Genomic DNA, 56693 nt, shown 5'->3' with positions numbered 1-56693 from the left:
AAAGTCACGTTTTCGCTCACGCTAAAAGATACTGGCGACGGCGTGAAGGCAGAGGCGGTCCTGAGTGAGGGTGAACGACGAATCATCGCCATGGCGGCATTCTTAGCTGATATTTCTGGGTCGGGTCAACCGACACCTTTCGTTTTCGACGACCCGATTTCTTCGCTCGACCAAGACTTCGAAGAGCATGTGGTCAAGCGGCTTGTCGACCTGGCCCAAGAGCGTCAGGTGATTATTTTCACTCACAGGCTGTCTTTGGTGGCTCAGGTCGAGTCATTGGTGAAAAAGTTACAAGACAAGGCCAAGCTAGCAAAAAAGCCGATACCAATCGAACTCAACTCGCTTTCTCTCCGCCGCCTAGGCAAGACAGTCGGACTAATAGCCGACATCAATATCAGAGACGCCAAGCCGGATAAGGCCCTGAATCGCATTCGTAACGAGTCGTTGAAGCAACTTCGGAAGCTGCACGATGACGCGGATGTGGCAGGGTACGAGGAAAAGGTAAAAGGTATATGTAGCGACGTCCGAATCCTCGTCGAGCGGTGCGTTGAGACGGTACTTCTGAACGATGTATTGGTTAGGTTTCGGCGCAGTGTAACAACACAGAACAGAATCAGTACGCTCTCGAAGATTCAACCGGATGACTGCGCCCTGATCGACGACCTAATGACACGCTATTCGGTCTTCGAGCATTCGCAATCTACCGAGCTTCCCGCCGAATGTCCGGATATCGATGTGTTGGAGAAGGACGTTGACGTGATGATTGCATGGATTAAGGAGTTCACGGAAAGGCCGGTCCAATAAAGCTGGTTTGGTCCGGCGATTGGCCACGTGCACGGAGAGTCGCTTCAAGGGCAATGCGATTGCCGTCCCGGACCACTGAACACCTTTGATAGCTCGAGCGATGTTGCCCGAACTTCTGTCGCATATCACGGACGGGCCAGTAGTCGAGCTCTACGGAGAGGTGACACGCGCATAGTTTGCCCGGGTCGACAATGAACGTCGCGGTTCGATGTCGGCCCATGTCAGGTCGAGTCGAACGCACCATAGGCTGGCAACGCTCCGCCGGTCAGTGTCGGCTGCCGTGCTTCTAATAGAGGTAGTGGCTTCTCTTGTTGAATTCGAACATGGACTTCAACCCGTCACCTGTGGTTGTCGACTTTTCAAAACCGTTCAGTTCAATCCCCAAATACTCGGCCCACTGAACTTTCTTCTTGAACTCTTGAACTCTTTCCATTTGTCGTTCTTCGCAGCCAAATCGATGAATTGCATCAACAGAAGGGTTTGATGTGCTCCAGCGCAATATTCGGCTCGATTGAAGGCTTCTTCGGCGTATGGGTGGGCTTTCTGGTAGTCCTTCTCTCAATAGTAGCGCGTGCTATTCAACCAGGAGGTCATCCACGGCAACGTCGCGGACATCCCTGAACCTTCCAATCTCGTGGCATATGCTTGAATCTTCTCGGCACTCAGGTCTCTGTCTTTTTGCAGGATGATTCCCTACATGAGCAGTTCGCCGAACTCATCCGGTGGGGATGGCGCTGCCGCGATGGCATACGCGCGCACCGCCGCGAGATCCTTCGCGGTGTAGCCGTAGGTGAGCGTGAGATTTTCAGCCACGCTTGCCTCGGATCGACTTTGGGCCGCCCGGTGGCCGCGGGCGGAATCCGGACAGCACACCGTTCGCTTCTGCCAGGAGATCGTCACTGAACGCGAAGGCGATCTGGGTGAATGCTGCGCGGGCCGCACCAAGCATCGTGGCCAGTTGCACATCGGACGCGGACTCGCCCCATAAGACGCGCTGAACCAGCGCCACACCTCCATGTTGCGCGACCAAGCGCAGTGCGTAACCGAGCGATGCGTTGGTCAGAATCTCGTTGCCGTACGTATCAGCAAGCGCCGTGAGAATGGCCAGCTCGACGCGGTCGGGCCGTCGAGGAACGCGTGGTCGCTCACCCCGCCGAGCCGCGGCGCTCGTAATCTCATCGTCCATCAGTTCGCCCATCAGGCGACTGGCCGAATTTAAGGCGGCAGGCCCGTCCCCTGCCCGGAATGCCGAAATGGCGTCATCCAGGCGCAGGACGATGCGCGCGGTGACCGGATCGAGCGGTGCGTCCTTGTCTGGCGGGACTGCGGGCGGGGTCTGGGTCATGGAAACTCAGGGTCTGCGAAGAAGCGCGATGGGAAAATGCCCTATTTTACCCTTCAAATGCAATCCCGATAATAAAAGTTATCAGGATTACTAACTATCAATGAAACACACATTCATCTCTTCTTTGATGCATTTTTAAGAGCTTTGATGCCTCCGAAAAATCTTTCCTTCGATATACGGCTTGTAAAATCCCGTTGCTTCGCTGGATTTACGATCGCCATTACCTTTTCGATTTCCTCATTGCGTCTGACACCACGTCAGGGATTGTGACCGCCCTCAACGTTTGTGCATGCTCATCACGGCCGGTCGTGAACGTTTGGTAAGCGGCCAGACCGCTGCAGAATCGACTGCTACCGATGCACCGCCGCCTTCGCGTTCGACTGCTTACTGCGCCGTATTACCCTTTTCAGCAAAAAAGATTGATGACAAATAAACCTTGATTTAGGAAACGATCACTTCCATACTAAATGCATGAACACGCAAACGAATCCTACTGCCGCCGGTCCGAAACAGACCCAACTGTCACGCGATCCCAATTTCATAACCGGGGCCGATGGTCTGATCGCAGTCGACAAGATCGCCAACAAGATCCTGTTCCTAGATCCCTCGACCTATGAGACGGTATTGACGCTTTCAGGGTTTGCGCCGCGCGTCCACGAAATCGCTGTGTCGGCTGACCGAAAGACCGCTTACGTTCCAATCTATGGAGACGGCAAACATGGCGATAATCCAAACCCCGGCCACCTCATCGCCGTGTTCGATCTCCAGGCCCGTCGCCATATAGGCGATATCAGCACTGCGCCCTATCTCGCGCCCCACGGCCTTCGCTGGGGCCGCGAAGGCGAGTTGTATTGTGTCTGCGAGAACAGCGGTGTCGTGCTGGATCTGGATGTCGGGTCCTGGGAAATACGAGACGTCATCGAAGTCGGCTCCAATAAAGCACACCGTATTGAGGTACTGCCCAACGGCACCAAGCTCTACACAGAGAACGAAGAAGATGCATTTGCGTCGGTCATTGACCTCAAAGCGCGGAAGCGCGTCGGCAGCATTGCGGCGCCGGGTGGCCTAGCCGGTATCGGACTGTCACCGGACGGCCGAACGGTAATCCTGGTGAATGCAACTACGCCGCAGATCCTCGTTGTGGACACTTCAACTGATGTCGTAACCCGAACGATTGCGCTCGACGGGCACGCCAAACCCGCGCAAATCGCCCGATACAGTCCCGATGGCAGGTACCTCGTCGTCACGAGTTTCGAGGAACCGCTGGCAACGATTTTCGACGCCGATCTCGGGCGTCAGCGCATCGTCCATGTCGGCAATGGACCGATGAACATGGCGTTTCACGCAGACTGCAAGACGGTTCTTATTGCTAACCAGAATGAAGGTTCGCTTTGCATCGTCGATCTTGACGCAGCAGAAGTGCTGCGCTCCATGCCCGTTGGCGAAGGCGTCGAGACCTTGTCGTTTTTCTAGGAGCGATCATGAACGAATGGATCCACCGTGCCGTTGCGCAGACGTTCGACGTCGATGGCTTCCAGTTCGATAGCGGGAAGTGCATGAACGTGCGTCTTTACTGCCGAACGCTCGGATCCCGTGCCCCGTCGGGCGACAATGTGGTACTCATGCTTCACGGCACATCAGGCAGCGGCGTACAGTTCCTCCAATCGGAAACGGCTGACGCTCTGTTCGGCCCGAGTCAGCCGCTCGACCTGGCGACGCATTTCGTTATCCTGCCAGACGCCATCGGCCACGGACATTCGAGCAAGCCGAGCGATGGGTTAGGCGCGCGCTTTCCGAAGTACACCTACGGCGATCTTGTCCGAGCTCAGCACGTCTTGGTGACGCAATACCTTGGCGTCAATCGCTTGCGTCTCGTATTGGGGACGAGCATGGGCGGGATGCAGACGTGGATGTGGGGCCAAGCCTATCCAAACATGATGAGCGCGCTCATGCCCATTGCAAGCCTGCCAGAGAAGCTGACCGGCCGAAATTTGCTGATGCGGCGCATCATGCTGTCGATGATCCGGCCGGATACGGCCGCCGGGCACGCGGAATTGGGTGCGGCTTGGAACCTCTTCGCACTGCTTGTGGACAGTCCAGTGCGCCTAGCACAGCAGTTTGACAACGTTGCCGCCGCCGACGAACACATTCGAACCGTCGCCGCCACCGCAATCAACACGCAGGACGTCAATGACATGATATGGGAGTTCGACGCGTCGTGGGATTACGACCCGGCGTCGCAGTTAGGGAAAATCACGGCGCCGCTGCTGGCTGTAAATTTCGCCGATGACGAGCTTAATCCTCCTACGCTCGGTGTGCTGGAGCGGGCCATTTTGAACGTTCCGAGCGGTCGCGCCGTTACGATCGAACCTGGACCTGGCTCGAGGGGGCACCAGAACTTACGGGACGGGCGGTTGTGGGCACCGTTCGTCGCCGAGCTTATGAGGATCTCTGCTTGTGCTGGTCGGGTGTCGGTATGAGGATGGGCGTCAACACCTACCTATGGACCAATCGTTTCGCTGCCGCAGACCTGGGCCTTATTGAGCACCTGAAAGGCTTGGGTGCAGATGGAATAGAGTTCGCGCGTTCTGGCTTCGACGGTTTCCCGGCGGACGACATCCGGGCCGAATTAGAGCGTCTGGATATGGGCTGCACACTCTGCACGGCCCCCCGGAACCGGAACTTAGCATCATCCATCCGTCTGCCAAAGCCCGTGCCGATGGGCTGGACTATTTGCGCGAAGCAGTCACTATGGCGGCACGCATTGGGGCAAGGGTCGTGGCAGGCTTGCTTTACGCGAAAGTCGGCTGGTTCACCGGCGAACGACGGACATCTCAAGAGTGGGCCTGGGCGGTCGCCGCTTTCACGGCATTAAAGCCCGACCTTGATCGGCTGGAGGTCACCTTGGCGATCGAACCCGTGAACCGCTGGGAGACATTCTTTCTCAACACCGCCGCTGACGGGACAGCGCTCTGCAACGCGATCGACGACGAACGGATAGGACTGCTCTTGGACAGCGCGCATATGATCATCGAGGAGAAGAATCAGGCTGCGACTTTGCGAAGTGCCGCTCGAAGGCTTCGACACGTGCACGTAGCTGAAAACGATAGGGGGACGCCCGGCACCGGCCAGACAGACTGGACGGCGTTCATGACGGCGCTTCGCGACGTCAGCTACGATGGCTGGTGTGTGATTGAAAGCTTCGCTTGGAACCAGCCCGGTCTCGCTGCGACAACCCGTTCCTGGCGCGATCTGGCAGCGTCACCGGACGATTTGGTTAGGGATGGCCTCACGTTTTTACGCGCGACGTATGCGAGCGCTGCAAAGAGCGAACAGACACCATAATGTCTTTTATCAATCCCGTGTTCTTATTGTCGGCCGGCCGTTTTCTTGTCGGCGTTCTCTTCGTGATTGGTGGCATACACCACTTCTTTGTCCTACCCACCATGACGCAGAAGATTGCCGAGCGGGGCGTGCCCTTTCCGACGGCAACTCTCCTCGCCGGCTCGATGTTCGAGATGCTCGCCGGGATCGCTATCATTGTCAGGTGGCACGCTCCACTTGCTGCAATTGCCTTGATCCTCTTTACGATTGCAAGTTCGTGCATGTTGATGAACACCTGGGCCTTGACCGGTGAAAAACGCATGTCCGCAATCGACGGATGGACATCTAATCTTGGCGTGATCGGCGGATTGGCGTTCGTTGCAGGGCTGACCTAGGTGTCCACACGATGCAACCCCAGTGAGACGAGCGTGATGTCGGCGCTCGCGCTCGCGGGCGGGATGGCGTTTTTGGCGGGTGCGACGGACGTGTATGGCTTCGTCGAGCTTCACGGTCTTTACGTATCATTCATGAGCGGCAATACGACGATGCTCGGCATGTTACTGGGCAGTCACGATTTCGCGCGCTCAGTCGACATTGCCATGCTGGTCGGACTTTTCGTTCTCGGAGCCGCAGGCGGAGAAGCTTTGTTCAATATCTCCGGGAATCATCGTACCGCTGCGGTAGTTTCAGCGGTATCGGCAATGCTCTGCATACCAGTGGCTCAACCGCACGTGGCAAGCTTGGCGTTCGTGCCGGCGATGGGTGCGTTGAATGCGGCGTTGACAAAGGTCAACGGGATGAGCGTGAGCCTGACCTATGTAACTGGTGCACTTATCAAGTTCGGACAGGGGATCGGCAATTGGGTGACTGGCAGGCGCGCCGACTTGTCTTGGACTCTTCAGGCACCTTTGTGGGCGAGTTTGCTCGCGGGCTCGTGCACTGCAGCAGCTTTGCAACATCTCGACATTCATCGACCGTGGCCTTTACCTATCATCGGATCGTTGCTCGCGATGGCTGCATTGAGATGGGAACCGCTGCGGGCCGGCTTCGATTAAACGAAGCAGTAGTACTAACGGACGCTAAATTATTAAAGTCGACCTTCCTCAATAACTTGGAATAGCATCTATCAGCATGGATAATACGTTGGAAATTGGACGTCGCGGCCCTGGTCGGCCACGGCAGTTTGATATGAATGCTGCCTTGGACGCGGCACTGCTCGTTTTTCGAGAGCGCGGATATCACGCTGCGTCGCTAACGGAGTTGGGCTCGGCCATGGGTCTTACCGCTGGCAGCATCTACAAGGCGTTCAGTGACAAGCGGGCGATCTTCCTTGCCGCCTTTGTTCGCTATACCGATGTCCGTAGTGCGCATCTGCGAGGTTTGCTCGATGCTCAGCAAAGCGGAGAGGAAAAGCTTCGTGCCATGCTTCTTTTTTACGCTGAGTCGTCACAAGGTATTGAAGGTCGACGGGGTTGTTTGGTGGTAGCGAGCGCTACCGAAATCGCCCTGTTTGACGAAGAAATGACAGCGCGCGTGACGCGATCATTGCAGCGAGTGGAAGCGCTCTTTCGAGACATTATAAAGCTCGGCCAATCCGATAAATCTATCGCGGCCGAAATTGATCCTGACACGTCGGCACGCATCCTTCTGTGTCTCGTGCAGGGATTTCGGGTAGTTGGCAAAATTGGTCAGACTCCCGCCGAGGTAACAGCCGCGGTTGACCAAACTATGCGATTGCTCGCTAAATGAGGGCAAAGTTGGAAACGGTCAGTTGCATGCATCACGACACGTCAAAACCACCGGTTCGCACAATCTTTTTCTTCGCGATCACGCGCGGACTTGTCGGAGCGAGATCTACCAGGCGCAGGCCCTCCCAGCCGATTCACGTGAAGTTGCAATCGTCTGCGCGAACAGGCACCCAAACATTGTCACGACGCCGATAGGCTCCTGCTTGCCATTCTTCATGTCTTTTGGCGATCCGAGAGAATCAACCCTTGGAACGCTCCCTCCGATGCGTCGCCATACTGCAAACACGGCGGCCAGTTTCTTTCGATGGCCGCCTCCACGTTGACGCGGGGCTGGTCTTCCTCCTCTTTATGACCAATTTTTGGAGCGTCGCTCATGACCGAACCGCAATTGTCGTCACCGCCCACCAGGCCGATTCAGGCCACTCCCGCTTCTCGGCCCGATCCCGACCTTGACGGCTTCGAACATGGCTTTCAAACTGTCGATGGCATCCGGATTCACTACGTCTCGGGCGGCAAAGCGGACGGACCCGTGGTCGTCCTCCTCGCTGGCTTTCCCGAAAGCTGGTTTGCGTGGCGAAAGGTAATGCCACTGCTCGGCGGGACCTACCGTGTCATCGCACCGGACCTGCCCGGACAAGGCGATTCGGACCGACCTGCCGATGGTTACGATACGGAAACGTTAGCCGTTCGCGTGCACGGGCTGCTTCAGCAACTCGGGATAACCAACTGCAACCTGGTGGGCCACGATGTTGGCGCATGGGTTGCGTATCCCTACGCGGCATTGTTCAGCGAGCAAGTGCGGCGCTTGGCCCTATTGGATGCCGGCATTCCAGGCATCACGCTGCCGGACGCCCTGCCGATCGCGCCGGATCAAGCTTGGCGCACTTGGCATTTCGCCTTTCATGGCATACCTGATTTGCCCGAAGCCTTGATCAGCGGCCGCGAGCGCGTGTACCTCGATTGGTTTCTGCGCCGCAAAACAGCGAATCCTGAGACCTTCACGGACGCCGACCTCACCGAGTATCTCAGGATCTTCAAGAAAGACGGCGGGCTTCGCGCCGGGCTCGCCTACTACCGCGCCGCAGCGGTTTCGGCTCGACAGAACCGAGAGCAAGCAACCAAGGGGAAGCTCAAAATGCCGCTCCTAGCACTTGGCTCCGATCAAGGATCCATCGCCGATATGGCGGCGCCGCTTCGTGCATTCGCCGATGACGTGCGCGGGATCGTCGTGCCGTTCTGCGGACATTTCCTGCCTGAGGAACAGCCAGAAGCAGTAACTAGAGAACTTTTGGCCTTTCTTGGTGAAGCTGACGAAAAAGTTTAATGACTTTCAGGACCATGCGTATGTAATGGAATTGAATCCTGACCCCAAGGCGTCTGAGCACACAAAACCTAGGCCAGTGATGTCAGCAATCAGAACCGCTCGCCGACCATTTCCTCGCTTTTGATCCACAGCGCTTTTGCATGCTCGGGATCTAGAGCGTAGGTCCTGACACCGAAAGCGTCCGCGGGGCGGTTGTTCACGGCAGCGACGTGACAGTCTTCGCAATAGAGGCCGCCGACCTCGTCGGCAGCCGCGACGAAACCTGCCCACACCGATGTTGCCGCACCCTGTTCGACGGTTTTCCATTGGAAGGCAGAGGCGGCAGCCGGCTGCTTTTCGATCATTTTGCGGGTGGTCTCGGTCAGCACGGCGCCAGGGTGCACGGCTGCGGCGCGCACGCCCGCAGGCTCGTGACGCCGGTCGAACTCGACCGCGAAGAGGATGTTCGCCGTTTTGGATCGGCGATACGCCACCAGCGGATCGTAGGGCGTGTGCTCGAAATTAGGATCGTCGAAATCGACATCGGCGCCGCGATGACCAGCTGAGGCGACCGTGACGAGACGGCCGCCAGGCTTGATGAGGCTCGCGATGCGGTTGACGAAAACGAAATGCCCGAGGTGGTTGGTCCCGAACTGCGTCTCGAATCCGTCAGCGGTCGTCCCTTTCGGGCTCGCCATCACACCGGCGTTGGCAATGACGACGTCGAAGCGCTCGCCCGCCCTCACTAGTTTGTCTGCGCTCGCACGGATACTCGTAAGGGAGGCCAAATCAAGCTCAATAAGGTCGAAGCCTCCGCCCCTTGTTGCCTGAGCGCGGACCTGTTCGGTCGCCCGCAGAGCCTTGTTCAGGTCTCTGGCAGCGCCGACCACGCACGCCCCGTGAGACGCCAGAACACGAGCCGTCTCTACGCCAACCCCGGAAGACACGCCGGTCACGAGTACGCGTCGGTTGCGTAGGTCGACTCCTTCGATTACCTCGTCGGCCGTACTTGTCGCGCCGAATGATATTGACATCGATTTCTCCTGCACAAATCTGTTGTTCGTTCAAGACCCGACGGCCGGAATTTGGAACGCTGGCGCGAGAGTACTCTCATCGCCCTCCCTGTCTTAGGTGCAACACACTTTGCTCATGGACGTCACCGCAGCCTTGGCGCCTTCGATTTGCCGGTCGTTGCGCCCGACAACAGAGCTAGTTTCGCGTCTTATCGAAACCGATTTTGTCCAACGACAATAACGCGTTCTCTGGCAAGCGAAGGTCCACGCTCTCGATGTTCTGCTTCAGATGCTCGACCGAAGAGGTTCCGGGTATGAGGAGGATGTTCGGTGAGCGGTGCAACAACCATGCAAGGGCGACCTGCATAGGTGTCGCGTTGCATTGGTCTGCGGCTTGGCTAAGTGCATCGGCCTGCAACGGAGAGAACCCTCCGAGCGGAAAAAACGGCACATATGCAATGTCGTCTTTTGCAAGACTGTCGATCAGTGCGTCATCGTGTCGATGCGCAAGGTTGTACAGATTCTGCACGCACGAAATGCGCGCAATTTCGCGTCCCTGTGCCACTTGCTTTGCAGTTACATTGCTCAGCCCTATGTGACGGATCAAGCCTTTTTCCTGAAGCCGAACGAGCGCCGTCAGAGGCTCCTCGATGTTCCCCTCGGACGGTGCTCCCACGTTGAACATCACGCGCAAGTTCACGACGTCCAGTATATCAAGACCAAGATTGCGAAGATTGTCATGCACCGCTCGTTCCAGTTCTGCCGCCGATGATGCAACGTTCCACGAACCATCGCTGCCACGGCTGGCGCCTACTTTTGTGACGATAGTAAGTGCATCGGGATACGGATGAAGTGCCTCGCGAATAAGCTGATTAGTGACGTGCGGGCCATAGAAATCGCTGGTATCAATGTGCGTAATCCCGCTCTCTACAACGGCACGAAGCACCGCGATGGCCGCCGCGCGATCCTTCGGTGGTCCGAAAACGTGAGGACCCGCTAGTTGCATTGCGCCATACCCCAAGCGCGTAACGGACCGATCGCCAAGTTGAAAAATACCTGCTTGAGAAACTGTAGTCATTGGACAATTCCTTCCTTCGGGTTGTCGCTTCTGTTACGGCGAGATGTTCGGATAGAATACGAATAATCATTCAGATTGTGAATTCGCATATGCGCACAGACAACGCAGAGAGGCTGGACCCCCGCAAACAGCCGCAGCAGGCGCGTTCTCAAGCCACAGTGGACGCAATCTTTGATGCAACTATTCAGGTTTTGCTAGTTGAGGGCTTGCAGCGGCTTACCACCATCCGGGTGGCCGAAAGGGCTGGCGTGTCAGTGGGAACCCTCTACCAATACTTTCCTCAAAAGCAGGCGCTTCTTTTCGCTGTACTGCAGCGGCATTTGGAAAGAATGGTGAGAGTAATCGAGGACGCCGCTCTGTCAGCGCGTGATGCCTGTTTGTCGGAGATGGTGAAAAAAGTCGTTGCAGCATTCGTAAGAGCGAAGACGGCAAATTTGGACGAAGCTCGCGCCCTTTACGCGGTCGCTGCTGAACTGGACTCACGCGGCTACGTTCAAGAAGTGGAGGCACGCAACCGTGCGGCGCTCGAGGCTATGCTAAAGACCGCTTCCGATGCCCATTTTGACGATGTCGCTATGACCACGTTTATGTTCACAGGAGCGTTGGTCGGCCCGATGCGTGCGTTGCTTGAGGGAAAGTTGCCGCAATCGATGGTCCGTAAGCTAACTGGTCAGCTTGAGTCGATTTGTATTGGATATCTGGAACGCGAGGCACGTCCCAAGTTACCGACGGGCTAGTCTCCACCATGGGTGGCGGGGAAACAGGCGACTATAAGCCGTTGCATAGCCACGCAAGATGGCTGCGGCTGCGAGACGCATTCTCCGGGCGTGGCACGCTGTAAGCGGGCCACAAAAACTCATGACTGTCTCAACTTCGCCGCTCTCTGCATTTTCTTCATCTCTAAGTCGTTTGCGTGCTGGGCTAAAATGTTCCTCGAGCGGGCCTTCGCCAACTGATAATTGAACACAGTGAGGTCATTATCCAGGGGTACCGTGCAACTCACCGAAGCTGCGGCCCAAGTGATGGCATCGGCAAACGCAGCGGACATAGACTCGGGCATCAGTAACAACCCATACCGGGCCGACTCCGTTCCTCGGTGCCGACGACGACCGTCTACTAATAGCCCGGAAGTCGACTGCGGCTTGCCGCCGCCGCTTCTATAAATTCCGGTTTAATCCACGCATGGCAGGAACAAAACGAAAATCCAACCGCACGGGCATGAACCGCAAGCCCCTAAGCAAGGCGTTGCTGCTGCCCATGGCAGCGCACTCGGCGCGTGAGATGTCGCTCGCCCATCACCTTGCGCTAGCAGCTTGCCGCGGCGATGGCGGTAACCGATATCAGATCAACGAGTTGACCCGTTCGGTGTACATGTCTTATTTTCTTCAGAACCTGGGGTTTGGTAATTTGCCTTTTGAGTGTTACGAACACGCAGAAGCAGTGATTGAAAACGTTCTTGCAATCGCGGAGAAATCTGCAAAGTGGGTAATCCAAGAGGAGGACGCGCCTGCCATCGAACGCTTGCTGTTGCTGCACGACCGACAATTGAGCGAGGCGCCGATGCACCAAGTGGTGAAAGCCGAAAAACAACTACGTCAATTCATAGCCGGCACCAGCGCGTCGCCGCTGATCCGCCGCAAATCCGATTAACGGCCCCACTCCCTTTCGCGCGCACGCGTTCGCTTCTCAATCATGCTGCGTAAAAAACGTGTTACCCCGCGCCCGCTTCTGCTAACGGTGCGTCCAAAGCGCGGCGTGCTGGTGCGATACAGCAACCGCTATGCGCAGGTGCTGGGTGATGCACGAGGCAAGCCCCTCGTGATCCGCTCGCTGCACGCAGATGGTGTCGAGCGGCGCAGCTCGGTGAAGTGGAAAAACCTACGACTGCTCGACGATCAATTGTTCTAGCGTGAGCGGGCGGCTATGGCGCTGAACTAAGTGCAACCGCCCGCGGCCGGCGCGGGCAGAATTGCGTCCAGTTCCTTACTTATTCACGACATCCTTGAACGCTTTGCCCGCAGTGAACTTGACGGTCTTCGAGGCAGCGATCTGAAGCGGTTCCCCTCTCCTCGGGTAGCGCCCGGTTCGCGCCGCGCGCGCGCCCGTGCCAAAAGAACCGAACCCGATCAATTGAACCGCATCGCCCTTGACCACTGCGTTCGTCAAGGTCATCAAAATTGCGTCGATTGTTTCTGCTGCGGCAGCCTTCGCGATTCCCACGTCGCGTGCTACCGCGTCGATAAGGTCCTGCTTGTTCATGCTTGTGCTCTCCAGTTAAGCGAACCGACAGCCTGTATGCGTGCCAGCCTGGAGCATACCGCACCGGGCTGGCACCTTGGGGGCGAAGCAGTGCGGGTACACAGCGATAGCGCCCGCTTCCCTCGTTGAAGTTACCAATAGCGCTTAGCCGCAGTGTCCCAAATAGTATTGAGCCGCAGCATCCAGCAAGCGCTGCCGCTCGGCGCGCACTTAGATCGATGTGGTCTGTCGCGACGCGAGATCGAGGATGCGCTGCACCACGTCGATGGGCATGTCGAGCGCCACGGCGGGAGTGCCGAATGTGTGCCGTGGTACGGTCCGGTGCGACTGCTTCATGTCGCGTAAGTCCATGGCTCATTGCCAAGAAGGAATAGGCCGCGATTGTCTCGGCCCCGCCTTCGGACGCGCCCAAAATGCTGGCCGTGGGCCGGCTTGCGAACCGTTTGACCAGTTCCTTCGCGCGCCGGTCCTGCCGTGGATCACCCAAATCCGGCGTCTCAAATCCTCGTCCACCCATGCGCTGCGTCGTCTCGGGTCTTCATGCCGAAAATCCGAGAGCAACCGCAAAATCCGCATTGTCAACAACCCCCTTGTGGATACTTTCCTACTCCAACAACGGTTCCGCAAGCGTCGAGTTGTGCAAACGCAGGACGCTGTTGGCGCAGACCCGCAAGCAGCAACCGCTATGGGGCGCTCGCCGATTTCCCGTTTTACGCCGCACTAGTTACTCTACCAATCGGCGTCGCCAATCGCGTTATTCCATCCATCCTGCGACGGTGTTCCCGCCAAAGACCATGCTACGGATCATCGGAGTCGTCAGCCCTGCGCTGAAGCCCATCACTGGAGCACTCACCTCGTTCAAGCGCTTCATCTGAGACTCGCTCAAGACGATCTCCGTTGCGGCAATATTGCTCGCGAGCTGCGTGAGCTTGCTCGCCCCAACGATGGTGGACGTTACACCGGGGCGCGCCATCACCCAGCTCAGCGCGACCTGCGCCAGAGGACAACTATGCTCAGCGGCAACCGACTTCAGAACGTCAAGGATCTCCCAATTGCGATCGACGAACTTACTGTCGCCGAACGGGTTCGGGCCGCTCGGTCGACCCTTGTCCTTGGTATTCTCGCGGCTGTATTTTCCGCTTAGGAAGCCACCTGCCAGCGGACTCCACGGCATCACACCCATCCCGGCCTCCCGCGCGACGGGAATATGCTCGCCTTCGATGTCGCGGGCGACAAGCGAATACTCCACCTGAACTGCAATCGGGCCCGGAATGCGCCGCTCCGAAGCGATGGTCGCAGCCTTCATGGCCAGCCACGCTGGCATATCAGAAAAGGCATAGTAGCGAATTTTTCCAGCGCGCACCAAGTCGCCCAACGTCTGCACGATCTCTTCAACTGGGGTCACCCCGTCCCAGATGTGCATCCAGTAAAGGTCGATGTAGTCCGTCCCAAGACGCTTAAGCGACCCATCAATTGCACGGTAGATATTCTTTGCACCCGCACCTCCCGCATTGGGATTGCCGGCGCCGCCCTGGCTCGCCACGAGAGGGCTCGCGGATCCATTGAAAGCAAACTTCGTGGCGAGCACGATTTCATCGCGCGACCCCGTTTCCTTGATAAATTGACCCACCAGCCGCTCGCTTTCGCCGCCCGAATAAATATCAGACGTGTCGACGAAGTTGCCGCCTGCCTCGCGGTAGGCGTTGAACATCGCGCGCGAAATGGCCTCGTTAGCGCCCCATTGGCCGGGGCCAAATGTCATTGTGCCAAGAGTAAGGGGGCTGACGACCAGCCCGACCGGCCGAGTGTCTTATATGTGTTCAATGCCATGGAATTACCTAGTTTCATAGTGATTGTTACGGATAACAATAGGCCACTTACGCTCCGACGTCTAGCATTACATAGTGATCGTTATGGAAGATGCAACTTCCCCAGTTCGTCCCCTGAAGGTAGGCCGGCCGTTATCGTTCAATCGGGATACAGCTTTGCGGCAGGCCATGCTGACGTTCTGGCGCCACGGCTATGAAACGACCTCGATTGCGGACTTGACGGCCGCCATGGGCGTGAGCGCGCCGAGCATTTACACCGCCTTCGGCGACAAGAAGCAGTTATTCCTTGAAGCTGTACGTGCTTATGCCGGTGATCAGACGGTTATGGCGCGAGCGATCTACGACGCGCCTACTTCGCTTGAGGCAGCGCGCGAGTTAATAAGCAACGCCGTGACTGTTTATACGGGTGAGACGACCCCCAAGGGTTGCCTACTTGCCAGTGCGACCGCGAGTGGATCAGCGGCATCCGCCGACGTTCAACGGGTCGTTGCCGACGTACGGCGCGGTGTGCAACGCAGCCTTCAGGAAAGGATTGAACGCGACGTTGCTGAAGGGATGCTTCCGCCCACGACAGACGCGGTCGGGCTGTCCGGGATGGCCCTCGCTCTCATGCAAGGCATGTCCGTTCTCGCGCGTGACGGTGCGCCTCGCGCTTCGTTGCTGGCAATCGCCAAGACTGCTCTTCGGGCTTGGCCGCCTCAGATTGGATGAAGCAACGCGTACGATCTTGACCGAAACCCGGAACGACCGCTATTCGCTCCATCTTATTGCGCGCGGTGCCCTTGGATCGCTGCTTACGAAAACGGCGACGCTTGCGAATAAGCATCCTCTGTCGCTGATACTTTATCAGGTGCTATCGGTTGCCATGAGCGCGCTGATCGCGCTAAGTTATCCGACTGTGCTTAATCGCACTCTTAAACGGCAGTCACAGCGTGCGTCGGAGGACGCTCCGGACGAACGCCGTCGGGCCAAGATCCGAAACGCGTCAGATTCCTCCAGGTCTGGTGTGCGCGATCAGTCCAGGATCGAACCGTATCGGTCGACGATTCGAGCAAGCCGTTGGCGCAAGCGCGTGAGCATAGACACGCGGTCAGCGCTCTCTCGCAAGTTGTTCAGTCCGGCTTCGATATGTGCGATGCGGTAGACCAGTTCCGCTTCTGCCTCACGCACTTTTACAGCCCAGCGGCGAGCGCTTCGGGGCGCCCTGCGCTGGTTTTTAGGTCGATTCATTTTTGCACCGGGGACACGCCCGCTAGATAGCTCGATATGCCAGCACTGTCATCAATCGACGGACTTAAAGTTGCCATGCTCGGCGTCGAGCTTGTAACATTTATCACATCATTTTTTGCCTATGCTTTGAATAGCAAATGATAACCGGCCAGCAGCCGTAACACTGCCGTCGAAGGACACTCGCGGCACCACAAGTTGGAAGGAAATAACCATCTGCCGTGCGCTGCAAGGGCAAGTGGCCGACAACCGTCGACCCACAACCGCATTGTATTTTGGGTGTCCTCTAAACGCACGTCGTAATGCACGGCGCAGGAACCTTCCAAAAAGCTAAGGAAGCGATGAAGCGGTATTGTCGTCGCAATGATTGGTGGCGGTACGTTGTTTTCAACCAGCAGGCTGCTCCAGCGCTCATCCCGACAGCAGTACTCCATGATTCCAAGCTTCCTTCAGCGCAGCAGTTAACCCCATTCCGTCCACAAGGCCATCGCGCATCTGGCGTTACCACCACTCATAAAAATCGCGTCCTGCTTGATCAGATGTGCAACCGCGACATCCGGGTTCACCGTATTAATCGTCGCTTGGCAGAAGAAGGCAACGTCTGATGTCTCGAAACCGATACGTCCGCAAGTTTCCTCGAAGTGTTGAATGAGTAAGGGTAAGTCACCGGCCGGCGTCGACGGGAGACAGGTCCTCGGTTTTTGTTTGCCCGTAAACTTTCGAATGTACGCAGCAGCAATCGCTTTCGGATCGCCGATACTGAAGCCCCCGATTGCAAGAATTCGTTGCATGAAACGCTCTTCGGTTCAGCATGGTTAGTTAAATCACCTGTTGAGCTGGGTGTTCCACATTTAAGAAGCAGAGTATCGCTGCGGTAATTGCCGGTAGCAAGATGACGTGTCGATAACGGCATGTCAAAGCGGGCGCCTCTATCGAATTGCATGATCAAGCGGGTGTTGCGAACGTCTCAGAGATGCTCGAAGCGGATCTTTTACCGAGGCGCTTGCGGCACGCGCCAAAACTGTAATGATCGTCGACGAAGTCGCGGCTATTTCCGCTCGCTCGCAAGGGATGAACGTCGTCCCGCTCGCGCCCGAAATTGCAATTCCGGTGGTCGCAAGCGTAGCGATCAATGGCGAGCGGTCCGCGTTGATCGAGCAGTTCATTCAAACGTGCAGGAAGAGATTTCGCGTGCTCAAATGAACTTGCAGAATCTCTTCCGTTCCAGCTTAATGTGCCTGAAAACATGCCCATTCAAATCTTAAATCCTTCACGCGCCACGCGTGCTACGCCACGTCCCATCGACGTTCCTCTACCAGACAATAAAATTCGGGCTTTGCTGTAACGCTTTTAATACGCTCGTCCGACGAAAGCTTCAGACCGTCACCCCGTAAGCGCAAGGCAAACGGGCGCGCCCAAGTTGAGACCTCGCCCAAGTTCCCATTGGTTCCGCAACAGAATGTCGATGGCGGTCGCATCGACGGGTCTTGAAAACCAGTAGCCCTGCAATTCGTCACAGCCGAAGCGCAACAATGCGTCGCGCTGCTCAGTGGTCTCGACGCCCTCGGCGATGACTTGGAGATCGAGTTTATGAGCCATTGCGACAATTGCCTCGACGATGGCGTTGCTGCTCGCTTGCGAAGTGAGCTCACTGACAAATACGCGATCCAGCTTGATGCGACGCACGGGGAATCGGCGCAAGTAGGCGAGGTTAGAGTAACCTGTGCCGAAGTCGTCGATTGCAATGCTGATACCTCGGGCCTTGAAGTTATCCAAAATGCGTATGCTTTCTTCCGGGTCCTTCATCGAAAGACTCTCAGTGATTTCCAGTTCTAACTGCTCGGGGGCGAGCCCATGCTCGACGAGAGCCCGAGCGACGACTGACTCCAACGCCGGGTCGTGGAACTGGCGTGCCGAGACGTTTATAGACATGCGCAAAGCTGGCAATCCGCTGCTCTGCCACGCCGCAGCTTGGGCGCAAGCCGTGCGCAGCACCCATTCCCCAAGCGGCTCAATTAACCCCGACTCTTCGGCGAACCCAATGAAGCGCGTTGGAGGCAATAATCCCCGAACCGGATGCTGCCAGCGCACTAAAGCCTCAACGCCAACGATGCGCCCGCTTTTGATTTCGATCTGCGGCTGGTAGTGCAAGAGGAATTCGCCGCGTTGCAGCCCGCGCTTCATCTGAGCCTCGAGGTCCAATCGTTCGCCCGCGTGAGCGCTCAGTGCAGGCGTATAACGCAGGACGCGATTTCCACCGCCTTCTTTGGCGCCGTACATTGCAGCGTCGGCATGCTTGAGTAATGTAGTCGCGTCCTCACCGTCCTGCGGATAGACGCTGTAGCCGAGGCTACATGTGACTGACACCTCGCGGTCGGCAATGAGCACCGGCTTGGCTACCACCCGGGAGAGCCGGCTCGTCAAACGAGTCAGTTCGTCGGTAGTGATGGGATTAGTCAGTAACAAGACGAATTCGTCCCCACCAAGGCGGGCGAATGTATCGCTCGCACGCATTAAGCGGCCGATCCGGCGCGTGACCGCGCGCAGCAGTTCGTCGCCTGCAGCGTGACCAAGGCTGTCGTTGACGAGCTTAAAGCGATCAAGATCGAGGAAAAGCAGCGTGAGCGAGTGCTCGCGGCGTCGGGCGAAATCGATCGCCAGGTCGATCCGGTCCATTAGAAGCGCCCGGTTTGGCAGACCGGTGAGCGTGTCGTGCATCGCCCGGTGGCGCAGCTCCTGTTCGAAGCGTTGACGCTCCTGCACTTCAAGATCCAGCCGTGCGACGGTGGCCTGCAGCCGGACGGCCGCCTCCGCTGCCTGCGCATGTGCAGCCTGCAGCGCCAGTCCCGCTGCCTTCTGAGAAGTGACTTCGTAGTTAATGCCCACTAAACCGATAATGCGTCCGTTGGCGTCCCGCACCGCTACCTTGGTCGTAATCAACCAGGCTTCATCTTCGAGCAGCCGATATTTGGCATGCTCTTCGTGATTGAGGAGCGAGCGTCCGTGCGTTAAGACCTCCTGTTCCTGGCGGTAATATCCGCTCGCGAGTTCGAGCGGATAAAAATCGAAATCGGTTTTTCCCAGCAACTCAGCGGGCTCGGACACCCCCATGCCTCGAGCCACCGCCCTGTTGGCGAAGATGAACCGCCCCCGCATATCTTTCGCATAGATACGGTGCGGTACGTTTTCGGCAAGCGCACGTAATAGGGTATGTTCAAAAGCGTCGAAAGTATCGGCCGCGGGGTCGCTAATCACCCATTTGCCTGATTTGATCCGGGGAGTGCGACGAGACGATCCAGTCATGGCAACTCCACGCCTGACCACGAATTTTCTAGGTCGACCAGACGTCCAGCCAACAGCGAAGAAGCAAAATGAGCAATCATTGTTCGGGTTCCAAACGCCGGCTCGGCGAAACGCGTGCGCCGGAGGCGCCATCAATGCTTTCAACGGCATATCGCAACCCTACAGCACCCGAACAAACCCTAGTGGCGAATGAGTGTACACGGTCGGGGATTACGGACTTATACGCTCCCATACGACATGTGGAAGTACAATTTATCTCCAGCTACACCGCTCGCCTGCAGAAAAGCCTTCAGTATCTAAAATAATTTCCGTTAATTTGTTTGTTAGCTTGCACAAACCTTAAAACTGCGGGAAGAAACTGTGCCGACTTTTAATGAGACGAAGGTATTTACCAAGCTTGTCGGCGGATTTTCCGTCGTAATTGCCCTGCTCCTTGGGCTGGGCATTTTTAGCCTTTTCGAAATAGCCGGCGAGAACGACCACGTCGTTTTACTGAGCGAAAATTCCTTGCCGGCGGTTAGGTACAGTCTGGAAATGCGGGGCAGCCTACACGCGATTCGCCTCGGTGATTATCGGGCGGCAAACAGCCTGTCAGCTGTCGATATTGATACGGCAAGCCAGCAGGTCGATCAAGCTATCGCCGGGTTTCGTCACGCGGCTGGTCAGTATGAGCCGCTGATAAATGACCCTGAAGAAAAGAAACAGTACGGGGAATTGCAAGCTGCCATGGGCCAATATCTGGATGCCGACCACAGTATTCGCACATTGGCTAAGGACGGCAAGCATAATGACGCAATTGCATTGCTGGAAGGAAAATCGGTTGAATCTTTAAATGTCGCCGAAAAGTCTCTTAGAGCCATCGTCGATATGAATGTTGCCGAGGCTAACAAGGAAGGCCTTGACTCGCGCAACGCGTTTTCGCGCGCGGTCGCGCTCGTCATTGGCGGGACAGTCGCGGCCACGCTTATTGGCTTGACGCTGGCGCTGCTGATCGCGCGTGGGCTGACGCGGCAACTTGGTGGAGAACCTGGCGATGCGGCCGCAATGGCCCGCGAGATCGCGGCAGGCAACCTGCTTGCGCCGATCACGTTAAGGGCCGGCGATGACCGCAGCCTCCTATTTTCGCTCGCCGCGATGAAGGAACAGTTGACCACGATCGTGCGCGGCATTAAGACTTCGAGCGAATCGATCTCGGTGGCCGCCTCGGAAATCGCGCAGGGCAACACGGATCTATCACAGCGCACGGAAGAACAAGCGGCATCTCTGGAAGAAACGGCGGCGAGCATGGAAGAACTCACGACCACGGTTCGCCATAACGCGGACAACGCGAAACAGGCCGCCGCGCTCGCTGGTTCCGCGTCGCTTACGGCGCAGCGAGGCGGCGAGGTGGTCGCACGCGTGGTCGACACAATGCAAGGTATCTCCGATAGCTCCAGCAAGGTCGCCGACATCATCGGCGTGATTGAGGGCATCGCGTTCCAAACCAATATTCTTGCACTTAATGCGGCGGTCGAAGCTGCACGGGCCGGTGAGCAGGGGCGTGGCTTTGCGGTCGTCGCAAGTGAAGTGCGCACACTCGCGCAACGCAGTGCGGCGGCGGCCAAAGAGATCGGTGCACTCATAGGCGAGTCGGTGCAACGTGTGGATGCTGGCTCGAAACTGGTTTCGGAAGCGGGCACGACGATCGCAGAGATCGTCACATCGGTACAAAAGGTTACGGACATCGTAGGCGAAATTTCGTCTGCGTCGGCTGAGCAGAGCGTGGGAATCGAACAGGTTAACCAGGCGGTCAGCCAGATGGACGAAGTCACGCAGCAAAATGCTGCGCTCGTGGAGCAGGCATCGGCCGCTGCCCAATCCATGGCGGATCAGTCGAATTCGCTGCGCCAAGCGGTGTCGATATTCAACGTGGATGAAAGCGGAATGCCAGCTGCCCGCGTTCCTGCGGGGCATTTATCCAGGATACCTAAAGCGAAGCCAATTGGCATCATGCAAATCAAAACTGCCGTGGACAAGGGGTTTATTTAAAACGACTTTTGCTGACCCCTAATAACTGGTCATGAAACTCTGCAGGCAGTTCATGTAGAAGATTCATCGAGTTGCCATCGCAGCCTACACACTCTGCGAGGCGGCAAAAAAGAGAAAGAGGTGTCCGAATGGGACGAATCCAGTTTTTGGTCGCTAATCTCGGTTCACAGCGAAAATCCCACGAGAATGAAGTATTGGATATGCCGATCATCGACGACGAATTGTGGGAACGACTTGAATTACTCCTGCTGCAATCGAAGGCGCCAGGCGCGAAGAAACCAAGACGCAAGCCGGTATCAGATCGGGCTGCGCTGAGCGGCATAGTCGTTGTGCTACGCACAGGTCTGCGTTGGTGCGATCTGCCTTCCGATCTGGGATATGGCTCCGGCGTGACCTGTTGGCGCCGCTTGCGCGACTGGCAAGCAACAGGCTTGTGGGATCGATTGCACGAACTGTTACTCGCCGAGTTACGCACAACGGGGCAAGTCGATTAGGCACACATGGCGCAGGACCGAGGTAGCCGAGGCACGCGTCGATCGGCTGATGAACCTGCCATCGTCCGAGTCTCGCGCTAGTGCTGCCTGCAGAGCCGACCGCGTATCGGCGCGAGTAGAGGTGGACGTCGTTCGCGCAATCTCTTGGCGGGTCGCGGTAGGGACGGTGGTTACCCAGCGCCCCCCGCACAGATCCGTACGTGCAGAACTACTGCATGCGGCTCCTACCAAAGGTGTTGACGTAAAACCGCTCCGACGGATGCGGGTGGAGTACCTTGCAAGGAGGCAGGTATTTGCTGACCACACGACTGAACCGTGACCAAGGCAGCCGATGCCGCTGACTTCTTCGCATCAGTGCGTGACGCCAAGAGCGGCGCACTGCGTAAAGGAAGCCCGATAAGCGGCGAAGGTTGCCCGGCACTGCATGATAGTTAAAATACCCTTGAATCACCCGCCTCAGCCATCTACCTACCACAGGTACCGGTTCATGGCGACGCCGCATCAGCGTTTGCCGAATGCGCGCCAGTGATGCAAGCATCCGCTTCTTGCTCGTCAACCGAATGATCTTGAATTGGCCATTCGACCGAGCCGTGCCACAGCAGTGCGTGAAGCCTAGGAAGTCGAATGTCTCCGGCTTTCCGGCCCCACGCTCTTGACGTTGTTGCGCGGCGAATCGCCCGAAGCGAATCAGCCGCGTTTTGTCCGGGTGCAATTCCAGTTTGAATTTGGCAAGACGTTCCCGCAGTGCTGCCAGGAATCGTTTTGCATCGCCTTCGTATTGGAAGCCCACCACACTGTCGTCGGCGTAGCGTACGAGGATGACATCGCCAGCCGCATATCGTTGGCGCCACTGCTGCGCCCATAAATCCAGCACATAGTGCAAGTAGATATTTGAGAGCAAAGGCGAAATCACAGAACCCTGAGGTGTCCCCCGCACAGAAGCAATGCGGCGTCCGCCCTCGAGGGTGCCTGCCTTCAGCCACTTTCGGATTATGCGAATTACTCGTCGATCAGCAATCCGATGTTCTAGAAAGCGGAGCATCCATTCGAGATCAATTTCATCAAAGAACGAACGAATGTCCGCATCTAAAATCCAGTTTACTTTCCGATCCGAAATCCCTACCGATAAGGCATCGAGCGCGTCGTGCTGACCGCGTCCCTGTCGAAACCCGTACGAGAACCCAAGGAAGTCCTGCTCATAGATTGCGCTCAGTACCGTGGCTACGGCCTGCTGCACAATCTTATCTTCCATGCTGCAATCCCCAACGCACGCAACTTGCCGTCCGCTTTCGGAATGCAAACCCGTCTGGACGCTTGTGCACGGTAGGCACCCGAATGAATCTCCCGGTGCAGTTCGTGTACGCGCCCATAAAGATGGCCCTCGTAGTCGTGCCACGTTACTCCGTCCACGCCTGCCGCAGCCTGCTTGCGAAGAGCATAAAAGCTTTCCACCAACAGTGACGGCGTAACGTGGTGCAGTAGTGCCGTGAAACGCGACTTCCGATTCCGTCGAGCTGCTTCACGTACGCCTTCGAGTCCCGTCGACGCGGTTATATCCCGGCTCTGAGTCCGGGGCGCGGGGTCCTCGTCAGCGTTCCCTTTGGTTACACCCCTTCCCTCCATCACCTCCGCCGGGTCATCCCCTTTGTTCGGCAACTTCCTCGGTAGTATGGGCGTATCCGACTTCTCACCGGCGTCAATGGCTGGATTACGGTCATGGACCTTCCCAGCCCTGTCCGGCCATACTACGCCGGACACCGATGAGATCTCGCTGCTTCCGTATGAAAGACTTCCCGACATGCTCAGGGTCTCCGACCGCGCAGGATCAGCGCACGACTTGCGATTATCGTCATGCTCCGTGTTGCCTTCCGCTTCGCTTAACAGCGTCGGCATCCCAGAAGAAATATTTCGCGGCTGAATGGCTGGCCTGTCGGTTTCCCCTGTCAACGCTTCGACATGTACCTCGCGATGCATGCCGCATGACTCGGGGCCAGAGTGATTCGCCACTTCTTCTCCGTATTGAACTTACTCAACTATCTTTCATCGGCTTTGCAGCCGCACTAAGCGGTGTTTTCTCCACACTACGAAGGAAGCGTGAGGATCAGCGGTCCGCTAAAACGGCATATCGTCGTCACGCGGCGCGGCCAATGACCGCTTCACAATCTTTAGCCATTCCTTCAGTTGCTTGATGTCTTCGAATACGAGCAGGTCATGTTCAAGGGCGTGGAGGCTCTCCTGCAGCGAGAAGATATCAGAGGCAAGATTGCGCATGATGGTGCCGGGCGACACGTCGATGAAGGGTGGAATTCCGTAGCTGTGCTTGAATCCGTTCTCGACATGCAGGATTTCGTGGTCGAGTTCACCGACCTGTTCCTTTAGTATCTTGTTGTAGTGTTTCAACCGGTCTTCGCCGATGTTGTTGATGGCGCTTTGGTCGATATGTTCCAGCTCCAACTGCAACTCAAGTAATTGCAACAGGCTGTTTTTGCTATACGCCTGATTGGCCCTTTGCATGAGAGCGGTCTTCCGCTCACGTTCCTGCGGATCAGTTTCTCGATCAGGATGAAGAGCGCTGGCTAGTTTTCGGTAGACCTCGCGAATCGATAAGCTGAGCTCTGCCTGCTCCGCTTGTTCTCGTGCCTCTGCAGCGAGTTGTTTAGGGGTCTTTTTTCGTTTTGCGCGGCGTTCTTCACGAGCTTGGTTTTCGACGGCGTCTTGTTTTCGGAGCTGCTCCATTTGCGCCTGCGCGCGCTGCAGCACATCCTCGGGCGAACTCATGTCAACGTCGTCGCCTAACTCAACGCCGAGCATGGCTTCGAGCGCCAATTTCATATCATCAAACTGGGCGGCAGCTTCACTGTCAAAGTCAGATTCGCTGTACCGGTTGTAAATTGTCTTAAGCTCCGGATCATCGCTCTCGGCAACCAACTCCCCCGCCAAGTCGCTGATCAGGTCGGCGATCGTACGTCGCTCGGATTTGGTCAGCCCCTTCATACCGTATGTTTGGTCAAGGCGATACACGAGCTTGGTTCGCAAGCTGATCGAAGTTTGCTCAAGAGGCGCGAACTCGTTTAGGTATTTCCGGTGGAAGGCAGGCATTGCAGCCTCCCAAGCACTCAGCCGGGCGCGCCGCTTTTCGATCTGCTTGATCAGCGTGTTGAATGCCTTCTGCCCCTTAGACAGATCAGACTTATTGTGGTCGGGAGCAATGCCGATGGCCCTGAGATTTGTCCTGGTCATAGGATGATTTCCGCTGGTGGATGCTAGAGAGCGAGCAGCCACTATTTTAACGGAGGTCGCTATAGCCGCGTTGGTTCCGCACGCGGCTATAGCGGAGCACGTGCACGTCACGATCAACGATCGATTCATGCCGGCAGCGCGTCGAACGCCGATCGACCCGCAGGGAGAACGGCCGTAGGAAATCACACAAAACGGTTAGTCGTTTAAGGGCTTGGTTACCTAGAGACACTCAAACGCGTGATCCATATCGGCTTGCCTCATGCGATGCGCTTGCATCCAAAGTAGACCTCGATACGTAAATATCGATGTATCGATATCTTTTCAAGATATCTGCCTGTTACCCTCACGGCAGCTGTTTGCTCGCAAGCAATGCGAGCCCGACCCGTTGTTTTTGCCAAGGACAAGTACGTCGTTTATGAGCACCATTTTAATAGTAGACGACGATCATGGGATTTTGACGGCATGGAGACGCCTTTTGCGGGCGGAAGGTTATCGAGTTGAGATAGCCGACAGCGGAGAGGCTGGCCTGATCGCCGCCGACAAGGTACGACCCGATTTGATCGTTACAGATCTGTCGATGCCCGGGATGAGCGGAGCGGAGTTTTGCCGTTTGCTTCGGCGCGACCCAAGGTTCCTCGCAATTCCGTTGATTTTGACCAGCATTGAGCATGGAAATTTCTCTAGTGCGCCTGCTTGGGATGAGGCTTGGGAAAAACCGGTTGCGATAGAGACTATGCGTGCTTCAATATCGCGACTTCTGCAGGGCATATCCAATTGACGAGCCAACGGCCGAACGTGACCAAACACGTCGGCGCAAAAGTGAAAATGTCGTCAATTTGCAAGCTACGCTGCATATAGAGAAAAGCAAGGCGTGCATAAAATCAGCTTTATGCTGTCTTGATCCCATCCGGCGCATGTCGGCCACGAAGAGTCATTCGAAATTTAACCCGAATTGTCTACATTGGGGTCGCCGTTGCGGCAATCGGTCTCGAACGCGTATTCCGACACTGCTGCACCCTTCGGGCCGCGACCGTTCACGTGCTGGCAGATAAAAATTCGGCTCGAATTTTTTCTGTTGCCAACCTTAACCTAGTCCAACAAGCAGAGCCACCATAGCCTTCGTCAACCACGAAGAGAGGGAGGTTAGCCAACGACTGTTAAGGCCAAGATTGCAACAGTCGGGTGAGCCGTCTTGGTGGGATATACCCGATTGGACTGTTGTTAGTCAAATCCCTGGTATGGCCCAAATTTCTAAATCTGCGGCCCCAACCCTTAGGCGCTTTCACAGGAACATACTGTGGGGAATTCCAAAACGCGCGTATGGCTTCGATAGACGGAAACTCAAACAGGGCAATACGCCGGCCGTCGGCTCTGCCTTCTAACTGTTCAACTTTTCCACCCCGGACAGGCTTCCCTCCGAACGCGTTTATTAATGGCATCACGGCCTGACGATATTGTCCGTATTTATTATCATCGTTGATTAAGGCCTGCACAAGCATATAAGCCGACATTAGATTTCCGATTTCGTTGAGCACGTTCCCGCACTGACCGGCGGTATCAGCGATTTGCACTGTCACCGTATCACGTCGCCTTCTGCACTAAGTATGAAAACATCCGCGATCCAGGTGATATGTCAATCCGGCGTGAAGCGATCTCATGTCGTCAATTTACGGCGCATGATTCGCTAGTCAGAACAATTATCCGAAATCGACAAGACAAGTGCGAGAAGTCCCTAATTTACATGATGCTCGGTCACGCCAATATCGCCACAACGCGAACTTACGATCGGTGCAACAGTCGTTTCCAGGAATCACCGACGTTTCGGATTATTAAATAGTTAGAGATCACATATTAGGTCTGTCAGGTCACTATGCGACCGTCCCGGGGAAAGATTTTGGTATCGGTTGAAGGTCTACCCTGAACAGCTTGGCTGGCCTCGGGACGCCATCGGGCGGGACCGATGCGGTACCGCCGTCCATGATGAAGTACGCGACGCGGCCGTAGTCACCAGGACTGCGCCTCCAGGTTCCGCTCGATGGGCCAATCAATTCTTCTGTGAATGGATCTCCGGCGACGCTCTGCGTAAAGCCGCTATTCAGGCCCGGGTCCATGGACACAACATCAATTGTGTTCTGACGGTGGGTACTGAGGTAAATGACCCCAGCCTGCTCATCGATGCAGAAGTCATCCCCCATGCGGCCGGCGACGACCAGTTCGGGCGAGCCTGCAGGTTCGAGTGTTCTAGGATCAACCTTGACCCTCATGAAAAGCTTCTTCGCCGTTGACGTGTAATAGAGGTAGTTGGTCTTTGCGGCATAATGCACCCCATTCACTCCCGGCTGCTCAGGCTTCATTTTGCCCGGAAAGTATCCCATGCTCTCGTGCTCAAGCCACACTCGAATGTCGGGAGCGCGATCGCCTGCAGCTAAGTCCAGCCTCCAAATACGGCTTGCAAAACAATCCGCGACCAGAACTATGCCGGGCGCAATCAGGCAGCAGCCATTGAGACCACGTGCGGTCTCTGGGAAGCGACACAAAAGTTTTGGCGCGACCGGCGAGCCCTTCTCCCAATGACGCAGGTCCAACTGATGCGCAAATGACTCGTGGGTGGTGTATAAGTTGCTGGTGAGCACGAGAAACACCTCAGGCTCCACTTCGACGATGCCGGTTGTAGGCTGCTCGAAAGTGTGGATGCATACAGCCTCAACCGCTTCATCGTTTTTCTGCGGCGGAACGTACCAGAGCTCTTTGTTGTTCATGGCCGTGACCAGGACCGAATTGTCCTGCCGTACGGCTAGATTTTCAAGGAAGTAGTTGGCTGGAAATTTGGCTACGGTGGTCAGGCGGGCTTGAGGCGCTAGATTGTGAGACATGATGAGTCTCCTCCGGGGGAACGATGCAAGATGAGGGCCACTGACGATCCTTTTTTTGAATCGGCCACGATGTCGAAGCCGGATCGAGTCTACTGAGGCACAGGAACCTGAAAAGCATTCAGGAGCGCCGCGATACTTTGATAGCAGCCGGCAAGGAAGATCAGGTCCACGATGCCGCGAGCACCCAAAACGGATACCGCCTTCGAATAGAGCTCCGCTGATAGTCGGTGCTCAGCCGTCAGTTGCCACGTGACGCGTTGCGCAAGCTGCTCCGTTGCGCTCAGGCCTTCGACATCAGTACCCTCCGCGAGGGCGCTGATGACCTTTTCCGAAAAGCCTGCTTCTCTTGCGACTGCGGCGTGCGCGTACCGCTCATAATCGCAATTCCAAACCGCGCCAACCGTCAGGATGACGACCTGTCGCACGCGCTCGCTGAGCGATGTATGCTCCTGCTCGGACGCTTGAAGGGCTAAAAATGAGGCTGCAATCTCTGGGCTCAGCAGAATCGTGTTGAAAGGGCCAACCAGCTTCCCGTCGTCCAGCTTCGCTTGAAAACCCGCCGCTTGCGCCCATGGAACCATCTTGCTGTTGACCGTTTCATAGACAGCCTCCTGCGCTGCTGTCAGCTCTTGCGGATCGAAAAGTGGCACCCGTCCGCCGAGGTTCTGTAATGGTTTAGACATCGTTTGCTCCTTATTGCTGCAGTCCAACCGCATCAGACGGCACATCGAACGCCATGAGGGTCAGCGAGACTGCGGTGAACCAACCCATCAGCACGGTGACATCGACGATGCCTGCGTCTCCCAGTAGCTCCTTTGCACGCTGGTACATCCCAACTGGAACAACACGGGGAGCGGCGAGTGTGGACGCGAGCTCGTAGACAATCTGCTGCCGAGGGTCGTCGAACGAGGCAGGTAGCCCGGCAATCAGGGCTTGCACCTGATGAGGCGGAAGGTGCCCCTGTTTTTCTCCAATCTTCTCGTGCTCGTAGTTGGAGTACGCTGCAAGCCATCGGCCATTGATGACGTTTGTGACGATCTCGATCTCGGCTTTCGTGAGCGTCGATGCCGTCTGGTAATAGGCGCCAGTGGGGACGATCGTCTCAGACAGTTTGGGATTGGAAAGCCAGATTTTGTGCGGCCCCGGAACCTGGCCACGGAGCTTCATGGTGAAGTCATACGCCGCTCTCATGTCCGGAGACATCTTCTCTCTCGGGATCTCTTCGTAGCGTCCGAATGTGCCGAAGCTAGGATTTTTTGGCATGCTGTTTTACCTCCCACTGTATGGTGTGCACTTCGTTTATCGGCCGATTTCGCGAATTCTCGGCCACCCGGCCTCGCATGTCGGTGAAGATGTAAATGCCTTTTGCACGGCGATAAATATGTCTGAATTTCAGGCACGCTTCCGCGATGGTCGGGTCATATACATTCGGAACAAAGCCCTTCAAATCAGGCATGAATACTCGGTAGGACAACGTCTCAATCCGATCGCTAAAGCTGCTCAAATCGACATAGCGCTCCAAGTCGAAATCTTTCTGCGCCAACTGCATGATTGCCCACTTGAATTGCCGGTCCAACGTCTCGATGACATGCAGAAGAAGACCTTCCAACTCTACAGCCTTGCGCTCTACAGCTTCAAAAAGCCGTGTCCTTGATGCGGGTCGAATCGTTGCGAAGCGCCGCGCCCGTTGGCGGGTCGTCGACATCGTGGACCATAGAATATTACTAGTGTGTATGGCGGTGAAAGCAGGTTGACGATACAGAAGAAAGGGTAGCGTAAACCGTGTTTGCAAATTGAGGCAGTCATAACTTTGAGCAGCTATTCCCAAAACTCTGTCCAACACACATTCCCAGCACCGCTTGTGCCCGCACCTATTTTTACGGGCGCGCTCCGCCATGTACGATAACGTCCTTTATCAAATATAGTGGAGCCGCCCATAACCACCCTGTCCGACGAGATGACGCGGATCCTCGAAGAAGCCGCCGAAGGGCTCAAGGCGCTCGAGGAGGAAGTGATCACTGCGGAGTTCAATCCGGACGACCCGGCGAGTGTCGAAGCGGCTATCGCCCACGTCGAAGCCGTCATCGATGCCAAGATTGCACGGTTTCGCGGCAACCGTCTCGTCGACGAAGCGGCGGACGCAATCAAGGCCGAATGCCGCGCCAACATTCTCCTGCAGGCCACCGACCGCGATACCGATCGCGGCACGCGCACGCTGCATTAACCGCGCTGGCGACTTAATCGGAAAGAGGCCCATGGCAGCTAATCCAGCGTTTCGCATCAAGCTCTTGCCCAGCGCCGGCGATGGCGATGGCGAGTTGTTTGCACCGGAGTGCCAGGCCGCGGTGCGTGCGTTCTTCCAGCAGCTGCGCGACGCCAGCGTTATCGCGCACCCGGTGGCTTTCACGATGGACTGCGCCGGCGCGAGCGGCTGCCTGGTCGGAGAGTTTGTGCAGCCGCTGCACGTGGCGGCCTGAATCGAGATGCAAACACGGACGCTGTCGGCGCCGACGGTCAAGCAGCACCTGGCCGCGATTCGTCACCTATTTGACTGGCTGGTGGTCGGCCAGGTCGTGCCGCACAATCCCGCGGCGTCAGTGCGCGGGCCGAGCCACACGACCCGCAAAGGCAAGACGCCCGTGCTGGATGCGATCGAAGCGCGACAGCTGCTCGATAGCATCGATGTCAGCACATCCATTGGGCTTAGAGATCAGGCGTTGATTGCGTTAATGGTGTTTTCGTTTGCGCACGTGGGGGCGGCACTCGCAATGCGGGTGGACGACGTGTACACGCACAACAAACGGTTATGGGTGCGCTTGCGCGAGAAAGGCGGCAAACAACACGAAATGCCCTGTCACCACATGCTGGAAACGTATCTGAATGCGTACATCAAGGGCACTGGGATTGGCGCTGAGGGTAAGGGGCCGCTGTTCGCACATTCCAGCGCGGCACCGGGCGCCTGAGCACCGCTGCCCTGCCCCAAGCCAATGCGTACACGATGGTGACGCGCCGAGCGCTTGCGGCCGGCATCGACACGAGATCGGCAACCACACGTTCCCAGCGACCGGCATCACTGCTTACCTGAAAAAGGTGGCACACTAGAGAACGCCGCAGCGATGGCGAACCATGCATCGACTCGTACCACACAGCTTTATGCCCGGCGCCGCGACGACATAGCCTCGACGAGGTGGAGCGTATTTGCGTGTGAATTGCGGAGGCTCTACTGAGTTCCCGTAACGTCGACAGATATCTTGAACGGCGTTTCGAATGTCCTTGACCAACCACTAAGTCATTCGGCTTTCTCCTCTGCGGTCATTCAACTACTGGGGCGCGCCGAGCCCGTTTAGGCAATTCGATTGCAGCACGGTTCACCGCCTCAACAACGTCAAGTGTGAGAGCGCTCAAATTTCAGTGGTAGTGAAACCATTCGTTTCGGCACGAGCGTAACGACGTGGCGAACAGCCAATGACGCGTTTGAACGCCGTGTTGAAGGCGCTCTCGGATTCATAGCCTACCGCGTTTGCGATCGTTCCAAGGGTTTCCCCGCCGCCCTCCAACCTTTCTCTGGCCAGCATCATGCGCCATTGAATTAGATAGTCGATCGGCGTTTCCCCAACCCGCTCCCGGAATCGTTGCGCGAATACTGACCGCGACAACCCGGCCCGGGCGGCCAACTCGGCGAGCGTCCAGCGATGTGCCGGGTCGAGGTGAACGGCCTCGATGGCTTTTCCAAGGTGCGGATCAGCGAGCGCGTACAGCAGGCCTACTCGATCGTCAGCCTGTCGCGACAGATGAAGCCTGAACGCCTGCAGCAGCATCAAATGCGCCAGATGCTGGGCCGCAAGCGCACCGCCTGGCCTTCCACTTTGCATCTCGGACATCATCTGCTGGATACACCAACGCATTGCTGCCCGATCCTCCGCCTGGTGCAAGTGAATGAGCGGCGGCAGCGTTCCAAGCAGCGCCCCCGCCTTGCGCGTGTCGACCTCGAAACGGGTGCCGGCAAATGCGAAATCACCACCACCTTGGTGGACAACCACTTCGCCGGGAAGTGAATTGCCGAGCAGGTCGCGCGCGACAGTCGGCTGCAGCGTAGGGTCGCTCGCGAGGGTGAAGGGTCGACCGCTAGGCAGGATGATGCAGTCGCCCGCCGTGAGCCGTACCGCCTCGTCCATGCCTTCCACCGCTAACCAGCAGGCTCCGGCCGTCGCCGCATGGCACTTGATCGTACCCGGGCGATTCCCGAACCGGATCGCCCAGACGCCACCTACATCAAGGCCCGCAGTCAGATAGCTCTTAGGTTTGAGAATTGAAAGAATTTCGGAAAGGGGGTCCACAACTCTCCCGGACGATGGCGAAGTAAATAGCGACGATCAGCTATATATCGTATGTCACCTGCGCAGGTAATCTCCCATTTTATCTGGAGCCACCAATGATCGTTGTCACTACCCCCACTGGTAATATCGGCCGTCAAGTCGTTCGGCTTCTGCTCAATGCGAACGAGCCCCTGCGCCTTATTGTGCGCGATTCAAGCAAGTTGCCGTCGGCGGTACGCGATCGCGTAGACGTCGTGCAAGGATCACATGGCGATGCCGCCGTTCTAGATCAGGCGTTCAAAGGCGCGGAAGCGGTGTTCTGGCTCTGCCCACCAACGCCGTCGGCAACACCTGCTGCCGCCACGGTGGATTTCGCCCGCCCAGCAGCGGACGCAATACGACGGCACGGCATATCGCATATCGTCGCGGTAACCACGCTCGGCCGCGACACGCCTTGGCAAGACCAAGCCGGCAATGCGACAGGCTCGATCCGGATGGTCGATCTGATGCGCCAGACCGGCGCCGCCGTGCGCGGGCTCGCATTGCCTGCGTTTATGGACAACGCGTTGCGACAAATCGATGTTATCCGTCAGGGCAAGATGCTCGGCCCGATTGATCCGAACAAGAAACTGCCGCACACCGCCACGCGCGACACCGGCGCTGCCGCCGCCGGGTTATTGATCGATCGCTCATGGTCGGGACAGGAGGACATTCCGGTGCTTGGTCCCGAAGAACTTTCTTATAGCGATCTGGCGAATATCGTCTCTGACGTGATCGGTCGGGAAGTACGCTATGAGCATCAATCCTACGAATCCTATAAGGAGGCCGCAATGGCACGCGGGCTAACCGATGCTTTTGCGCAAGGCTATGTCGACATGTTGCGTGCGAAAGAGGAAGGCATGGATAACGTGGCTTCGCGTGACACCGCCATCATTGGCCCGACCAGCTTCAGGCGGTGGGTCGAGCAGGAGCTGAAGCCCGCCATTGTCGATTGAAGATCGGCGGTACCGTCGCCTCGGCATACATCCAGCTTGGCCCGTTAGTCCGGGATCGATTCGTGAGTCAACCCGCAAGCGCGGCATCGACCGCGTCGCGTAAATCATCGAAAGAGATAGACAGAAGGAGGCTAGAGGTACACAGCCGCGCCGTCGGGAGGGGCATTGCGTGGCTTAGTGCAGGTACTTCGCTGCCGTGCCTGACCGCGTAAGCCCGTACTCAACTGAATGTTCGTCAACCGCATCGCGGGCCTCATCAAGCCTGGCGGCCGTCTCGTCACGGTCGCCTCAACTGGTCATCGCGGCGCCGATGTCGATTTCGACGATCCTAATTTCGAGCACACGCCCTACGATCCGCTGGTGGCGTATCGCCGATCCAAAACGGCGAACATCCTCTTCGCGGTCAAGTTCGACCGGCGTCACGAGCCTGCGGGCGTGGGCGCCGCAGCCGTGCACCCTGGCGCCGTGCTGACCGAGACCACCCGCAAAATGATCGAAAAGCAGCCGGCTGCCGCCTCTGCCTTCCAATGGAAAACCGTCGAACAGGGTGCGGCAACATCGGTGTGGGCAGGTTTCGTCGCGGCTGCCGACGAGGTCGGCGGCCTCTATTGCGAAGACTGTCACGTCGCTGCCGTGAACAACCGCCCCGCGGACGCCTTCGGTGTAAAGGCCTATGCTCTCGATCCCGAGCATGCAAAAGCGCTGTGGATCAAAAGCGAGGAAACGGTCGGCGAGCGATTCTGATTGCTGACCCGACGTTCGCATGCACTTCACTCCTACCTATTCGTCCTGCTCAAAACAGCCCGAACTTTAACTGTCAAATCGAGCGCTACGTTATAGCGCGCCGTTTTCATCTTGGTGCCAACCTCAAGCGCGAGTTCATGTGGAGTAGCCTCTTCGCATCACGTCCAGTTCAAAGGTTACGGGCATCCACAACGATGGCCCCATTCGCTGTCGCTTCGGTCAACATAATGCCGCCGCTTAGTATCGGATTTGCATCGCCGCAAACAACTTTCACCTCCTCCTCAAAAGCGATGGTGCGAGCGTGCTTCTCGTCATTTTTATGCGCGCGGGTGGTCGCACCACGCTACACAATCACTGACCGGCCGCCAGTCACAACGGTGGCATCGCCCGGCATCTTATCGGTGAAGGAAACGTTGAAACCGGCCGGGTCCAGTTCAGCGTCCGAGCTAATGGTGAGGAACGCCGACTGCTCATCCTCAGTTGCGCCAGGATCGCCAAGCGGCTGCCGGATGCGCGGTCGGCGAATCACCTGACTTGCAAAGAATACTGCCGCGCTCGGCTTCAATAAGATTTTGCGACCATGCCTGCGTAGCGTGACCTCAGTTGGGACGTCCGTCTGGACAGGTTTGACTATCGGAAGCGGTCCGTTCTTCCTTGACCAGTTCAATGAACGCTCGTAGCGGGGCGGACATGAATCTGCTCGAAAAATACAACTGAGGCCCTTCGAATTCGGTCCACCACCCCTGTAAGACAGGTTGCAGCTCGCCGCTTTGCAGGCATGGAGACAGCCAGTTTTCGAACGTGCCGATGATGCCTCGTCCGCCACATGCGAGTCCGATTGCCGCCGAGGCACCATCCACGCCGACGATGAGGCGTCCAGGCGGATCGACTCGTACCCTTTCGTCGCCGCGCTCAAATTGCCACTCGACGAGCGCACCACTTGAGAAACGCAGCCGTATGCACTCGTGATTTACCAAGTCGTCCGGATGTCGCGGGGCGCCGCGCGCTGCGAGATATGAGGGTGATGCGGCCCAAGCGATTCGCTGCTGACGGGGTCCGATCGACACGGCGATCGTATCCTGCGCCAAATGCTCGTCGTAACGGATCCCGGCGTCGTAACCGGCCGCGACGATATCGACGAGCCGGTCGTCCACCATGATTTCCACGCGGACCTCAGGATGTCTTTGCAGGAACCGGTCGATGATGGGCGGCAAGATGTCGACCATCACCGCGCCCGTAACGTTGATCTTCAGAAGTCCCCGTACCACGCGCTGGGAGCTTGCCGCATCGTGCAACGCTGCGCGCGTTTCTGCCAGTAGTGGCGAAATCCGGGCGGCGAGCGCGCGCCCTGTCTCTGTGGGCGTGACGCTGCGCGTGGTGCGAATCAGCAGCGGTACGCCCAACTGGATTTCCAATTGCACAATCCTTTCGCTGACTGTCGACGAGGACAGGCCGAGCCGGCGAGCCGCGGCCCTGAAGCCGCCGGCCTCCAGGACGGCCAGGAAAATCGACAGCAGATCCAGATTGGATTCGTCATGATTGTTCGGCATAGCGATCAGTCTATTCGGTTCCGGCCCAGTTATCACAACGCAGCGAACAGGCCTAGAGTGGTTCCATACTTTCTTGAGGACCAAAAGATGACAAGCAAAACAATTCTGATTACTGGTGCCAACAAGAGCATTGGTTACGAAACGGCGCGACAGCTAGGTCGACTGGGCCACCGGATCTGGCTCGGCTGCCGCGATATCGCACGCGGCACTGCAGCTGTGGAATCGCTAGTAGCGCAGGGTCATGACGTTCGGCTTCTTTCTATCGATGTGACCCAGGACGACAGTGTGCTGGCTGCTGCTGCGCGGGTGCAGGACGAAGACGGAAGGCTCGATGTGCTGATCAATAACGCCGGCATTTCAGGAGGGGCGAGCACGTTGCCTAGCCAGCAGCCGATTAGCGACATCCGTGTTGTGTACGAGACGAACGTGTTTGGTCCAATCCGTGTGACTCAGGCGTTTTTGCCGTTGTTAAAAGTCGCCGGTCACGGCGTCGTCGTCATGGTGAGCAGCGGACTTGGCTCGCTAGGCTGGCTTTCAGATCCGGATAACCAGTTTTATGGGGTCAACATTTTGGGCTACAACAGTTCCAAATCGGCACTTAACGCCATCACCGTGGCTTTTGCGAAAGAGCTCGCGTCGGTTGGAATTAATGTTGATGCCGTCGATCCGGGCTACACCGCCACCGACTTCAACAACCATTCCGGGTATCGCACTGTGGAACAGGCGGCGGCCGGCGTTGTCTGGTTGGCAACCCGCAACCCGTCGGGCATCTCAGGAAGGTTCTACTTCGAACAGGAGCAGATTCCGTGGTGATGACCATTGATCGTGCGCAGCGCAATCAGGCGGTAACGATAGAATTGCTGCTTTACCATGGACTATCCCAATTTCTTTTGCCTCGCTTGGCCTGATTGATCCGTTGCTGCGTAATGTGCAGGACATGATTACCAGACACCTCCGCCGGTGCGGGCCCAGGCGATTCCTGCTGTGCTCAGTGGCAAGGACGTCATGGCTGCGGCGAAGACCGGCTGTCTGATGTTGCCCGCGAATTTCGGGTCCTTTAACTGAGCGGAGATTGTGCCACCCGTTTGTTTCTGGGCGGCGCCTGCAAAGGAAACCATTGGTGATGTAGGGAACCGACGCACGCACTCAGCGGCGCTCAAGGCGAATATGGCGCTCGCAGGTGTCGAAGAACGAGTAAATTGCGAATATGACCGAATAACCTGCCAACGGCCAGTTGTGCCCAGATTGACGCTGATAAGACTTTGTAGCATGTCTCGTCAGAATAACTGCAAGTTGCCTCGCTACAACAGGCCATCAGTTTTGAACGCAAATTGCGCGAATGCGATGCAGGCTGACACCTGCGAATGCCTATCCTGCCCGGAGGTCGTTCACTGGCTTTGTCCAATAGGTAACGAAGCCTGCGTGATGTCCCGTGCAGCGGCATATTCGCAATTTATTGTTCATATTCGCAGTTATTCCGTACTTCGACACGAGTTATACCTCTCATACAGCTTCGGAGACTCACATATCTTCCGCACGCGGCTTGAGAAGAATCTTGCCGCGCGCCTGCCCACTTAAACTTATTGCCATCGCTTCACGCCACGCTTCAAGGGGTAGGACCCGTGCGATTGGAACAAACAGCTTTCCTTCTGCGGCGAGTCTCGCGAATTCGCCTAACATGTCCCAGCGTTCCGGGTGCGATTCCGAGAACGAGTGCCGCACTCCCAGTGCATCCGCAGTAGTGAAGTCTGTAATTGTCAGTACGCGCTTCGTGTCCCCTCCAGCTATTTTGACGAGGTCGGGCAAGACGCCGCTGGGCGGAGCAGTGTCCAGCACGAAATCGGGATGCCCATTCACCAGAGCCTCGACTCGTTCGACCATTCCGTCGCCGTAATTAGTAACCAATGCGCCAAGCTCGGCCAGCTTAACCGAATACGTGGCGCCCGCGGTCGCGACGACTCGGAAACCTTTCATCAACGCCAACTGCACGGCGGCAAAACCCACGGTCGTACCTGCTCCATGAACAAGCACCGTGCATCCTTGATCCGCTCCGAAGCGCTCGAGGCTGCGAAACGCGGTTTCAGCGGCCAGTGGAATAGCGGCAGCACTCTCCATCGACAAACCTTCGGGCACCAATGTCCAGTGTTTCATAATTGCGTGGTCAGCAGCACCAGCACTAAAACAATTCGCGTAGTCCGCCGCGCCAAACACAGCGTCGCCGACGGCAATTCCTTGAACATCATTCGCGACAGCATCCACGATACCGGATACGTCGAGGCCGATGCCACGAGGCATATTTCCCGGAAACAAGCCTCGGCACAGCGCCCAGTCGGACGGATTCAAACCACATGCAACCACGCGCACGCGGATCAAGCCGGCATCCGGGTATGGAATCGACACCTGCTCCATGCGCAATACCGAGGACGGCTCTCCAAATTGATGAAAACGCACTGCCCGCATGGTTTCAATCGACTCTGCTTGTCCGCTCATAACCTGCTCCTGTTTAACAAAAATGTATTTGTCAGTGACTGACATTTAACCATAGCATATAATGTCAGTTACTGACACATAGACGAGTTTTTCATTGCCAAGAAACGGTACCGAGGTGCGACGCCGCTTGCAGGAAGCGGCGCTTGAGTTGTACGCAGCGAACGGATTTGATCAAACCACAACTGCTGAGATCGCGACGCTGGCAGGCGTGACGGAGCGCACGTTTTTCAGGCACTTCGCCGATAAGCGAGAGGTAGTGTTCGATGGCGAAGCTGCGTTGATTGAAATGCTGGTCGATGGAGTGCGCCGTGCGCCCGATGGAGGTGCGCCGATGGAAGTACTGTTACATGCGTTCCGTTCGGTAGTAGCGCTCGTGGAAGCGAATCGTCCGTTTCTGACACCGCGGCAAAAAGTGATCGAAGCTGCACCTGCTCTTCGAGAGCGTGCGCTGGCCAAAGCCGCGGCCATTACGACAGCCTTGTCGGCGGCATTGGTCGAGCGCGGCCTAAATTCTCCCCTTGCAATGCTTGCCGCCCAGACAGGCATCGCGGCGTTTGGTTATGCGACCAATACTTGGCACAGCGATCCGTCATCGGGATTGAACAATCATCTCGATGTCGCTTTCGCCCGTTTGCGAGGTTTGGCCTCTACCGGTTAAAGCTCTAGTAGGGGAAGGGCGGCCTGGGATTTGCCCGCCGATACATATGATAGTGTCCTCTATTACATATACGGAGCATCTCATGGCGACCATAACGGACGAGATGACGCGCATCCTCGAAGACGCCGCCGAAGGGCTCAAGGCACTCGAGGAAGAAGTCATCACCGCGGAGTTCAATCCGGACGACCCAGTGAGTGCCGAAGCGGCCATCGCCCACGTCGAAGCTGTCATCGATGCGAAAATCGCACGTTTTCGCGGCAACCGTCTTGTCGAGGAAGCGGCAGACGCGATCAAAGCCGAATGCCGGGCTAACATTCTTTGGCAGGCCACCGATCGCGGCACGCGCACGCTGCATTGATCGTGCTGGCCTTTTATGACACTGCCTTGACCCGTACCACTCAGATTCGTGTGACTTTCCTTCCGTCGGCTGACGAAGCTCGCGCTCATCTTCCCAATGACTTTGTGCTTGCGCTGCGCTCGATCCGGGAATTTGCCTAAGCCGAGGGCGGCACGGTCGCCGTTCAAGGATCCTTGCCCGATGCAGCGGTTAGCATCCTGGTCGAATTTGGGAAAAACAGTAGGTCCTTTTCTGGGCCCGGCACTCGGTGCTGCGGTCAGCGGATGGTTTCAAAGACGCGCCGGCCGAAAGCTACGACTTCAAGTGGGTGATATCGAAGTCGAGGCCAGTAATCAGGCAGAGGTTGAGCAATTGCTTGAATTGGCAATTGAGATCCGGAAACGCCAGACCAACGCCGGTAACAGTCATGAATGAGGCGGCGCTTGTCGTTCGCGTAGAGACAACGCTCCCTGCGCTGATCATTGGTGCCGGCGAGCACGCGAGCGTCCGTTTACTGGAATTTTTTGCATCGAACATTCGCACCCCAAACACACGACGGGCATATTCGCATGCGGTGGGCGAGTTTCTCGCGTGGTGCGCGCAGGCCGGCGTGAGGTCCATTATCGAGGTGCAGCCGCTGCACGTGGCGGCATGGATCGAGCTGCAAACACGGACGCTGTCGGCCCCGACCGTCAAGCAGCACCCGGCCGCGATTCGCCACCTTTTTGACTGGCTGGTGATCGGCCAGGTCGTGCCGGACAACCCAGCCGCGTCCGTGCGCGGACCGAGTTATACGACCCGCTAAAGCAAGACGCCCGTGCTTGACGCGAGCGAAGCGCGGCAGCTGCTGGACAGTATCGATGTGAGTATGCCCATTGGCCTGAGAGACCGGGCGTTGATTGCGTTGATGGTATTTTCGTTCGCGCGGGTAGCCGCAGCGCTCGCCATGCGTGTGGAGGACGTCTATAGCCAGCACCGGCGCTTGTGGGTACGCATGCATGAAAAGGCGGCAAGCAACATGAGATGCCCTGTCATCACACGCTAGAAGCCTAATTGGATGCATACATCCGAGCCGTCGGGATTAGCGCCGATGGCAAGGAGCCGCTGTTTCGTACCATTCAACGGGGCACCGGGCGTCTGAGCACCACCGCCCTGCCCAGTCCAATGCGTACGTGACGGTGACGCGCCGAGCGCCTGCGGCTGGTCTCGACACCAAGATTGGGAATCACACGTTTCGCGCTACCGGCATCACTGCCTATCTGAAAAACGGCGGCACACTACAAGAACGCCGCAGCGATGGCGAAGCATGCATCGACCCGTACCACACAGCTTTACGACCAGCGCCGTGACGACAGTAGCCTTGACGAGGTGGAGCGTATTTGCGTGCGAGTTGCGGAGTTTCTGCTGTAGTTAATACCAAGGCTGACAAGCGTATTTTGCGGTCGAGATAGGGGACAACTCCGGCAAAAAGGTAGCTGGTTCGGGATCGAAGAAGCTCGCGTGGACAATAAAAAGGCGACCTGAAACAGTCACGAATGGCTATCGCTTTTTGATTAATCCGGAGAAAAGAAGGAAAAGAAGCCGACGTTTTTACACGTCGGATAAAAGTCCGGCACTACGGGAAAACCGCCGGGACGAATTTGTCGGGAGACGCAAACGTTTTGTGTGACGAAACGTTCGGCAATTTTGGTTTTTACAGAAATCCCTTACCTATTGCCTCAATCCTCGTACCAATGGCACGTTGATTGCATTTATAAGCGTTCATCGATCGGCTCCCATTGCCACTAACGTGAAATCTTATGCACATCCACACGCCAAAAATGCCGCCTCGAATTGCAGACCAAGAAATCAGCCATCTCGAAGCGGTGCTAAGCCTCGCTTCGCGAGCGAACGCCGCAACCGGCCTACCTCGAATCGATGACGCTTACTGGCGCTTACGCGTGGAGCAGCTGGGGGATCGTTATGAACTTTTGCCGCAACAGAAAACTCGAGTAGCCAGACTCTCGCGCTCGCTTGCAGCAATAGCACACGTAGAAAGAGAAGCGGCAACCGCCGATTCGCTGTCGCGCTTTGCGGCTTAGCTTGCTCAGAGCAGCGAAATGAATAAAACCGAGTGTCCAACTGCAGCGTGGCGGTCGGCGAGTCTCCATGCCCGTTGCGGCGCATGGGCACCAACGCTCAGTGACGAACGTCGCGCCGGAACAAGGCCGATTTCATTGCCAAGTATTCTGACACTCTTTCGTTTTCCCTTTCAGTTCATTCGCCGGAAGCGTCCCATGCGACTAGCTGGAAAAAAACCCAAGTTAATGTTTTCTCGCAAAGATTCCACTGCCGCCACGCGCGAAACTTTATGCCACGACGACTTCGCAATTTACGCCACATACCGGTTGATTCAAGGCCGATTTATAGGGTCGCTCAAGGTTGTTAGGAAAACCGACAACCGTCTGCTTTTTCCGTTCGAAGGAGCGCCTACCATTGGGCCGTTTGACCACAAGGAGGAAGCACTGCGCGCGTCCGAGACACTCGGGATTCAGATCGTGGAAGGCGACATCGCCAATCCTGAACCGTGAGGCGCTGCGACATGGCTCATCGCACTCGGAGAAGAGGTCATCGCCCACGCCCTAAGTTCGCCCTGCTGCGCTGGGAGTGCCTGCCTATGATTACGAGCAGCGTTCATTCACTCATTGAAACGGCAAGCCCCATCGGTCTGCGACACCCTAGCCGTAGTGCTGTACAAAAAGATATCTTTTTGCTGGAACCGATTTACAAGTATGCCGGCGCCGCGCCGCAGTAGCAGCGGTCCGGCACACGCTTTGCACTAGAGCCGTGCGCGTACGCAATGGTTCCGCACGCGCCTGATGGCCACCAGTGGTAAACCCTTTCACTACGGAAGACGTCAAATCATGAAGATACTCACCACTCAGGACGGACTGCCTCGGCTTTCATGGGGTTCCGTGATCGCTGGCGTCATATTGTCGTCCATCGTCTATCTAATCATGAGCGTGCTTGGCACGGCAATCGGGGCGTCGCTCCTTTCGCCTTTGTCGCAGCCGAGTCCTTTGCATGGATTTGGTTTCGGCTCCGGCGTATGGGTTATTGTAACGACGGTATTGGCAGTCTTTGTGGGCTCCTATTTCGCAGGCCGCTGCGCCCCAGTTCTTGGCTGGCTGCATGGACTGTTAGCTTGGGCGGTCATGACCCTTCTGATCGTCTTTGGCACCACGTCGTTGATCAGCAGTGCGGTAAGCACTGTTGGCAGTGTGGCGGCTACCGGGGCTCAGGTTAGCGCGACAGCGGCGAATCAGACCAACGTCGACCCGTCGATGGTCAACTCAGCCAAGCAACAAATACAGGCAGCGGTTGCATCGGCTGCCTCAGAAGCATCGAGCCCTCAAGCCGAGCAAGATGGACGGCAAGCGGCCGACACGGCCGCCCGAGGCGTGGCCCGTGCAAGTTGGTTCGCTGTCGCCGCGCTGTTGGTGGGTGCGATCATTTCGATCGTCTCCGGAAGTGCTGGATTTCGCCATCAACCGTCCTTTGAAGACGCCGGCGGTACAGCTGCAGGTAACGATGCCGTTTCTACACTAAGCCGAGTGACACGTCCGACCAGGGCCCTCTGATTTAAGCCTCACCCATTTATCGCCTCTCTAACGCGTCCAGGCCGAGGCTCCCGCTTCGGCCTTTTTCCTTATGGGGCTCAACCATGGAACATGACTCAAAACCACCGACAGTTGGACTCACGCGAGGCGATGACAGTGGAGAAGAATTGAAAATCGCGGCAGTACAGGAAGAAGTCGATGTGGGCGTCAAAACAACCGAAACAGGAGCGGTTCGGATTCGTAAGGTGGTGCATGAAGAGATGCACCCGGTGCCGGTCAGCTTGCGCAGCCAGACCGTCGATGTTCGGCGCTTTGCGATCAATCGTCCCGTAGAAAGCAAGTACGAGGCGCGCCAAGAAGGCGACACGCTCATCATTCCGGTCTTTGAATATGTTCCCATCATCACGATGCAACTGACATTGAAAGAAGAGGTGCATGTAACCACCACCGTTTCACAGCAGGAAGTCTTCCAAAACGTGTTGTTAAACACTGAAGAATTAGTCGTTGAACGCCGGTCGGGCGCTCAGGGAGAATGGCACCGCGACGGCGAGAAAAACGAGTAGGTCGCAGGCGTCGGGCACAGCGGTTGCAACCTCCAATGCTGCATGCAATTCCCTTCATGGGCCGCCTTTGGCCCCTCTTTTATGGAGCGACCGTAATGGCACAAACTCTTATCGGCTTATTTAATACGTTCGAAGATGCACGCAGCGCCGCAGACCGTCTGACGCAAGAAGGTATCCCGCGCACGGACGTGAATGTGCACGCGAATGACGATGCGCTGCAAGCCAACGATGGAACGCTTTCCGCAGCGGATAACGGCGGCACGCGGACAGTTGTCGGTGACCACGCAGCAGGCGACGTGCATGAACATTCCACCGGCGGCATTGCTGGATTTTTTAAACGCCTTTTCGGTGACGATGAAGCGCCGGAAGAGGTTGGCCACTATCACGAATCGCTTCGCCGCGGCCACGCACTGCTCTCCGTTGATGTGCACGATGAAACACGGGTTGACGCCGTTCGCGCCGCACTCAATAGCGCGGGCGCAATCGATATCGACGAGCGGGTCGCGCATTGGAAGAGCTCGGGCTACAACGGTTATGACAGTACAGTGCCTGCGTACACGGCCGACGAAATCGCGGCCGATCGCCAAGCGTTTCCAGTGGTGAAGGAAGACCTCGCTGTAGGCAAACGTGAGGTGTCCACAGGTGGCGTTCGCGTCTATTCCCGTCTGACCGAAACCCCGGTGAGCGAGTCGGTCGATCTGCGCGAAGAGCACGCGACGATCGAGCGCCGTCCTGTTGACCGCCCCGCTACGGCTGCTGATCTGAAGGAAGGATTTGTCGAAGTTCGGGAGACGGCAGAACAACCCGTTGTCGCCAAAACCGCACGCGTTGTTGAAGAAGTGATCGTTGGCAAGGAATCAAGCAATCGCACTGAAACAGTCAACGACACGGTTCGCGGTACGGACGTCGAAGTGGAACGCGTCGCGGGTCAAGAGGGAGCGTTGCGTCCCGACGTTTCAGTGAAGAAGCCCTAATTCGAGTAATCGTTCGTAGTTCTTAGCGGCGGCCGACTGGCCGCCGCTTTGCTTTTCCGATCTTGACCTGCCGCTATCGCCAACAGGCACGACGGCACGGCGTTTGCGGTACTTCAATGCACCGCAGAGGTTGCGGAAACGAAAACGCTACGTCTAAGGAGACGGCAATGAAAGTGTTTATGAAAAGAGTGTTGGTGGCGATAACCGTTATTGGCCTGTCGGGTGGTGCATACGCCCAGGCCGGCGGAGGCGGCGGAGCCGGCGCAGGGGGTGCAGGCGCAGGTGGGGGAGCCGGCGCGGGCGGCGGTGCCGGAGCAGGTGGAGCCGGCGCGGGAGGTTCCAGCGGCGGATCGGGCGGCGGCGGCGCAGGCAATGGCGGGAACGGCGGTTCGGGCGTTGGCATGGGAGCACCCAATCAGTCCGGCAAGACCGGCGGTGCAATGAGCGCGCCTGGAAAGACTGTTCCTGGAGGTGGTACCGGAACAGGCACGGGTGACCAACCAGGTACCGCTGGCGCAGGTGCGAAGTCCAGCAACGGCACCAGCAACTAAATTGTCGAGCGCCGCACGGTCCTACCGTGGGGCGCCATAACCCATGGGGGTCAACAATGTCTGACATCGCGAAAGAAAGTGCTCAGGCGAGCGGCGCTGATGAAAAGCCCGATGCCTCTAAAAATCCGGACTCAAAGACGACGCTTAGCGATTTTGCGCACGCCTCCCAGTCGTGGGACGCGCCTGAAACGAGCTCCAGTAATTCTTCCGCCGCTGATAGCGAGGCATCAGCCAAGCGAGTGCGCGAAGTTCTCGACGACGCACAAGAAGTTTTGCAACGGAATTATCGCGCGGCGTCTGACAGCGCAGACGATTTCGTCCACGAAAACCCGTGGAAGACCATCACCCTGGCGGCGGTCGGCGGGATCATCTTGGGCATGCTGATAAGCCGTTAGATTTGGCTCGTTTTGTTCGCCGCCTGCATGAGCCTTGTTCAATAGGGCTTTGGCAAAGGCGCATCAAGCGTTGGCGACTGAGGCTTACGACCGCCCTCGGCGGAATCGCTTACGGGCGGCGCTGATATAGGCAGCGACGTCGCAACGCCGGTACTACTCGCCGCGTCAACTGGGGGATGAGCAACGACGCGCTTTGCGGCGTCCATTTTCAACACATTATCCGCTGCCGAGGTTGCCGAGGGTTGGGCGAACGCCAGCACCGGTAGCCAAGCGATAGAGGCGATCACTGCAGCGCTGAGGATTGAAGACCGTAGCGTAGTTTTCATTTCGGCATCCATAGTGTCGTTTCGTTTATTTGGGAACATCTTTTGCTCGAAGGTGGTTCACGTGTGCGGATGAGCGAGTGCTAGCATTTGCTGCACCCGCCGCATAGCGAGAATCCATTCAACGACTTTCAATAGGGAGTATGGACATGCCGTATCTTTTGGGTTGGCTGCTTGGGGTTCCAGTTATCGTGTTAGTGATTCTCTATTTGATTTTCCATTGATGTGACCGGACGGAGCGGGGAGTCTTAGATAACCCTCAAGTATGTCCGGGGCACACCTCGCAATTACTAGGCGGAACGATTTTTTCACTGAGGTTCGCGTGCTTAACCCTCTGTTCCAAGCGCAAGCCAATATTCGACGCTGGAAGGCGATCGCTAATTTTTGCGCCGCTCGCGCAGGCGACTATGCTGAGTTAGCCGGGCTCGAGCTGGCCGAGACGAAAGCGACTGTATTACGGGAGTTGATCTCGATGGTCGCGCTCGCCGTGGGTGTTTTGTTCACTCTCTCGTTTCTATGCTTCGCTTTGATTGCGACGGCGTTCGGAACGCCATATTTCTTGGCTGTGGTGTGGGCAATCGCGGGCATATGGCTCATCGTATCTGTCGCAGCGTTCTTTACCATGCGTACGCAGCTGCGCGGCGCTAACCACTTCGGTTCGCTTCAATCCGAACTACGCGAAGACTTGAAAGCGATCAAGGAGGCCCTGTGAAGACGCCGCCGGAATGGACCTACCATGAGACCCGCAAGGAACGTCGGGCTCACGTCTTGTCGCGCTTAGCCCTGACGCGAGCTGAATTTATGGCCGATCACAGCACCGGCGAGATTACTGGAAACGGGCTGTTTCACCACCGTGCTCTCAGTACGAACTCGTTGCCAATCAAACGGTCTCGCGGCAGCATCCTGCTTGCGTCACCAAATGCTCAAACAATCACGGCTGTGCTTGTTTGCTCGGTGATTTTCGGTCCACGCCGTCTATTCGCGTTAGTGGGGCTTCCCATCGTGCGTGCGTGGGCGACTCGCGCAGTCCGTAATCTGATTACGGCGCCGAAAGCGCAAGAAAAAAATACACGAATGCCGGCGGGTTTGGTAGGTGCAAGCTCCTAGACGAAGGAGCCTGCAGTCTGATGCGCGTTTTCTGCGACGGTGCCGACGTGCGTGTAGCCGGGCGATTGACGGGCTTACCCGAATGGATGGTGGCAGTCTCCCTGACCGTAGCCGTCAATAAGGCCTTCAACGCAGTCCCCGAAGCACCTCAGCTCCCAAGTCACGCTTGGCCCGTTGGCTGCCCAGCGCCGGCGTCGTCGTCAACGTCCGGGACCAAATCGCGTGTCCCGATTGGTAGTGCCCCTGCTCATGACGCTCTTTGCCATTGCGTGATAGTCTCTTCGCAACCTTTTTGCGAAAACACCAACTGTCTGTAAAGCGTTCGTTCTGGCAGGCTATGATCATTGACCAAGCAGGGCGAGCCGTTGAGACTTGCAACTATTACTTGAAAGTATCACCTCTCTTGGTACTCACTGCTCGTGAAAGCTGTAATTACTTCTCATGCTTGCGTTACCGCGCTAGACGTTGCCCCCTACGATCAATTCGGCTACGCGCTGTATGGAAACGACGGGCTTATGCATACAGACTTTGTCAATCTTCGGACCGCCAAGGTCTTCGCAGCCGAGCTGGCAGGCAATAGTGCGTTCGCAATGCTCATGGTCGCTATCGCCAACGCAGATCCGCAGATCTACAACGCAATGGTCGGCAGGTCATTCGATGACGCGGCTAGGGAGTCGCGCTAAACGGCATCGATCTTGCCGCCAAATTTTGAAATTCAACACTTGGAGCATGCCGTGAGAGCCACTATTCTCGGGCATTCGTTAGTCCCTGAAGGGGATGAGCAACTGCACATTTTTCATTACATGCTGGACGACGGAGGAGCAGGTCCCGCCCGGAATGAATCCATTTCACTGCGGACGGCGCGCGTGATTGTGGCTAACCTCCCCGATGGGAATGCCCTTATCGCCATGCTGCGCGCGATTGTTGATATGCAGCCGGACGCTTATGCCGCATTAGTGGGTCGCCAGTTCCGAGACGCACATGGGTAAGACGGCGTTAGCGACTCGCTTCGGATCTGAGGCAAACACCCACAAGATTGCCCGATTTTTTCTCCACCGGGCTGGCTTCGATAATCGCTATCCGCGCCGCATGCGAGACTGTGCCGCCCGGTGATCCTTTGATTTCCCCGCTTTGGCGTATATGAGCGCATGCTCGCCGAGAAGCTGGGCGTCGTGCCGCCAATCCAGTGACCGACGTGCAATTTTGTGCTGAAACGCAAGGGCGGTCGAAGTAAAACGGCAGCCACGCCCTGGATCAGAAGCATCAAGCCGGACGGGAGCAACATGATGAAAATCCGCTCACACGCGCTATTTGCGTTGGCCACTCTGGCCGCCGGCTGCGCGGCTTTGGCGATAGCCGCTGAGCCACCCCTGAAAACATTGCCGTTACAACAGGACATCTGGATCACTGGAACGATGCAACCCCATGCCGGACAGTTCCTATCGGGAAAGCAGACGACCCTCCGGTTGGATTTTCCTGCGATATCGCCCTGCGACAATCACGTTGTAACGGCGGTCAAGCTGGATAAGGCAGGCCAGGCAGAACCGTTGCTTTTGCTGTCTCGTCGTGGGCAGCGAATCGCCCTCAGGGGACGCGTCACTTGTTCAAGCTCTGGTGTCCGGTTTTCTCCGATGCCAGAGCCGGACTACGTGTTTCCTATTTACTAGCTACTCACACGATTCCCGGGACATCTTGGCTATCTAAAGGTGCTTCGGCTCGAACGGGAAAGCGGATTTCAAAGGTCGTGCCGTGACCTTGCCGGGTCTCGAAGTGGATTCTGCCATCAAGCACCCGGCAAAGCTCCTTGACGATCGCCAGCCCTAGGCCCACGCCGGGTATATCCTCGCCTGCGGCCCGCTGAAATTCGTCGAATATTCGGTTGGTGTCCGACGACGCAATGCCGACACCGGTATCGGCAACCCGCAAAAACCAGCCGCCATCTCCGTGCCCGCCCATCGCCAGCTTGACTTCACCAGCTTTGGTGTACTTTGTCGCGTTCGACAAGAGGTTTAGCGCCACCTGCTTTACCTTGATGCGGTTTGATAGCACCGTTGGCACCGCGGCGTCGAAACAGGTAGAAAGGTGTAAGCCTTTCGCCTCGATACCAGGACGGCAAGCCGTCACCAACTCATCAAAGAGTTCGCGCAAGTCGAAAGGCTCTACCGCAAGCGGTGCCCGGTCGCCCAACACGACTGAGTATACGACCATGTCGTCTACCAGTTGTTTCATGTCCGCCGCCTGTCGGGTGGCCAGCGCCAAACCGGCTTCTGCTTTGGATGGCGCGCGCGAAATGAGTTGTAACGCGGTGGAAAAAGCGTTCAGGAAATTGCGAAGATCATGTACGACACTGCGCGTGATCTGCATGCGCGATTCATAAAGGTCGCTCACCAGCTGCTGCTTCAGTGCTAATTCGTGGTTCGCCCGCTCCAGGCTACCGGTGTATTCGTCGATTTTTCGATCGCGCTCTGTGACGACTTCCCGGATGGACGTGACGGTGACAAAACCGAGCGCCTCGTCAATCAGCCGGCGAGCACGCCCTTCATGTCGCCTAGTGAAAACACCATCCAATTCCGCGAACGTCTCAGCCGCATCCACCAGCACCTGCCTGAACAGATCCAGTTCGTGTACTAGTTCATCGATTCGATAGCCCTGCTGCCAGCGAACTTTGCCATGGGTGCGAGCGTCGCGTTCGATCGCCGGCTCCACCTGTTCAAGATCCTGCGCGTCGAGCGCAGCACAGATTCCGTCCAGGATTTCCGGAAGATGATCGGCGAGCTGGTCGTACGTCAGTTTGTCAGCCTCGACGAGGCTGGCGTCGCCGAATACTGCTTTCATCCACTTTTCGGTCAGGGTGGTCCGTTCCCGACGCAGGAATTCGGCAAAACCGCGAAGCGGGCCTGCTTGCGTTTCAGTCATGTTGGTGTTTGCAGAATAGTGTTTTGAGGGAACGGGGCGCCGTAGTGACGCGGACTGCCTAGGATATTTTTAATGGTACCAAGTCACGGGCGCCAGGAAAGCTAACCGAGCGCGGCGCCTCCCTGAGGCGAAGCTACCGGCGCGCCGGGCAGGCTCCTTTCGTCGACGGGTAATCGCAAGAGCCAACAAATCTTCGGCCATCCTTTCCTACATAGTTGGCACAACTCAACCGCCTCGTAAGCACCGCAGACAGTCTACTATGCCTCGTTAGGCGAGTTTGCTGCGCATGCCATGGGTAACGAACAGTATCCGCGCCCTCGTAGTCAGGATCCAGATAGATGAAACACCGCTGAATCCTAAAATCGAGTATTGCAAAAACATCACACCATCTCCCAGCCAACGATTGTTCGGCGCTCCAGCGGACGCCATTTGAAGTCACATCTGAGCTCGTTCCTTCGATGACAACAACATCCCCCTGCTGGATAAAGTTGAGTAGGCGTGGTCGTGTCTAAACTCCGCAGCCATCTTGCCGAGGTCCGAGAAAAGCCACTCGTACTCAATGCGCCCTGTTGCAAGTCCCCACTTCGGAAAATAAACCTGGGCTTGGTCATCGAACAGCTCGAAAAATGTACTCGGGAGTCGAGGCGCTGCAGATACTCCAGAGCTATTGTTCGACGCTGCTGATCAGTCATTCCCGTGCTTTCCGTGGTCGCTCCTTAAAAAACCATAGAGCAATTCGCGTGTACACCCACCATTAGCGCCAGCAGGTAATGGAGGAACTGGACGTTATTCATAGGCAATTCCGAGCGCGCGAGCGTATCCTGGACAGCCATGGTGAAGTTTTGTTTTCTTACGGGACATGGGAAGCGTAAGCCGCGCCCACGCGACCCTACCAGCCATACTTCAGCTCCAGCCCCACATAGCCCGAGTTGCTCCCGCCCAGCTCGCGGATAGAATCCCCGACCCGGAAATGCACGGCCTCTACGGATGCAACAAGGTTGGTCGCCACTCTCCAGTCAGCACGTATCTGTAAGTAGGCGCCAGTCCATCGCGTGCGGTGCCCAGCAGTATCGGGACAACAGCACTTCCCTGCTGATAAATCGCATCGTTCGTGCTCATCCGCCATTGCAAACCTACAGCGAACAATAAGGCAAGTTTGCTGGACGGTTTGAGCGAAAAAGAGGGCTTTACATGGATGAGGTTTGCATACCCGGTGTAGCCCGCAAACATGAACTAATAACAGTTTGGGAAAAGCGGATTGAAGGTCTCAACGCGGCCGTCGTTCAAGTGACGGTCACCGGATGCTGCTTCAACCTGCAAGCCGAATCGGGGCGTCCAGAGGGAATTCTGCGTGCAGCCGAACAGCGAGCCAACCGCCCATGCCCCAATCGTCTTTTCGCCGACGTTACCCGTTTCAAACATCGACTCTACGTCCCAATCTCAAGCAGAGACTTTCCCCGTATATCGCAGGTCAAATACATTGCGATGCTCCTCACCTTGCGCATCAATGAACTGTGCACCGGCACGCGTGTAAAGCGGATAACATCCAGATAGGTACTCAAGCCCCACGTCCTTGCGTTTCGAAACGTACGCCGCTAAAGGTCAAATGACGATTCGAGGTGTCGTCAAATTCCGAGATATCGCGGTACTGAACCGGCCGCGTCGCTTACCCGATGAACCGCTACTTCTCGTACTCGTAGTCTGCCCATAGTGCGTCGTATGCCTGCGGTATATTTGGGCCGTCACGCATAGAGATAAATCTCTACAAGTCGAACGCCATTTCCTGCCGCCTAATGCGCAACTTTATCGTTTTCGGGCCTAGCGGGCTCTCCCAGGCAAGGAACGCCTGATGGCTGGTGACCGGCAAGACGGTCGGTGGCATCCGCATTTATCCCAAGCGCAACTGTCTGGACCGTGAGACAGCAGTCGAACAAGCAGCGCTTGACCATACGTTGCCCGGTTTTTCCACTTTGTTCGAACTCGACGACACGTCGGCCAAATTCCCAATAGGTTGCGGTCATTGCCGCGTTCACGCTGAGCGCTGCGGCTCGGCGGCTGCCCTCGGTGATTGCGATGATATCGCCGTGAATGCCTTTGTACTCAGTGCTGCTCAAAACGACGTTAGACATTGCTTTGTCACGAAACGATAAAAGAAGGACAGATGGCAGCCTACCTAGGAGTCCTCCTGAACTTAAAGATAACCGATCCGTCGTTGTCACGATGGTACGGGTTCGAGGACGCTAACTGTTTGAGCTCATCGGCTCACACCACACATAAGATGGACCAAATGTGAATCGTGCGTCGCCCACAAGCAATTTCACGCAATAAAATCACGACATTTCCGTTTGGGAGTGATTTGTCTAACAAACCGCTGCTCCTGTGCGGCGCTGGGGTCAAATTTGCTGCCGGCACTATATTACGTTGGCTTTTAGTCGGTCCAGCGACGTATGAATTTGCAAACAACTGCAACTTGGCAGCAGCCTGCGGGACGATTCGCTATAGCCTTGCTCGACGATGTATAGAGCATTTAACTTTGCGCAGTTGAAAGGAACAGACGGTTAGTTGCATTTTTTAATTATAAGAAAAGTCGTAATTGCTCCCCTCCCCTAGTAGAGAATCGTGCACCGCCGCACAGGTGAACACGCGGAACCCGCCGACGGCGCATCATTTGATTTCCATCTAAGAGCGTAATCGTCAGCGTATCCGGCTCGAATTACGACACCATGGATACGAAGGTACTGGTTTCGTAAGAACAAAGGCAATGCGATGGAAGGTGAAATCAGTAAAGCGGCAACCCCGTTGGGCAGACCCCGGCCGCATCAGGCGAAGTATTCTGGCAGGAGATAGTGTCATCGTAGAAGGCGAGTGGACTCGGCGGCCGACGGTTTTCCCGAGAGCGCGGACTCGCGGTCAGCACGTTTGGTCTGTGGCGCAAGAAGTTTTCGGATTCCCTCAAAGAGAACCAACTGGAGCTTGCAATTACTACAGATGCGGCATTCATCGTGTCCTATACAGATACGGGTTCGATGCCGTTGTCGCCCGACGCAACACCGCCGTTGCACGCATCGTACTCGCGTGACCGAGTGGTGCTTTGGCTGGCTGGCGTTCGCATCGAGCTAAGCGGGTTTAATGCCGAGCTCATCGTTCGATTCGTGCTTGGACAGTTCAGAGATGGCCGGTGCGCTGATTGCCTCGGACGTTCGCGCATACATCAGCCGTGATCCTGTGGACATGCGCAAGGCGATTTACGTTTTTTCTTACCTTGGCGAGCCGCTGCCTGCGCAGAAGCCTGCATCGGTCAACCTATTCGCCTTCGAGACGCAGTACCGCTCCAAATTAAAGATTCTTCACTAGAATCTAGGGCTTCGCCGTTTGGTACAAGCAACTGGAGGGGGTTGTATCTTCTCTGCAGTGCAGTTTCGATGCATTGGGATTTATCGGCCGAGAATTAGCTGCGGCATCGAACTATGCATGTACTGATGGTTACAATACACGTAGTGAAAAGTACGCGATCGGCTACACTCAACGGATTTTGGTGAGAATTAGACATTGTCGCGTATCTTGCCCGTCGAACGGCAGAGCGCACACACAATCTCGTGAAACAATCTCATAAACACGCAATAAGTCATTGATAACGCTAAATAAAATCTGGTCGGTGAAAATTTTAAATTGTTTCACGATCGGAGACGGAAATCATTGCCTGCTAGGTAGCAGGATATGAGGTTGTTCGCCAGAACAGTGTCAGTGGTTTTTATCAAGTCGCCCAGCTCACTTGAACTCGCGCTTCAAGAGTCGATTCGATGACCTACGACCGACAAATACAGCGTCCACGCGTCGGCGATAATAAACAGGAGCGACGTAGGCAGCACTGCTTTCCAAATGACCAACCCCATCGCAAGATCTCCCTGATTGCGGTCATTTACCCATGGCTTCGTCTTAGAGCTGTATGTATATAAGGGCTATTCACTTAGCGCCAACGGAGCGATCATGTCGGCGTGAGCGAATTTCAACCTACCCCTCTTGCGGGCGTCGACTACCCTCGGACGTGGAACCAGTTTGAAGAATGGTTTGCCACCGAGGACGACTGCGCGCGTTATCTTCAGCGACTGCGCTGGCCAGATGGATTCGCTTGCCCGGATTGTAGAATTAAGGGTGAACCATATCGAAGTAGCCGCGGACGCCTGATCTGCAGAGCCTGCCGCCATTCGTGCACGGTTACGTCAGGTACGATTTTAGATAAGACACGCACGCCCCTCAAGGTTTGGCTGGCAGCTGCGTGGCATATTACGAGCCAGAAATCAGGCATGAGCGCCTTGGGTTTGCAGCGTGTACTGGGCTTTGGTAGTTACCAAACCGCCTGGACCATTCTGCATCGCTTTCGGCGGGCGATGGTTCGCCCGGGGCGAGAGCGCTTGCAAGGCATCGTCGAAGTAGACCAGAGCTATCTTGCAATTCGTGATCGCCGTGTTACCCCCGTCGGTAAAGGCACGAGGGGGCTGACCACTAAAGCTATCGTGGTGATTGCCGTGGAAATCTTGGTGCCAAAAGGGTTCGGCCGTATCCGTATCCAGCGAATTGAAGCGGAGTCGGGCGCCAACATCGTTCCGTTCGTGAGAGAAGTCGTGGAACGCGGCTCCGTGCTGCGTACGGACGGCGCAGCCATCTACCGGGACCTGCGGGAGGAATATCAGCATGAACGGACGGTGGTCAGAAACGTGATACCGGCGGATGCCATTCCAGCTCACATGCCGCTGCCTGGCGTACATCGGGTGGCTTCGTTGCTCAAGCGCTGGCTCCTCGGTACACATCTAGGAGCAGTTAAGCCGGCCCAGTTGGAACACTATCTCGACGAATTCGTGTTCCGCTTCAACCGACGCGCGTCACGTTCTCGCGGCCTTATTTTCTACCGCTTGCTCGAACAGGCCGTTCAAGCCGACCCGATCACCTACCGTCAGATCGCAAAAAGAACATCTCGCGACGCTTAAATTTCGGCTTGCGGGATGGTGGCTCTAAGTGGATAGCCCTTATGTATACACAGTACCCAATCCCGCAAGCTCATGTCGAAAACGGGCTTTACTAGCCTTGCGTCGGGGCATTACTAATTAGCTTCATGCGCACGCTGTTACACGGATTAGCGATTGATTTGAGTGCTCTCAAGCTCAATCCCCCACGCGTTAGCAACCTCCGCGGTTTGTTACAGCTAATGCAGATTTGCAGCGATCGCAGTAAAACCTTAAAGCTCAGTTAGAGCGTATTCGGCGGCGACAATGCAGCACCCTGTTTAACGGCGCCGAGCAGGGACTGTGACGTTGGAAAAACTTAATTCGCTGAGAATTTAGTTGTCTCCAACGGAAAGCGAATCAAAGCGCTTGCATCGGATGGATCTCGTTCGTGAGGCGCATGATCAGATTGCGCTTCAGTGCCTTTCAATGCCGGCCACCCAGCACTGATCGTGTTCACTTTCGCACGCGCCAATCTCGTGTTTTGCACACTTCGACAAGCACAGGGACAGCCGGTAAATGTGGTTCATACAGGCGTACGCTTGCCTGTCTGCCGACTCAAAAACCTGCAGGGCAAGCTGTAACGCGACTGGAAGAAACTGATTAAAGAAAAGACACAAACGTCCAAGTCCGCGCGACATTGCCGCAACGATCTTCCATCGCTTATTACATTTTCCGTGAGTCCTTCGCACCGCCCGTTGTTGCTCCCTATTGCGCGTCAGCGTCATCGCAGGTCAAAGGTAAGAAACCCTTCTCGCGTCCCGTTCTACACCACGCTCGAAGCGCCTCACATGCGGTCCCGGTGAAACGATCAGTCTTGTTCGTTACAAATCGCCAGCACGACTGCAATTGACTATTGCCTTGAGGCTGCAAAACACCGCTCGCAGCGAAGGAAAAAGTGTTCTGATTAGAACATTTCTATAAACGCGACTTGAGAGTGTTGACGCCAAGAGAGTTGCGAACTGTTAGGCAGCGGCATCTAAGACGACGCAATGATTCGGGCACCGTACTGAGTGCTGAAAGCGGAGCTTAATACAGCGCGCGTTCAACTGTTTCTATCGATTAGCGGGCGAGAGCGCTTGCTTTGAACACACCTCATTGGTAGGCGGCAGAGCAGACTACGGGAGGAACAGTTTTAGCGCAGGGTTGTCAACACCGACAAGGCTCATTGCGTATCTGTCCCGCCTTTTAGCGAGCACGGCGAACGCAGCCCCCTTAAAAAAAACATACGCCAACTTGCACGCCGACTTGAATCCTGCGTCATCAAAAATTGACCGCACCTCTTTCCGGCCTTCGCGCTGCTCCGGTGATTCACACGCGGTGTTTTAGCGGGTTGCATACTAAATTCTAAATATGTCTTCCAGCCAATTTGTAACGACGGCTAGCACGGGCTGCCTGCTAGTCCTATTTCGCAATCGACAATCGTTTAATGACGAAGGGGTGCCTTGAGCGCGCGATGATTGTTACCGCGCTGTCGGGCAGGATGGATGAGCAGCTCAAAGTAGAAAGTGTTCTGATCAGAACACTTTCTAACGCATGTAATTTTGTGCGGTTTTCACCAAAACACTGTGGTGCACACGGCGCTTACCATTCATTTAGCGCTGGTCGGCAGACATCGACACGGCTCCTTGCGTGTGAGTCCGGTCTCTTGCGAGCACGACGAACACAGCCCTCTTACAAAAAAAAGGCGTGCGCCAACTTGCACGCCGAGCTGAATCCAGCATCATTAAACGTGAACGCACAACTTCTTCGGGTTCGCGCTGCTGCCAGCTATCATTCGCCGCTCGCCTCGGTAATTAAGAAAGCGTGTTTGTGCCGCTTCAGTGATCCACACGCGGTGCTTAAGCCGGTCGCTCATCAAATTCGAAATGTGTCTTCCCACCAATTTTGTAACGACGGTCAGCGCGGGCTGCGTGCTATTCCCACCTCGCGATTGATATTTGTTCAATCACGACATGGTGCTTTGGGCGCACGAAGATTGTTATCCTTGCTACGGGAGCAGGCTGAATGGGCAGAACAAAATAAATAGTGTTCTGATCAGAACACTTTCCAACGCACGCAATTTTGTGCAAGAGTCACCAAGACTGCGGATCCAAAGCGCTACCCGTTCAGCAAGAGCAAACCATAAAGGTACGATTGCCTTCTACTCCGTAATTGAAAACATCTTTCCAATCTGCTCACGGAGCAGAGTCTCCTGCTCTTCAGTCACCACTCCGGCCTTGAATTTGATCGTCAAACCTTTCACGTCTTTGGTGATGCTGCCGGCCTGAATCTTTCCTGAAAAGATTTTGAGAATGCTGCGCCCAC

55 protein-coding genes and 10 pseudogenes (2 of these 65 cut by a window edge) are annotated in these 56693 nt (G+C 56.4%); 39 read left to right on the top strand and 26 right to left on the bottom strand.

All coding sequences use genetic code 11. The features are described from left to right. Positions 1-804 carry the 3' end of an AAA family ATPase gene (locus AXG89_RS26440; RefSeq protein ID WP_236873521.1) on the top strand. Its footprint begins 1164 nt before the window's first position, so 804 of the gene's 1968 nt are visible here — the last part of the coding sequence; its start codon lies off the left edge, out of view; its stop codon occupies positions 802-804. 805 nt (positions 805-1609) lie between these two features. On the opposite strand, the gene AXG89_RS26435 is transcribed toward AXG89_RS26440, so the two are convergent. Next, positions 1610-2149: a hypothetical protein gene (locus AXG89_RS26435; RefSeq protein WP_062173964.1), complete on the bottom strand. Its 540-nt coding sequence runs from the start codon at positions 2147-2149 to the stop codon at positions 1610-1612. Positions 2150-2620: 471 nt separating this feature from the next. Here AXG89_RS26435 and AXG89_RS26430 point away from each other — a divergent pair, with 471 nt between their 5' ends. The 6 genes from AXG89_RS26430 to AXG89_RS26405 all read left to right on the top strand — a co-directional run bounded on the left by AXG89_RS26430 (position 2621) and on the right by AXG89_RS26405 (position 7222). Beyond that, entirely contained in the window at positions 2621-3622 is a 1002-nt protein-coding gene (locus tag AXG89_RS26430) for a YncE family protein (protein ID WP_082771647.1), read from the top strand. 8 nt (positions 3623-3630) lie between these two features. Continuing rightward, positions 3631-4629, top strand: a complete 999-nt coding sequence (locus AXG89_RS26425) for an alpha/beta fold hydrolase (RefSeq protein ID WP_062173961.1) — start codon at positions 3631-3633, stop codon at positions 4627-4629. Positions 4630-4777: 148 nt separating this feature from the next. Continuing rightward, on the top strand, positions 4778-5494 hold the full coding sequence (locus AXG89_RS26420) for a sugar phosphate isomerase/epimerase family protein (RefSeq protein WP_082771646.1): 717 nt from the start codon (positions 4778-4780) through the stop codon (positions 5492-5494). Beyond that, the gene (locus AXG89_RS26415; RefSeq protein WP_062173957.1) at positions 5494-5868 is read left to right on the top strand and encodes a DoxX family protein; all 375 of its coding nucleotides are present in this window, start codon (positions 5494-5496) and stop codon (positions 5866-5868) included. The genes AXG89_RS26420 and AXG89_RS26415 overlap by 1 nt, the downstream gene beginning before the upstream one ends. After that, complete coding sequence (locus tag AXG89_RS26410; protein WP_162916147.1) at positions 5869-6528, top strand: YoaK family protein; 660 nt, start codon at positions 5869-5871, stop codon at positions 6526-6528. 76 nt (positions 6529-6604) lie between these two features. After that, positions 6605-7222 (top strand): TetR/AcrR family transcriptional regulator, encoded by a 618-nt coding sequence (locus AXG89_RS26405; protein WP_236873520.1) that lies wholly within the window; start codon positions 6605-6607, stop codon positions 7220-7222. A gap of 212 nt (positions 7223-7434) precedes the next feature. On the opposite strand, the gene AXG89_RS42380 is transcribed toward AXG89_RS26405, so the two are convergent. After that, the gene (locus tag AXG89_RS42380; protein WP_162916146.1) at positions 7435-7596 is read right to left on the bottom strand and encodes a hypothetical protein; all 162 of its coding nucleotides are present in this window, start codon (positions 7594-7596) and stop codon (positions 7435-7437) included. On the opposite strand from AXG89_RS42380, the gene AXG89_RS26400 reads away from it, so the two are divergent. Beyond that, positions 7595-8545: an alpha/beta fold hydrolase gene (locus AXG89_RS26400; RefSeq protein WP_062173952.1), complete on the top strand. Its 951-nt coding sequence runs from the start codon at positions 7595-7597 to the stop codon at positions 8543-8545. The genes AXG89_RS42380 and AXG89_RS26400 overlap by 2 nt on opposite strands. 89 nt (positions 8546-8634) lie before the next feature. Here AXG89_RS26400 and AXG89_RS26395 read toward each other — a convergent pair whose 3' ends face one another. Both AXG89_RS26395 and AXG89_RS26390 read right to left on the bottom strand, forming a co-directional pair. Beyond that, the gene (locus tag AXG89_RS26395; protein WP_062173950.1) at positions 8635-9558 is read right to left on the bottom strand and encodes an SDR family NAD(P)-dependent oxidoreductase; all 924 of its coding nucleotides are present in this window, start codon (positions 9556-9558) and stop codon (positions 8635-8637) included. A gap of 175 nt (positions 9559-9733) precedes the next feature. Beyond that, positions 9734-10615 carry an aldo/keto reductase family oxidoreductase gene (locus AXG89_RS26390; protein ID WP_062173948.1) on the bottom strand — a complete coding sequence of 294 codons (882 nt, stop codon included), beginning with the start codon at positions 10613-10615 and terminating at the stop codon, positions 9734-9736. Between the two features lie 89 nt (positions 10616-10704). On the opposite strand from AXG89_RS26390, the gene AXG89_RS26385 reads away from it, so the two are divergent. From AXG89_RS26385 to AXG89_RS26370, 3 genes are all read left to right on the top strand, one after another. Beyond that, complete coding sequence (locus AXG89_RS26385; RefSeq protein ID WP_062173946.1) at positions 10705-11352, top strand: TetR/AcrR family transcriptional regulator; 648 nt, start codon at positions 10705-10707, stop codon at positions 11350-11352. A gap of 445 nt (positions 11353-11797) precedes the next feature. Then, entirely contained in the window at positions 11798-12265 is a 468-nt protein-coding gene (locus tag AXG89_RS26375; protein WP_236873519.1) for a hypothetical protein, read from the top strand. A gap of 42 nt (positions 12266-12307) precedes the next feature. Further along, positions 12308-12523: a hypothetical protein gene (locus AXG89_RS26370; RefSeq protein ID WP_062173942.1), complete on the top strand. Its 216-nt coding sequence runs from the start codon at positions 12308-12310 to the stop codon at positions 12521-12523. Between the two features lie 75 nt (positions 12524-12598). On the opposite strand, the gene AXG89_RS26365 is transcribed toward AXG89_RS26370, so the two are convergent. The 4 genes and pseudogenes from AXG89_RS26365 to AXG89_RS26350 all read right to left on the bottom strand — a co-directional run bounded on the left by AXG89_RS26365 (position 12599) and on the right by AXG89_RS26350 (position 14636). Then, positions 12599-12874 (bottom strand): HU family DNA-binding protein, encoded by a 276-nt coding sequence (locus tag AXG89_RS26365; protein WP_062173940.1) that lies wholly within the window; start codon positions 12872-12874, stop codon positions 12599-12601. Positions 12875-13084: 210 nt separating this feature from the next. Beyond that, positions 13085-13225: a hypothetical protein gene (locus AXG89_RS26360; RefSeq protein WP_205583097.1), complete on the bottom strand. Its 141-nt coding sequence runs from the start codon at positions 13223-13225 to the stop codon at positions 13085-13087. Between the two features lie 19 nt (positions 13226-13244). Then, positions 13245-13391, bottom strand: a pseudogene (locus AXG89_RS43385) (transposase DNA-binding-containing protein); the annotation flags it as partial. Positions 13392-13628: 237 nt separating this feature from the next. After that, positions 13629-14636, bottom strand: a complete 1008-nt coding sequence (locus AXG89_RS26350) for an aldo/keto reductase (protein WP_236873518.1) — start codon at positions 14634-14636, stop codon at positions 13629-13631. 151 nt (positions 14637-14787) lie between these two features. On the opposite strand from AXG89_RS26350, the gene AXG89_RS26345 reads away from it, so the two are divergent. Then, positions 14788-15414 carry a TetR/AcrR family transcriptional regulator gene (locus tag AXG89_RS26345; RefSeq protein WP_062173938.1) on the top strand — a complete coding sequence of 209 codons (627 nt, stop codon included), beginning with the start codon at positions 14788-14790 and terminating at the stop codon, positions 15412-15414. Between the two features lie 303 nt (positions 15415-15717). Here AXG89_RS26345 and AXG89_RS42375 read toward each other — a convergent pair whose 3' ends face one another. Both AXG89_RS42375 and AXG89_RS26335 read right to left on the bottom strand, forming a co-directional pair. Further along, positions 15718-15933: a hypothetical protein gene (locus AXG89_RS42375; protein ID WP_162916145.1), complete on the bottom strand. Its 216-nt coding sequence runs from the start codon at positions 15931-15933 to the stop codon at positions 15718-15720. A gap of 458 nt (positions 15934-16391) precedes the next feature. Continuing rightward, positions 16392-16721 carry a Type 1 glutamine amidotransferase-like domain-containing protein gene (locus tag AXG89_RS26335; protein WP_062173934.1) on the bottom strand — a complete coding sequence of 110 codons (330 nt, stop codon included), beginning with the start codon at positions 16719-16721 and terminating at the stop codon, positions 16392-16394. Between the two features lie 235 nt (positions 16722-16956). Between AXG89_RS26335 and AXG89_RS42370 the strand changes: the two genes are divergently transcribed. Next, complete coding sequence (locus AXG89_RS42370; protein WP_162916144.1) at positions 16957-17133, top strand: hypothetical protein; 177 nt, start codon at positions 16957-16959, stop codon at positions 17131-17133. 180 nt (positions 17134-17313) lie between these two features. On the opposite strand, the gene AXG89_RS26330 is transcribed toward AXG89_RS42370, so the two are convergent. Then, entirely contained in the window at positions 17314-19233 is a 1920-nt protein-coding gene (locus AXG89_RS26330) for a putative bifunctional diguanylate cyclase/phosphodiesterase (protein ID WP_162916143.1), read from the bottom strand. Positions 19234-19593: 360 nt separating this feature from the next. Between AXG89_RS26330 and AXG89_RS44275 the strand changes: the two genes are divergently transcribed. After that, on the top strand, positions 19594-21261 hold the full coding sequence (locus tag AXG89_RS44275; protein ID WP_069638448.1) for a methyl-accepting chemotaxis protein: 1668 nt from the start codon (positions 19594-19596) through the stop codon (positions 21259-21261). Positions 21262-21455: 194 nt separating this feature from the next. Then, positions 21456-21752, top strand: a pseudogene (locus tag AXG89_RS26320) (transposase); the annotation flags it as partial. A 211-nt stretch (positions 21753-21963) separates the two neighbouring features. Here AXG89_RS26320 and ltrA read toward each other — a convergent pair. Continuing rightward, a pseudogene (gene ltrA / locus AXG89_RS26315) lies at positions 21964-23729 on the bottom strand (group II intron reverse transcriptase/maturase). 138 nt (positions 23730-23867) lie between these two features. Continuing rightward, positions 23868-24995: a J domain-containing protein gene (locus AXG89_RS26310; RefSeq protein WP_062173928.1), complete on the bottom strand. Its 1128-nt coding sequence runs from the start codon at positions 24993-24995 to the stop codon at positions 23868-23870. Positions 24996-25410: 415 nt separating this feature from the next. Between AXG89_RS26310 and AXG89_RS26305 the strand changes: the two genes are divergently transcribed. After that, positions 25411-25773, top strand: a complete 363-nt coding sequence (locus tag AXG89_RS26305) for a response regulator (RefSeq protein ID WP_062173926.1) — start codon at positions 25411-25413, stop codon at positions 25771-25773. Between the two features lie 379 nt (positions 25774-26152). Here AXG89_RS26305 and AXG89_RS44860 read toward each other — a convergent pair whose 3' ends face one another. The 5 genes from AXG89_RS44860 to AXG89_RS26275 form a co-directional block, all read right to left on the bottom strand. Continuing rightward, positions 26153-26494, bottom strand: a complete 342-nt coding sequence (locus tag AXG89_RS44860) for a DUF1330 domain-containing protein (protein ID WP_442861762.1) — start codon at positions 26492-26494, stop codon at positions 26153-26155. Positions 26495-26863: 369 nt separating this feature from the next. Beyond that, on the bottom strand, positions 26864-27868 hold the full coding sequence (locus AXG89_RS26290) for a hypothetical protein (protein ID WP_062173924.1): 1005 nt from the start codon (positions 27866-27868) through the stop codon (positions 26864-26866). Positions 27869-27957: 89 nt separating this feature from the next. Continuing rightward, positions 27958-28551 (bottom strand): carboxymuconolactone decarboxylase family protein, encoded by a 594-nt coding sequence (locus AXG89_RS26285; protein WP_062173922.1) that lies wholly within the window; start codon positions 28549-28551, stop codon positions 27958-27960. Positions 28552-28561: 10 nt separating this feature from the next. Beyond that, the gene (locus AXG89_RS26280; protein WP_062173920.1) at positions 28562-29131 is read right to left on the bottom strand and encodes a carboxymuconolactone decarboxylase family protein; all 570 of its coding nucleotides are present in this window, start codon (positions 29129-29131) and stop codon (positions 28562-28564) included. Then, positions 29115-29573, bottom strand: coding sequence for a hypothetical protein (locus AXG89_RS26275; protein WP_162916142.1), 459 nt, complete (start codon positions 29571-29573; stop codon positions 29115-29117). The genes AXG89_RS26280 and AXG89_RS26275 overlap by 17 nt, the downstream gene beginning before the upstream one ends. A gap of 219 nt (positions 29574-29792) precedes the next feature. Between AXG89_RS26275 and AXG89_RS26270 the strand changes: the two genes are divergently transcribed. Together AXG89_RS26270 and AXG89_RS26265 are read left to right on the top strand one after the other, a co-directional pair. Continuing rightward, positions 29793-30092 (top strand): hypothetical protein, encoded by a 300-nt coding sequence (locus AXG89_RS26270; protein ID WP_162916141.1) that lies wholly within the window; start codon positions 29793-29795, stop codon positions 30090-30092. Between the two features lie 184 nt (positions 30093-30276). Then, a pseudogene (locus AXG89_RS26265) lies at positions 30277-31076 on the top strand (tyrosine-type recombinase/integrase). Between the two features lie 193 nt (positions 31077-31269). On the opposite strand, the gene AXG89_RS26260 reads toward AXG89_RS26265, so the two are convergent. After that, a complete protein-coding gene (locus tag AXG89_RS26260; RefSeq protein WP_062173915.1) occupies positions 31270-32205 on the bottom strand; it encodes an AraC family transcriptional regulator in 936 nt (311 codons plus the stop codon). A 95-nt stretch (positions 32206-32300) separates the two neighbouring features. Between AXG89_RS26260 and AXG89_RS26255 the strand changes: the two genes are divergently transcribed. Both AXG89_RS26255 and AXG89_RS26250 read left to right on the top strand, forming a co-directional pair. Further along, positions 32301-33179, top strand: a complete 879-nt coding sequence (locus AXG89_RS26255; RefSeq protein WP_062173912.1) for an NmrA family NAD(P)-binding protein — start codon at positions 32301-32303, stop codon at positions 33177-33179. A 228-nt stretch (positions 33180-33407) separates the two neighbouring features. Then, positions 33408-33923 (top strand): annotated as a pseudogene (locus tag AXG89_RS26250) (SDR family NAD(P)-dependent oxidoreductase); the annotation flags it as partial. A 343-nt stretch (positions 33924-34266) separates the two neighbouring features. Here AXG89_RS26250 and AXG89_RS26245 read toward each other — a convergent pair. Both AXG89_RS26245 and AXG89_RS26240 read right to left on the bottom strand, forming a co-directional pair. Next, on the bottom strand, positions 34267-34488 hold the full coding sequence (locus AXG89_RS26245; protein ID WP_062173908.1) for a hypothetical protein: 222 nt from the start codon (positions 34486-34488) through the stop codon (positions 34267-34269). 34 nt (positions 34489-34522) lie between these two features. After that, a complete protein-coding gene (locus AXG89_RS26240; protein WP_062173906.1) occupies positions 34523-35473 on the bottom strand; it encodes a LysR family transcriptional regulator in 951 nt (316 codons plus the stop codon). An 87-nt stretch (positions 35474-35560) separates the two neighbouring features. Between AXG89_RS26240 and AXG89_RS26235 the strand changes: the two genes are divergently transcribed. Further along, entirely contained in the window at positions 35561-36286 is a 726-nt protein-coding gene (locus tag AXG89_RS26235) for an SDR family oxidoreductase (RefSeq protein ID WP_062173904.1), read from the top strand. A 70-nt stretch (positions 36287-36356) separates the two neighbouring features. Continuing rightward, positions 36357-36499, top strand: a pseudogene (locus AXG89_RS43370) (DEAD/DEAH box helicase); the annotation flags it as partial. 495 nt (positions 36500-36994) lie between these two features. Here AXG89_RS43370 and AXG89_RS26225 read toward each other — a convergent pair. Then, a complete protein-coding gene (locus tag AXG89_RS26225) occupies positions 36995-38008 on the bottom strand; it encodes an NADP-dependent oxidoreductase (RefSeq protein ID WP_335671975.1) in 1014 nt (337 codons plus the stop codon). Between the two features lie 49 nt (positions 38009-38057). On the opposite strand from AXG89_RS26225, the gene AXG89_RS26220 reads away from it, so the two are divergent. The 14 genes and pseudogenes from AXG89_RS26220 to AXG89_RS26155 all read left to right on the top strand — a co-directional run bounded on the left by AXG89_RS26220 (position 38058) and on the right by AXG89_RS26155 (position 48137). After that, entirely contained in the window at positions 38058-38621 is a 564-nt protein-coding gene (locus tag AXG89_RS26220) for a TetR family transcriptional regulator (protein WP_062173902.1), read from the top strand. Positions 38622-38703: 82 nt separating this feature from the next. Continuing rightward, complete coding sequence (locus tag AXG89_RS26215) at positions 38704-38979, top strand: hypothetical protein (protein WP_062173900.1); 276 nt, start codon at positions 38704-38706, stop codon at positions 38977-38979. Positions 38980-39159: 180 nt separating this feature from the next. Next, on the top strand, positions 39160-39393 hold the full coding sequence (locus AXG89_RS43365; RefSeq protein ID WP_236873517.1) for a hypothetical protein: 234 nt from the start codon (positions 39160-39162) through the stop codon (positions 39391-39393). Beyond that, positions 39386-40368: pseudogene (locus AXG89_RS26205) on the top strand (tyrosine-type recombinase/integrase). The gene AXG89_RS43365 and the pseudogene AXG89_RS26205 overlap by 8 nt, the downstream one beginning before the upstream one ends. A 689-nt stretch (positions 40369-41057) precedes the next feature. After that, entirely contained in the window at positions 41058-41528 is a 471-nt protein-coding gene (locus tag AXG89_RS43360) for a DUF6723 family protein (protein WP_236873516.1), read from the top strand. Between the two features lie 333 nt (positions 41529-41861). Continuing rightward, positions 41862-42578 (top strand): hypothetical protein, encoded by a 717-nt coding sequence (locus AXG89_RS26195; protein WP_062173896.1) that lies wholly within the window; start codon positions 41862-41864, stop codon positions 42576-42578. Between the two features lie 83 nt (positions 42579-42661). Next, positions 42662-43120: a YsnF/AvaK domain-containing protein gene (locus tag AXG89_RS26190; protein ID WP_062173893.1), complete on the top strand. Its 459-nt coding sequence runs from the start codon at positions 42662-42664 to the stop codon at positions 43118-43120. Positions 43121-43215: 95 nt separating this feature from the next. Further along, the gene (locus AXG89_RS26185) at positions 43216-44094 is read left to right on the top strand and encodes a YsnF/AvaK domain-containing protein (RefSeq protein ID WP_062173892.1); all 879 of its coding nucleotides are present in this window, start codon (positions 43216-43218) and stop codon (positions 44092-44094) included. A 167-nt stretch (positions 44095-44261) separates the two neighbouring features. Then, a complete protein-coding gene (locus AXG89_RS42810; RefSeq protein ID WP_062173890.1) occupies positions 44262-44645 on the top strand; it encodes a hypothetical protein in 384 nt (127 codons plus the stop codon). Between the two features lie 56 nt (positions 44646-44701). Next, on the top strand, positions 44702-45040 hold the full coding sequence (locus AXG89_RS26175) for a DUF883 family protein (protein WP_062173888.1): 339 nt from the start codon (positions 44702-44704) through the stop codon (positions 45038-45040). Positions 45041-45685: 645 nt separating this feature from the next. Further along, positions 45686-46075, top strand: coding sequence for a phage holin family protein (locus AXG89_RS26165; protein WP_236873515.1), 390 nt, complete (start codon positions 45686-45688; stop codon positions 46073-46075). Positions 46076-46985: 910 nt separating this feature from the next. Next, a complete protein-coding gene (locus tag AXG89_RS42360; RefSeq protein WP_162916140.1) occupies positions 46986-47153 on the top strand; it encodes a hypothetical protein in 168 nt (55 codons plus the stop codon). A 51-nt stretch (positions 47154-47204) separates the two neighbouring features. Then, complete coding sequence (locus AXG89_RS26160) at positions 47205-47459, top strand: hypothetical protein (protein WP_062173884.1); 255 nt, start codon at positions 47205-47207, stop codon at positions 47457-47459. A 294-nt stretch (positions 47460-47753) separates the two neighbouring features. Beyond that, positions 47754-48137 carry a hypothetical protein gene (locus tag AXG89_RS26155; protein WP_236873514.1) on the top strand — a complete coding sequence of 128 codons (384 nt, stop codon included), beginning with the start codon at positions 47754-47756 and terminating at the stop codon, positions 48135-48137. Between the two features lie 4 nt (positions 48138-48141). Here AXG89_RS26155 and AXG89_RS26150 read toward each other — a convergent pair whose 3' ends face one another. The 3 genes and pseudogenes from AXG89_RS26150 to AXG89_RS44850 all read right to left on the bottom strand — a co-directional run. After that, positions 48142-49386 carry a sensor histidine kinase gene (locus tag AXG89_RS26150; protein ID WP_062173881.1) on the bottom strand — a complete coding sequence of 415 codons (1245 nt, stop codon included), beginning with the start codon at positions 49384-49386 and terminating at the stop codon, positions 48142-48144. An 889-nt stretch (positions 49387-50275) separates the two neighbouring features. Then, a pseudogene (locus tag AXG89_RS44855) lies at positions 50276-50808 on the bottom strand (alginate export family protein). 501 nt (positions 50809-51309) lie between these two features. After that, positions 51310-51515, bottom strand: a pseudogene (locus AXG89_RS44850) (DUF1016 N-terminal domain-containing protein); the annotation flags it as partial. A gap of 741 nt (positions 51516-52256) precedes the next feature. Here AXG89_RS44850 and AXG89_RS44845 point away from each other — a divergent pair. From AXG89_RS44845 to AXG89_RS26130, 3 genes and pseudogenes are all read left to right on the top strand, one after another. After that, positions 52257-52607, top strand: a pseudogene (locus AXG89_RS44845) (hypothetical protein); the annotation flags it as partial. Continuing rightward, a complete protein-coding gene (locus AXG89_RS42350) occupies positions 52558-52740 on the top strand; it encodes a transposase (RefSeq protein ID WP_144029421.1) in 183 nt (60 codons plus the stop codon). The pseudogene AXG89_RS44845 and the gene AXG89_RS42350, both read left to right, overlap by 50 nt. Positions 52741-53381: 641 nt before the next feature. Beyond that, on the top strand, positions 53382-54371 hold the full coding sequence (locus tag AXG89_RS26130; RefSeq protein ID WP_062173873.1) for an IS1595 family transposase: 990 nt from the start codon (positions 53382-53384) through the stop codon (positions 54369-54371). A gap of 2158 nt (positions 54372-56529) precedes the next feature. Here the strand turns inward: AXG89_RS26130 and AXG89_RS26120 are convergent. Continuing rightward, positions 56530-56693, bottom strand: the end of a protein-coding gene (locus AXG89_RS26120; protein ID WP_062173869.1) for a ParB/RepB/Spo0J family partition protein. Its footprint extends 808 nt past the window's final position; 164 of the gene's 972 nt are visible here — the last part of the coding sequence; the start codon falls outside the window, past its right edge — the gene reads right to left on this strand; the stop codon is at positions 56530-56532.

This window comes from Burkholderia sp. PAMC 26561 (assembly GCF_001557535.2).
Taxonomy (GTDB): Bacteria; Pseudomonadota; Gammaproteobacteria; order Burkholderiales; family Burkholderiaceae; genus Caballeronia.
This window is presented reverse-complemented; position numbering and strand designations above follow the sequence as displayed.

Excerpts from the sequence above, each read along its gene's own strand:
- AXG89_RS26330 (WP_162916143.1), bottom strand. The coding sequence starts at position 19,233 with ATGACTGGATCGTCTCGTCGCACTCCCCGGATCAAATCAGGCAAATGG.
- AXG89_RS26280 (WP_062173920.1), bottom strand. The coding sequence starts at position 29,131 with ATGCCAAAAAATCCTAGCTTCGGCACATTCGGACGCTACGAAGAGATC.
- AXG89_RS26195 (WP_062173896.1), top strand. The coding sequence starts at position 41,862 with ATGAAGATACTCACCACTCAGGACGGACTGCCTCGGCTTTCATGGGGT.
- AXG89_RS26185 (WP_062173892.1), top strand. The coding sequence starts at position 43,216 with ATGGCACAAACTCTTATCGGCTTATTTAATACGTTCGAAGATGCACGC.
- AXG89_RS26425 (WP_062173961.1), top strand. The coding sequence starts at position 3,631 with ATGAACGAATGGATCCACCGTGCCGTTGCGCAGACGTTCGACGTCGAT.
- AXG89_RS26255 (WP_062173912.1), top strand. The coding sequence starts at position 32,301 with ATGATCGTTGTCACTACCCCCACTGGTAATATCGGCCGTCAAGTCGTT.
- AXG89_RS26150 (WP_062173881.1), bottom strand. The coding sequence starts at position 49,386 with ATGACTGAAACGCAAGCAGGCCCGCTTCGCGGTTTTGCCGAATTCCTG.
- AXG89_RS26430 (WP_082771647.1), top strand. The coding sequence starts at position 2,621 with ATGAACACGCAAACGAATCCTACTGCCGCCGGTCCGAAACAGACCCAA.
- AXG89_RS26385 (WP_062173946.1), top strand. The coding sequence starts at position 10,705 with ATGCGCACAGACAACGCAGAGAGGCTGGACCCCCGCAAACAGCCGCAG.
- AXG89_RS42370 (WP_162916144.1), top strand. The coding sequence starts at position 16,957 with ATGATCGTCGACGAAGTCGCGGCTATTTCCGCTCGCTCGCAAGGGATG.
- AXG89_RS26395 (WP_062173950.1), bottom strand. The coding sequence starts at position 9,558 with ATGTCAATATCATTCGGCGCGACAAGTACGGCCGACGAGGTAATCGAA.
- AXG89_RS43360 (WP_236873516.1), top strand. The coding sequence starts at position 41,058 with ATGAATAAAACCGAGTGTCCAACTGCAGCGTGGCGGTCGGCGAGTCTC.
- AXG89_RS26275 (WP_162916142.1), bottom strand. The coding sequence starts at position 29,573 with ATGTCGACGACCCGCCAACGGGCGCGGCGCTTCGCAACGATTCGACCC.
- AXG89_RS44860 (WP_442861762.1), bottom strand. The coding sequence starts at position 26,494 with ATGCTTGTGCAGGCCTTAATCAACGATGATAATAAATACGGACAATAT.
- AXG89_RS26310 (WP_062173928.1), bottom strand. The coding sequence starts at position 24,995 with ATGACCAGGACAAATCTCAGGGCCATCGGCATTGCTCCCGACCACAAT.
- AXG89_RS26235 (WP_062173904.1), top strand. The coding sequence starts at position 35,561 with ATGACAAGCAAAACAATTCTGATTACTGGTGCCAACAAGAGCATTGGT.
- AXG89_RS42810 (WP_062173890.1), top strand. The coding sequence starts at position 44,262 with ATGAAAGTGTTTATGAAAAGAGTGTTGGTGGCGATAACCGTTATTGGC.
- AXG89_RS42360 (WP_162916140.1), top strand. The coding sequence starts at position 46,986 with ATGCATACAGACTTTGTCAATCTTCGGACCGCCAAGGTCTTCGCAGCC.
- AXG89_RS26155 (WP_236873514.1), top strand. The coding sequence starts at position 47,754 with ATGATGAAAATCCGCTCACACGCGCTATTTGCGTTGGCCACTCTGGCC.
- AXG89_RS26345 (WP_062173938.1), top strand. The coding sequence starts at position 14,788 with ATGGAAGATGCAACTTCCCCAGTTCGTCCCCTGAAGGTAGGCCGGCCG.
- AXG89_RS26360 (WP_205583097.1), bottom strand. The coding sequence starts at position 13,225 with ATGGACTTACGCGACATGAAGCAGTCGCACCGGACCGTACCACGGCAC.
- AXG89_RS42350 (WP_144029421.1), top strand. The coding sequence starts at position 52,558 with ATGGCCGGTGCGCTGATTGCCTCGGACGTTCGCGCATACATCAGCCGT.
- AXG89_RS26390 (WP_062173948.1), bottom strand. The coding sequence starts at position 10,615 with ATGACTACAGTTTCTCAAGCAGGTATTTTTCAACTTGGCGATCGGTCC.
- AXG89_RS26285 (WP_062173922.1), bottom strand. The coding sequence starts at position 28,551 with ATGTCTAAACCATTACAGAACCTCGGCGGACGGGTGCCACTTTTCGAT.
- AXG89_RS26405 (WP_236873520.1), top strand. The coding sequence starts at position 6,605 with ATGGATAATACGTTGGAAATTGGACGTCGCGGCCCTGGTCGGCCACGG.
- AXG89_RS26215 (WP_062173900.1), top strand. The coding sequence starts at position 38,704 with ATGGCGACCATAACGGACGAGATGACGCGCATCCTCGAAGACGCCGCC.
- AXG89_RS26375 (WP_236873519.1), top strand. The coding sequence starts at position 11,798 with ATGGCAGGAACAAAACGAAAATCCAACCGCACGGGCATGAACCGCAAG.
- AXG89_RS26435 (WP_062173964.1), bottom strand. The coding sequence starts at position 2,149 with ATGACCCAGACCCCGCCCGCAGTCCCGCCAGACAAGGACGCACCGCTC.
- AXG89_RS26400 (WP_062173952.1), top strand. The coding sequence starts at position 7,595 with ATGACCGAACCGCAATTGTCGTCACCGCCCACCAGGCCGATTCAGGCC.
- AXG89_RS26225 (WP_335671975.1), bottom strand. The coding sequence starts at position 38,008 with ATGTCAGTCACTGACAAATACATTTTTGTTAAACAGGAGCAGGTTATG.
- AXG89_RS26365 (WP_062173940.1), bottom strand. The coding sequence starts at position 12,874 with ATGAACAAGCAGGACCTTATCGACGCGGTAGCACGCGACGTGGGAATC.
- AXG89_RS26335 (WP_062173934.1), bottom strand. The coding sequence starts at position 16,721 with ATGCAACGAATTCTTGCAATCGGGGGCTTCAGTATCGGCGATCCGAAA.
- AXG89_RS26305 (WP_062173926.1), top strand. The coding sequence starts at position 25,411 with ATGAGCACCATTTTAATAGTAGACGACGATCATGGGATTTTGACGGCA.
- AXG89_RS26240 (WP_062173906.1), bottom strand. The coding sequence starts at position 35,473 with ATGCCGAACAATCATGACGAATCCAATCTGGATCTGCTGTCGATTTTC.
- AXG89_RS26415 (WP_062173957.1), top strand. The coding sequence starts at position 5,494 with ATGTCTTTTATCAATCCCGTGTTCTTATTGTCGGCCGGCCGTTTTCTT.
- AXG89_RS26350 (WP_236873518.1), bottom strand. The coding sequence starts at position 14,636 with ATGACATTTGGCCCCGGCCAATGGGGCGCTAACGAGGCCATTTCGCGC.
- AXG89_RS43365 (WP_236873517.1), top strand. The coding sequence starts at position 39,160 with ATGCAGCGGTTAGCATCCTGGTCGAATTTGGGAAAAACAGTAGGTCCT.
- AXG89_RS42375 (WP_162916145.1), bottom strand. The coding sequence starts at position 15,933 with ATGAATCGACCTAAAAACCAGCGCAGGGCGCCCCGAAGCGCTCGCCGC.
- AXG89_RS26370 (WP_062173942.1), top strand. The coding sequence starts at position 12,308 with ATGCTGCGTAAAAAACGTGTTACCCCGCGCCCGCTTCTGCTAACGGTG.
- AXG89_RS26290 (WP_062173924.1), bottom strand. The coding sequence starts at position 27,868 with ATGTCTCACAATCTAGCGCCTCAAGCCCGCCTGACCACCGTAGCCAAA.
- AXG89_RS26175 (WP_062173888.1), top strand. The coding sequence starts at position 44,702 with ATGTCTGACATCGCGAAAGAAAGTGCTCAGGCGAGCGGCGCTGATGAA.
- AXG89_RS26190 (WP_062173893.1), top strand. The coding sequence starts at position 42,662 with ATGGAACATGACTCAAAACCACCGACAGTTGGACTCACGCGAGGCGAT.
- AXG89_RS42380 (WP_162916146.1), bottom strand. The coding sequence starts at position 7,596 with ATGAGCGACGCTCCAAAAATTGGTCATAAAGAGGAGGAAGACCAGCCC.